The sequence below is a fragment of the Streptomyces sp. C10-9-1 genome (genome assembly GCF_024497955.1).
GTDB lineage: Bacteria > Actinomycetota > Actinomycetes > Streptomycetales > Streptomycetaceae > Streptomyces > Streptomyces sanyensis.
Map to the genome: position 1 here is coordinate 55889 of NZ_JANHKP010000006.1, position 55290 is coordinate 111178.

Annotated in this window: 51 protein-coding genes, 1 other RNA gene and 1 pseudogene (1 of these 53 running past the window's edge); 31 read left to right on the forward strand and 22 right to left on the reverse strand. The window is 75.5% G+C overall.

The genetic code is table 11. The features are described 5' to 3' along the window. Window positions 1-521 carry the 5' portion of an oxidoreductase gene (locus NPS70_RS10025; protein WP_256523767.1) on the reverse strand. It extends 310 nt beyond the left edge of the window, so the window shows 521 of its 831 coding nt (coding positions 1-521); its start codon is at window positions 519-521; its stop codon lies off the left edge, out of view. A 219-nt stretch (window positions 522-740) separates the two neighbouring features. Between NPS70_RS10025 and NPS70_RS10030 the strand changes: the two genes are divergently transcribed. Continuing rightward, entirely contained in the window at window positions 741-1331 is a 591-nt protein-coding gene (locus NPS70_RS10030) for a TetR/AcrR family transcriptional regulator (protein ID WP_256523768.1), read from the forward strand. 73 nt (window positions 1332-1404) lie between these two features. Here NPS70_RS10030 and NPS70_RS10035 read toward each other — a convergent pair whose 3' ends face one another. Beyond that, the gene (locus tag NPS70_RS10035; RefSeq protein WP_256523769.1) at window positions 1405-4395 is read right to left on the reverse strand and encodes a bifunctional [glutamine synthetase] adenylyltransferase/[glutamine synthetase]-adenylyl-L-tyrosine phosphorylase; all 2991 of its coding nucleotides are present in this window, start codon (window positions 4393-4395) and stop codon (window positions 1405-1407) included. Window positions 4396-4692: 297 nt separating this feature from the next. Here NPS70_RS10035 and NPS70_RS10040 point away from each other — a divergent pair, with 297 nt between their 5' ends. From NPS70_RS10040 to NPS70_RS10070, 7 genes are all read left to right on the forward strand, one after another. After that, window positions 4693-5298, forward strand: a complete 606-nt coding sequence (locus tag NPS70_RS10040) for a LysE family translocator (protein ID WP_256523770.1) — start codon at window positions 4693-4695, stop codon at window positions 5296-5298. Next, a complete protein-coding gene (locus tag NPS70_RS10045) occupies window positions 5299-6006 on the forward strand; it encodes a B3/4 domain-containing protein (RefSeq protein WP_256523771.1) in 708 nt (235 codons plus the stop codon). Between the two features lie 34 nt (window positions 6007-6040). Continuing rightward, the gene (locus NPS70_RS10050) at window positions 6041-7582 is read left to right on the forward strand and encodes a PLP-dependent aminotransferase family protein (RefSeq protein ID WP_256523772.1); all 1542 of its coding nucleotides are present in this window, start codon (window positions 6041-6043) and stop codon (window positions 7580-7582) included. 305 nt (window positions 7583-7887) lie between these two features. Further along, window positions 7888-10056 (forward strand): PIG-L family deacetylase, encoded by a 2169-nt coding sequence (locus NPS70_RS10055; protein ID WP_256523773.1) that lies wholly within the window; start codon window positions 7888-7890, stop codon window positions 10054-10056. Window positions 10057-10235: 179 nt separating this feature from the next. Continuing rightward, window positions 10236-10667 carry a VOC family protein gene (locus tag NPS70_RS10060; RefSeq protein WP_256523774.1) on the forward strand — a complete coding sequence of 144 codons (432 nt, stop codon included), beginning with the start codon at window positions 10236-10238 and terminating at the stop codon, window positions 10665-10667. An 85-nt stretch (window positions 10668-10752) separates the two neighbouring features. Then, window positions 10753-10983, forward strand: a complete 231-nt coding sequence (locus tag NPS70_RS10065) for a hypothetical protein (RefSeq protein ID WP_256523775.1) — start codon at window positions 10753-10755, stop codon at window positions 10981-10983. A 40-nt stretch (window positions 10984-11023) separates the two neighbouring features. Then, window positions 11024-11566, forward strand: coding sequence for a GNAT family N-acetyltransferase (locus NPS70_RS10070; protein ID WP_256523776.1), 543 nt, complete (start codon window positions 11024-11026; stop codon window positions 11564-11566). A gap of 73 nt (window positions 11567-11639) precedes the next feature. Here the strand turns inward: NPS70_RS10070 and NPS70_RS10075 are convergent, their stop codons facing one another. After that, window positions 11640-11822, reverse strand: coding sequence for an antitoxin (locus tag NPS70_RS10075; RefSeq protein WP_256523777.1), 183 nt, complete (start codon window positions 11820-11822; stop codon window positions 11640-11642). 416 nt (window positions 11823-12238) lie between these two features. Here NPS70_RS10075 and NPS70_RS10080 point away from each other — a divergent pair, with 416 nt between their 5' ends. Together NPS70_RS10080 and NPS70_RS10085 are read left to right on the forward strand one after the other, a co-directional pair. Next, window positions 12239-12538, forward strand: a complete 300-nt coding sequence (locus NPS70_RS10080) for a hypothetical protein (RefSeq protein ID WP_256523778.1) — start codon at window positions 12239-12241, stop codon at window positions 12536-12538. Between the two features lie 449 nt (window positions 12539-12987). Then, entirely contained in the window at window positions 12988-13284 is a 297-nt protein-coding gene (locus NPS70_RS10085) for a DUF3303 family protein (protein ID WP_256523779.1), read from the forward strand. Window positions 13285-13400: 116 nt separating this feature from the next. On the opposite strand, the gene NPS70_RS28865 is transcribed toward NPS70_RS10085, so the two are convergent. From NPS70_RS28865 to NPS70_RS10095, 3 genes and pseudogenes are all read right to left on the reverse strand, one after another. Beyond that, complete coding sequence (locus tag NPS70_RS28865; RefSeq protein WP_374211973.1) at window positions 13401-13664, reverse strand: integrase core domain-containing protein; 264 nt, start codon at window positions 13662-13664, stop codon at window positions 13401-13403. After that, window positions 13643-13885 (reverse strand): annotated as a pseudogene (locus NPS70_RS28870) (DDE-type integrase/transposase/recombinase); the annotation flags it as partial. The gene NPS70_RS28865 and the pseudogene NPS70_RS28870, both read right to left, overlap by 22 nt. 357 nt (window positions 13886-14242) lie before the next feature. Beyond that, window positions 14243-15604, reverse strand: a complete 1362-nt coding sequence (locus tag NPS70_RS10095) for a glutamine synthetase family protein (RefSeq protein ID WP_256523780.1) — start codon at window positions 15602-15604, stop codon at window positions 14243-14245. A gap of 374 nt (window positions 15605-15978) precedes the next feature. Here NPS70_RS10095 and NPS70_RS10100 point away from each other — a divergent pair, with 374 nt between their 5' ends. The 5 genes from NPS70_RS10100 to NPS70_RS10120 all read left to right on the forward strand — a co-directional run bounded on the left by NPS70_RS10100 (window position 15979) and on the right by NPS70_RS10120 (window position 20264). Beyond that, window positions 15979-16317, forward strand: a complete 339-nt coding sequence (locus tag NPS70_RS10100) for a hypothetical protein (protein WP_256523781.1) — start codon at window positions 15979-15981, stop codon at window positions 16315-16317. Between the two features lie 68 nt (window positions 16318-16385). Further along, window positions 16386-17033, forward strand: coding sequence for a DUF3105 domain-containing protein (locus NPS70_RS10105; protein WP_256523782.1), 648 nt, complete (start codon window positions 16386-16388; stop codon window positions 17031-17033). 5 nt (window positions 17034-17038) lie between these two features. Further along, the gene (locus NPS70_RS10110; protein ID WP_256523783.1) at window positions 17039-17686 is read left to right on the forward strand and encodes a DUF305 domain-containing protein; all 648 of its coding nucleotides are present in this window, start codon (window positions 17039-17041) and stop codon (window positions 17684-17686) included. Window positions 17687-17913: 227 nt separating this feature from the next. Further along, window positions 17914-18342: a CBS domain-containing protein gene (locus NPS70_RS10115; protein ID WP_256523784.1), complete on the forward strand. Its 429-nt coding sequence runs from the start codon at window positions 17914-17916 to the stop codon at window positions 18340-18342. Window positions 18343-18503: 161 nt separating this feature from the next. Beyond that, window positions 18504-20264 (forward strand): NAD+ synthase, encoded by a 1761-nt coding sequence (locus NPS70_RS10120; RefSeq protein WP_256523785.1) that lies wholly within the window; start codon window positions 18504-18506, stop codon window positions 20262-20264. Window positions 20265-20280: 16 nt separating this feature from the next. On the opposite strand, the gene NPS70_RS10125 is transcribed toward NPS70_RS10120, so the two are convergent. After that, complete coding sequence (locus tag NPS70_RS10125) at window positions 20281-21309, reverse strand: endonuclease/exonuclease/phosphatase family protein (protein WP_256523786.1); 1029 nt, start codon at window positions 21307-21309, stop codon at window positions 20281-20283. Window positions 21310-21658: 349 nt separating this feature from the next. On the opposite strand from NPS70_RS10125, the gene panB reads away from it, so the two are divergent. The 3 genes from panB (at window position 21659) to NPS70_RS10140 (ending at window position 24537) form a co-directional block, all read left to right on the forward strand. Then, window positions 21659-22534: a 3-methyl-2-oxobutanoate hydroxymethyltransferase gene (panB, locus tag NPS70_RS10130; protein ID WP_256523787.1), complete on the forward strand. Its 876-nt coding sequence runs from the start codon at window positions 21659-21661 to the stop codon at window positions 22532-22534. Between the two features lie 165 nt (window positions 22535-22699). Continuing rightward, window positions 22700-23704 (forward strand): ATP-binding cassette domain-containing protein, encoded by a 1005-nt coding sequence (locus NPS70_RS10135; protein ID WP_256523788.1) that lies wholly within the window; start codon window positions 22700-22702, stop codon window positions 23702-23704. Then, window positions 23701-24537 carry an ABC transporter permease gene (locus NPS70_RS10140; RefSeq protein WP_256523789.1) on the forward strand — a complete coding sequence of 279 codons (837 nt, stop codon included), beginning with the start codon at window positions 23701-23703 and terminating at the stop codon, window positions 24535-24537. The genes NPS70_RS10135 and NPS70_RS10140 overlap by 4 nt, the downstream gene beginning before the upstream one ends. A 23-nt stretch (window positions 24538-24560) precedes the next feature. Here the strand turns inward: NPS70_RS10140 and NPS70_RS10145 are convergent, their stop codons facing one another. Continuing rightward, window positions 24561-27929 (reverse strand): BTAD domain-containing putative transcriptional regulator, encoded by a 3369-nt coding sequence (locus NPS70_RS10145; RefSeq protein ID WP_256523790.1) that lies wholly within the window; start codon window positions 27927-27929, stop codon window positions 24561-24563. Between the two features lie 171 nt (window positions 27930-28100). On the opposite strand from NPS70_RS10145, the gene NPS70_RS10150 reads away from it, so the two are divergent. Continuing rightward, a complete protein-coding gene (locus NPS70_RS10150) occupies window positions 28101-28907 on the forward strand; it encodes a site-2 protease family protein (protein ID WP_256523791.1) in 807 nt (268 codons plus the stop codon). A 31-nt stretch (window positions 28908-28938) separates the two neighbouring features. Here NPS70_RS10150 and NPS70_RS10155 read toward each other — a convergent pair whose 3' ends face one another. Beyond that, a complete protein-coding gene (locus NPS70_RS10155; RefSeq protein ID WP_256523792.1) occupies window positions 28939-29121 on the reverse strand; it encodes a hypothetical protein in 183 nt (60 codons plus the stop codon). A gap of 130 nt (window positions 29122-29251) precedes the next feature. Continuing rightward, window positions 29252-29974, reverse strand: a complete 723-nt coding sequence (gene npdG / locus NPS70_RS10160) for an NADPH-dependent F420 reductase (RefSeq protein ID WP_256523793.1) — start codon at window positions 29972-29974, stop codon at window positions 29252-29254. A 95-nt stretch (window positions 29975-30069) separates the two neighbouring features. On the opposite strand from npdG, the gene NPS70_RS10165 reads away from it, so the two are divergent. Beyond that, window positions 30070-30681: a hypothetical protein gene (locus NPS70_RS10165; RefSeq protein WP_256523794.1), complete on the forward strand. Its 612-nt coding sequence runs from the start codon at window positions 30070-30072 to the stop codon at window positions 30679-30681. Between the two features lie 86 nt (window positions 30682-30767). After that, on the forward strand, window positions 30768-32045 hold the full coding sequence (locus NPS70_RS10170) for an MFS transporter (protein ID WP_256523795.1): 1278 nt from the start codon (window positions 30768-30770) through the stop codon (window positions 32043-32045). Window positions 32046-32066: 21 nt separating this feature from the next. On the opposite strand, the gene NPS70_RS10175 is transcribed toward NPS70_RS10170, so the two are convergent. Then, complete coding sequence (locus tag NPS70_RS10175) at window positions 32067-32312, reverse strand: hypothetical protein (protein WP_256523796.1); 246 nt, start codon at window positions 32310-32312, stop codon at window positions 32067-32069. Window positions 32313-32370: 58 nt separating this feature from the next. On the opposite strand from NPS70_RS10175, the gene map reads away from it, so the two are divergent. Both map and NPS70_RS10185 read left to right on the forward strand, forming a co-directional pair. Next, window positions 32371-33228 carry a type I methionyl aminopeptidase gene (gene map, locus NPS70_RS10180; protein ID WP_256523797.1) on the forward strand — a complete coding sequence of 286 codons (858 nt, stop codon included), beginning with the start codon at window positions 32371-32373 and terminating at the stop codon, window positions 33226-33228. Between the two features lie 193 nt (window positions 33229-33421). Further along, window positions 33422-34072: a biliverdin-producing heme oxygenase gene (locus NPS70_RS10185; protein ID WP_256523798.1), complete on the forward strand. Its 651-nt coding sequence runs from the start codon at window positions 33422-33424 to the stop codon at window positions 34070-34072. 117 nt (window positions 34073-34189) lie between these two features. On the opposite strand, the gene NPS70_RS10190 is transcribed toward NPS70_RS10185, so the two are convergent. Beyond that, on the reverse strand, window positions 34190-34951 hold the full coding sequence (locus NPS70_RS10190; RefSeq protein ID WP_256523799.1) for a PhzF family phenazine biosynthesis protein: 762 nt from the start codon (window positions 34949-34951) through the stop codon (window positions 34190-34192). A gap of 294 nt (window positions 34952-35245) precedes the next feature. On the opposite strand from NPS70_RS10190, the gene NPS70_RS10195 reads away from it, so the two are divergent. Next, window positions 35246-36235 carry a hypothetical protein gene (locus tag NPS70_RS10195; RefSeq protein ID WP_256523800.1) on the forward strand — a complete coding sequence of 330 codons (990 nt, stop codon included), beginning with the start codon at window positions 35246-35248 and terminating at the stop codon, window positions 36233-36235. A 107-nt stretch (window positions 36236-36342) separates the two neighbouring features. On the opposite strand, the gene NPS70_RS10200 is transcribed toward NPS70_RS10195, so the two are convergent. From NPS70_RS10200 to NPS70_RS10215, 4 genes are all read right to left on the reverse strand, one after another. Then, window positions 36343-37122, reverse strand: a complete 780-nt coding sequence (locus NPS70_RS10200) for a bifunctional DNA primase/polymerase (RefSeq protein ID WP_256523801.1) — start codon at window positions 37120-37122, stop codon at window positions 36343-36345. A 372-nt stretch (window positions 37123-37494) separates the two neighbouring features. Further along, entirely contained in the window at window positions 37495-38112 is a 618-nt protein-coding gene (locus NPS70_RS10205) for a TetR/AcrR family transcriptional regulator (RefSeq protein ID WP_256523802.1), read from the reverse strand. A gap of 190 nt (window positions 38113-38302) precedes the next feature. Continuing rightward, on the reverse strand, window positions 38303-39376 hold the full coding sequence (locus tag NPS70_RS10210; protein WP_256523803.1) for a small ribosomal subunit Rsm22 family protein: 1074 nt from the start codon (window positions 39374-39376) through the stop codon (window positions 38303-38305). Between the two features lie 247 nt (window positions 39377-39623). Then, on the reverse strand, window positions 39624-40946 hold the full coding sequence (locus NPS70_RS10215; RefSeq protein WP_256523804.1) for a Bcr/CflA family multidrug efflux MFS transporter: 1323 nt from the start codon (window positions 40944-40946) through the stop codon (window positions 39624-39626). Window positions 40947-41211: 265 nt separating this feature from the next. On the opposite strand from NPS70_RS10215, the gene NPS70_RS10220 reads away from it, so the two are divergent. Continuing rightward, a complete protein-coding gene (locus tag NPS70_RS10220) occupies window positions 41212-41994 on the forward strand; it encodes an SDR family oxidoreductase (RefSeq protein WP_256523806.1) in 783 nt (260 codons plus the stop codon). A gap of 640 nt (window positions 41995-42634) precedes the next feature. Here the strand turns inward: NPS70_RS10220 and NPS70_RS10225 are convergent. Continuing rightward, window positions 42635-44095 (reverse strand): glycosyltransferase family 39 protein, encoded by a 1461-nt coding sequence (locus tag NPS70_RS10225; RefSeq protein WP_256523808.1) that lies wholly within the window; start codon window positions 44093-44095, stop codon window positions 42635-42637. A gap of 363 nt (window positions 44096-44458) precedes the next feature. Between NPS70_RS10225 and NPS70_RS10230 the strand changes: the two genes are divergently transcribed. Beyond that, window positions 44459-44905 (forward strand): ATP-binding cassette domain-containing protein, encoded by a 447-nt coding sequence (locus tag NPS70_RS10230; RefSeq protein ID WP_256523809.1) that lies wholly within the window; start codon window positions 44459-44461, stop codon window positions 44903-44905. Window positions 44906-45391: 486 nt separating this feature from the next. Here NPS70_RS10230 and rnpB read toward each other — a convergent pair. Then, window positions 45392-45791: RNase P RNA component class A (gene rnpB / locus NPS70_RS10235), an RNA gene on the reverse strand. Between the two features lie 105 nt (window positions 45792-45896). Here rnpB and NPS70_RS10240 point away from each other — a divergent pair. Together NPS70_RS10240 and NPS70_RS10245 are read left to right on the forward strand one after the other, a co-directional pair. Then, window positions 45897-46697 carry a MerR family transcriptional regulator gene (locus NPS70_RS10240; RefSeq protein WP_256523811.1) on the forward strand — a complete coding sequence of 267 codons (801 nt, stop codon included), beginning with the start codon at window positions 45897-45899 and terminating at the stop codon, window positions 46695-46697. Then, window positions 46694-47617 (forward strand): hypothetical protein, encoded by a 924-nt coding sequence (locus tag NPS70_RS10245; protein ID WP_256523813.1) that lies wholly within the window; start codon window positions 46694-46696, stop codon window positions 47615-47617. Before NPS70_RS10240 ends, NPS70_RS10245 begins: the two co-directional genes overlap by 4 nt. A 95-nt stretch (window positions 47618-47712) precedes the next feature. Here NPS70_RS10245 and NPS70_RS10250 read toward each other — a convergent pair whose 3' ends face one another. After that, window positions 47713-49158: an RNB domain-containing ribonuclease gene (locus tag NPS70_RS10250; protein WP_256523814.1), complete on the reverse strand. Its 1446-nt coding sequence runs from the start codon at window positions 49156-49158 to the stop codon at window positions 47713-47715. 111 nt (window positions 49159-49269) lie between these two features. On the opposite strand from NPS70_RS10250, the gene yaaA reads away from it, so the two are divergent. After that, the gene (yaaA, locus tag NPS70_RS10255; RefSeq protein WP_256523815.1) at window positions 49270-50067 is read left to right on the forward strand and encodes a peroxide stress protein YaaA; all 798 of its coding nucleotides are present in this window, start codon (window positions 49270-49272) and stop codon (window positions 50065-50067) included. A 70-nt stretch (window positions 50068-50137) separates the two neighbouring features. Beyond that, complete coding sequence (gene eda / locus NPS70_RS10260; RefSeq protein WP_256523816.1) at window positions 50138-50782, forward strand: bifunctional 4-hydroxy-2-oxoglutarate aldolase/2-dehydro-3-deoxy-phosphogluconate aldolase; 645 nt, start codon at window positions 50138-50140, stop codon at window positions 50780-50782. Window positions 50783-50868: 86 nt separating this feature from the next. Here the strand turns inward: eda and NPS70_RS10265 are convergent, their stop codons facing one another. The 3 genes from NPS70_RS10265 to NPS70_RS10275 are packed head-to-tail and all read right to left on the reverse strand — an operon-like array spanning window position 50869 to window position 53704. After that, a complete protein-coding gene (locus NPS70_RS10265) occupies window positions 50869-52125 on the reverse strand; it encodes a bifunctional RNase H/acid phosphatase (RefSeq protein WP_256523817.1) in 1257 nt (418 codons plus the stop codon). Next, window positions 52125-52868, reverse strand: coding sequence for a zinc ribbon domain-containing protein (locus NPS70_RS10270; RefSeq protein ID WP_256524016.1), 744 nt, complete (start codon window positions 52866-52868; stop codon window positions 52125-52127). Before NPS70_RS10270 ends, NPS70_RS10265 begins: the two co-directional genes overlap by 1 nt. Further along, on the reverse strand, window positions 52865-53704 hold the full coding sequence (locus tag NPS70_RS10275) for a Nif3-like dinuclear metal center hexameric protein (RefSeq protein WP_256523818.1): 840 nt from the start codon (window positions 53702-53704) through the stop codon (window positions 52865-52867). Before NPS70_RS10275 ends, NPS70_RS10270 begins: the two co-directional genes overlap by 4 nt. 224 nt (window positions 53705-53928) lie before the next feature. Here NPS70_RS10275 and NPS70_RS10280 point away from each other — a divergent pair, with 224 nt between their 5' ends. Beyond that, complete coding sequence (locus NPS70_RS10280) at window positions 53929-55236, forward strand: hypothetical protein (RefSeq protein WP_256523819.1); 1308 nt, start codon at window positions 53929-53931, stop codon at window positions 55234-55236. The last annotated feature ends 54 nt before the right edge of the window (window positions 55237-55290 follow it).

A 55290-nucleotide genomic window follows, 5' to 3' on the forward strand; every position in this document is an offset into this window, starting at 1 on the left:
ATCACCACCACGTCGATGCCGAACGGGGCGACCTCGGCGCGGAGGCTGTCGCTCAGCCCCTCCAGGGCGAACTTGGTGGCGTGGTACCAGCCGCCGAACGGCATGGCGAGCCTGCCGCCCATGGAGGAGATGTTGACGACGCGGCCGCTGCGCCGGGCCCGCATCCCGGGCAGCACGAGCTGGGTGAGCCGGGCGGCACCGAAGACGTTGACCTCGAACTGGCGGCGGGCCTCGTCGAGGGGCACGTCCTCGACGGCCCCGTAGGAGCCGTATCCGGCGTTGTTCACCAGGACGTCGACGCCGCCCGCCTCGGCGGCGATCCGGTCCACGCCCGCCCGGAGGGAGGCGTCGTCGGTGACGTCCATCGCCAGGACGTGCACCCCCCGCGCGGCCAGCGGGGCCATCCGGTCGACGCGGCGGGCCGCTCCGTAGACGGTGAAACCGCGGGCGGCCAGGCGCAGGGCGGCGGCTTCGCCGATGCCGGAGGAGGCGCCGGTGACGAGTGCGACCTTGGGAGCCATGGGGAGTCCTTCGTCGGGGTGGGTGGGGCGACGAGCCGGCGGCTAAGGTGAACCGATACTCATGTTTATCATGAACTTGGGTTCATCTTCCTCCGGCCCCCGCGGACCCGCACGTCGGCACGGGCGGCCCCGGCCGCACGAGGAGGGTGAACTACCCTTCACTTCCGGATACCGCCGCGCCGTGCCCCGCCGGGCGAGGCCGAGCACGCGGAGGCAGCGGTGGGACAGGAGGAAGCCATGGACCGGGCCCGGCCGATGCGCGCCGACGCCGTCCGCAACCGGGCTCGGATCCTGTCGGCGGCGCGGGAGCAGATCACCCTGCTGGGCCCCGACGCCCCCATGGACGCCATCGCCGAGGCCGCCGGTGTGGCCGTGGGGACCCTCTACCGCCACTTCCCCACCAAGACCGACCTGGTCGGGGCCGTGATCGCGGAGCACACGGCGCGGATGGCCGCCGACGTCGAGGCCGCCGCCGACCGGGTGGACGGCGGCGCGGGGGCACTCGCGGAGATCACCGCGCTGGTCCACCGGGTCGTCGAGAGCGCGGCGGCGGACCGCGCGGTGAAGGCCGCCGCGCGGGAGCTGGGCGCCACCGGCGGCGCCCGGCCCTACGAGGAGCGCGGGGGCACGGCGATGGGGCGGCTGATCGCCGCCGCCCGGGCGGACGGGGACCTCCACCCCGACGTCACGGTCGAGGACTTCCTGCTGCTGCTCGCCACGGCCCCCACCGACCAGGGCCCGGCGGTGCGCCGCCGCTGGCTGGAGCTCTTCCTCCCCGGTCTCACCGCCCGGGGCCGCCCGACCGCCTGAGGACCGGGCCGCCGGGCACCGGCGCGGCGGGGGGCTGACGGGCCCCGCCGTACCCCGCGGCCGCGCGGCGCCGTCAGGCCCCGTAGAAGAGCTCCTCGACCACCGCGCGCGCCCGGCGGGTGGTCCTGCGGTAGTCGTCGAGCATGTCCCCGGCGTGGCCGGGACCGTAGCCGAGGTAGCGCCCCACGGCCGCGACCTCGCGGCTGTCCGACGGGAAGGTGTCGCCCGCCCGGCCGCGGACCAGCATCACCGCGTTGCGCACCCGCGTCGCCAGCACCCACGCCTCGTCGAGGACGGCCGCGTCCTCCGTGGCGATCAGCCCGGCGGCGTGCGCCGCGGCGAGGGCCTCGCGGGTGCGGGTGGTGCGCAGGCCGGGCTCGGCCCAGCCGTGGCGCATCTGGAGCAGCTGCACGGTCCACTCGACGTCGCTGAGGCCGCCGCGCCCCAGCTTGGTGTGGAGGGTCGGGTCGGCGCCCCTCGGCATGCGCTCCGACTCCATCCGCGCCTTGAGCCGGCGGATCTCGCGGACCGCGTCCTCGCCGAGGCCCTCCACCGGGTACCGCAGGGGGTCGACCAGGTCCATGAAGCGCCGCCCCAGCTCCGCGTCCCCCGCCATCGGGCGGGCCCGCAGCAGCGCCTGGCTCTCCCACACCAGCGACCAGCGGCGGTAGTAGGCGCCGTAGGAGGCGAGGGTGCGCACCAGGGGACCGCTCTTGCCCTCGGGCCGCAGGTCGGCGTCGATGAGCAGCGGCGGGTCGGCGGTCGGGAGCTGGAGCAGCCGCCGCATCTCGGCGACCACGGTGCTCGCCGCCCGCGCGGCCTCCTGCTCGTCGACCCCCTCGCGCGGCTCGTGGACGAACAGGACGTCGGCGTCGGAGCCGTAGCCGAGCTCCCCGCCGCCGAAGCGGCCCACGCCGATGACGGCGAAGCGGGTCGGCAGGGTGTCGCCCCAGGGGCCGGAGACGGCGGCACGCAGCGCGCCCGCCAGGGTTGCCGCCGTGAGGTCCGTGATCGCGCTGCCCACCCGGTCGACCAGCGCCCCGGGGTCGGCCTCGGCGGGTGTGTCCTCGGTGCCGTAGGAGCCGATGAGGTCCGCCGCGGCGGTACGGAACAGCTCCCTGCGGCGCACCCCCCGGGCCGCGGCCACGGCCGCCTCCGCGGTTCCGGCGCGGCCGACCGCGGCCAGCACCTCCTGCTCCAGGTGGTCCCGGCCGCGCGGCCGGAGTCCCTCCGGGTCGCCGAGGATGGCGACCGCCTCGGGGGCGCGGAGCAGCAGGTCCGGGGCGAGCCGCCCGGCGGACAGCACCCGGGCCAGGTTCTCGGCGGCGGCTCCCTCGTCGCGCAGCAGACGCAGGTACCAGGGCGTCTTGCCGAGGGCGTCGGAGACCTTCCGGAAGCCGAGCAGACCGGCGTCGGGGTCGGCGGAGTCGGCGAACCAGCCGAGCAGCACGGGCAGCAGGGTCCGCTGGATGGCGGCCTTGCGGCTGACGCCGGAGGAGAGGGCCTCCAGGTGCCGGAGCGCCGCCGCGGGGTCCGCGTACCCGAGGGCCTCCAGCCGCTGCCCGGCCGCCTTGGCGCTGAGCCGGGTCTCCCCCGGGGCGAGTTGGGCGACGGCATCCAGCAGCGGCCGGTAGAACAGCTTCTCGTGGAGCCTGCGGACCACGGCGGCGTGCCGGCGCCACTCGCGGTTCAGCGCGGTGACGGGCTCGGTGCGCAGTCCCAGGGACCGCCCGAGGCGGCGCAGGTCCTCCTCGCCCTCCGGCACCAGGTGGGTGCGGCGCAGCCGGTGGAGCTGGATGCGGTGCTCCAGGGCGCGCAGGAAGCGGTACGCCTCGTCGAGCTGGGCGGCGTCGACCCGCCCGACGTAGCCGCCCGCGGCGAGGGCCCGCAGGGCGTCCAGGGTGGTGCCGCTGCGCAGGGTGGCGTCGCTGCGGCCGTGCACCAGCTGCAGGAGCTGGACGGCGAACTCGACGTCGCGCAGGCCGCCCGGGCCGAGCTTGAGTTCGCGGTCGATCTCGGCGGCGGGGATGTTGTCGACCACCCTGCGGCGCATGCTCTGCACGTCGGCGACGAAGTTCTCCCGCTCGGCGGCCTGCCAGACCAGGGGGCCCACGGCCTCGATGTAGTCCTCCCCGAGCGACAGGTCCCCGGCGACCGGGCGGGCCTTCAGCAGGGCCTGGAACTCCCAGGTCTTCGCCCAGCGCTGGTAGTACGCCAGGTGGCTGGAGAGGGTGCGCACCAGGGGCCCGTTGCGGCCCTCGGGCCGCAGGTTGGCGTCGACGGGCCAGATGGCGCCCTCGACGGTGGTCTCGGAGCAGATCCGCATCAGGTGGGAGGCGAGGCGGGTCGCCGCCTGGAGGGCCTTGGCCTCCTCGGTGCCGCCCAGCGGCTCCGCCACGAAGATCACGTCCACGTCGGAGACGTAGTTGAGCTCGTGGCCGCCGCACTTGCCCATCGCGATGACCGCCAGCCGGCAGGCGGCGGCGTCCTCGGGGGCGGCGGCGCGGGCGAGGGCGAGCGCGGCGCGCAGCGTGGCGGTCGCCAGGTCGGCCAGCTCGGCCGCCGCCTCGGCCACGCCCGTGGTCCCGCACACGTCGCGGGCGGCGATGGCGAGCAGGCAGCGGCGGTAGGCCACACGCAGCGAGACGGGGTCGACGGCCTCGGCGAGCCCGCGCTCGAACTCGGCGACGCCCGGGTGGAGGTCGGCGGACTCGTAGGTGAGCAGCGCCTGCCAGTCGTCCGGGTGCCGGGCCAGGTGGTCGCCGAGGGCCTCGGAGGAGCCGAGGACGCCGAGCAGCCGGTCGCGCAGGGGCTTGGCGGTCACCAGGGTGTCGAGGAAGCGGCGCCGGGCGTCCTCGTCCCGGTGGGCTTCCACGACGCGTACCAGCGAGCGGAGGGCGAGGTCGGGGTCGGCCGTGCCGCCGAGCGCGTCCAGCAGGACCGGGTCGCCCAGCACCGGGGTCATCTCGGGCAGGGACAGCAGCCGTTCGGCGGCGGACGGGTCGGTGAAGCCGAGTCTCAGGAGCCGGATGAACGTGCTGCTTCTGCGCCCCGGCACGGTCATCCCGTCCCTCCGTCCTCGCCCCGGCCGCTCCGGCGGTCCGGGCGGCTGCCCAGCGGCGGTCCGGACCGTCCGGTCGCACTGGGCTCCGAGCCTAGTTGCTCCGCCCCGCGCGGTTGTGGAGAGGCGGGCTGTCCGGGGCGGATTCACGCGCCGGCGGCCGGCCCGGGGTGGGCGGCCCGGGCGCCGGACCGCGCCGGGCACCCCGCCTTTGGACCAGTGGCCGGGGCACGTTTTGGCCCTGTCCTTCGGACCACCGCCGCACCAGGGTGGAGGAACCTACGACCTCTCGGAGTCCCGTTGAGTATCGCGTTCCTCCTGACCACCCTGGCCGTGGTGGTCACCCCCGGGGCCGGCGTGCTGTACACCCTCACCGCCGGGCTGTCCCACGGCAGGCGGGCGGGCGTGGTGGCCGCGTTCGGCTGCACGCTCGGCGTCCTGCCGCACCTCGCGGCGGCGGCCACCGGTCTCGCCGCACTGCTGCACACCAGCGCCCCCGCCTACCACGCGGTGAAGTACCTCGGTGCGGGCTACCTGCTGTACATGGCGTGGACCATGCTGCGCGACCGCGGCGCGCCGGCCGTCGAGGAGCGGGGCGAGCCGCGTCCGGCGGCCCGGGTGGTCGCCTCCGCCGTGCTGCTCAACCTCCTCAACCCGAAGCCGATGATGTTCTTCGTGGCGTTCCTCCCCCAGTTCGCCCCCCTCGGGGGTCCCGGCTCGCTCGGCGCGATGCTCCGCCTCGGCGGGGTCTTCATGGCCCTCACCTTCGTGGTGTTCACGGCCTACGGCCTGTGCGCGGCGGCCGTACGGGACCGGGTGCTGGCCCGGCCGCGGGTGCTGACCGGTGTCCGCGGGGTGATCGCCGCCTGCTTCGTGGGCCTGGGCGCGCGACTGGCGGTGGCGTGAATGCGGTTCCGGCACACCGCCGAGGTCTGGTCCCTGCACCCGGGGCTCGCCGCGGGGGCGCTCCACGCACGGGGCGTCGGCGGCCCCGCCGACGTGTCGGCGCGCGCGGCGGCCCACACCGCCCGCGCCGCGGCCCGGCTGTCCGGCACCCCCGAGGGCCGGTTCCCCGAGGTGCTGGCCTGGCGGCGGGCCTACGCCCGCATGGGCCTGAGGCCCACGCAGTACCGGTGCGCCTCGGAGGCCCTGCTGCGGCGGCTGCGCAAGGAGGGGGAGCTGCCGCGGATCCATCCGGTGGTCGACCTGTGCAACGCGGTGTCCGCCGCGTACGCGGTCCCGGTCGCGGTCCTCGACGCGGACCGCGTCGCCGGCCCGCTGCTGGAGGTGCGCCACGCACGCGGTGACGAGCACTACACGGCCTTCGGGGGCGGCACCGGGCATCCGGAGCCGGGCGAGGTGACCTACGTCGACTCCGGCGGGCGGGCGCACGCCCGCCGCTGGACCAACCGCCAGAGCGGGCACTCCGCCGTCCGCCGGCACACCGACCGGATCCTGGTGGTCGCGGAGGCCCTGCACGACGGCGGCGCGGGGACCGTCGCACAGGTGATGGCGACGCTCGCCGAGGAACTCGCCGCCCACTGGCGCACCGTCCCCGACACGGCGCTCCTCACCCCCGGGGCACCGGAGTTCGACCTCGGCGGTGGAGGCTGAGCCGCCTGCCGGGCCCCCCGCCGACCATGGCAGCATGGGCCAGGTGAGCGGGGAGCGGCGGGCGGCGGGGGGCACGGGCCGCCCGGCCCCGGACCGGGGCGCCCCCGCATCCCCGGTAGCGGGCTCCGACTTCCTCCAGCTGGACGCAGGCGACGCGCCCGCGGGCGGCAAGGCGGACTGGCTGGCCGAGCGGCTGCGGCAGGCGATCGCCGACGGCCGCCTGGCCGTCGGCAGCAGGCTGCCGCCCACCCGGGTGCTCGCCGCCGAACTGGGACTGTCCCGGGGCGTGGTCACCGAGTCCTACCGGCGCCTCGCCGAGGAGGGCCAGCTCGAAGGGCGGCGGCGCGGCGGCACGGTGGTGGTCGCGGCACCCGTCCCGCCGCCGGCCGCACCCCGGGGCGCGGCCCCGGAGCAGGACCGGGACGCCCCCGGCCCCCGGGCCCTGTTCGCCGGCGAGCCCGGCCCGGAGGCGTTCGACGCGCTGCGCGCGGCCCCCGCCCGCATCGACCTGACCCCGGGACGGCCCGACCTGTCCGCGTTCCCCCGTGCGGCCTGGCTACAGGCCGAGCGGGCCGTGCTCGCCGAGCTGTCGGCCCAGGACCTCGGCTACGGCGACCCGCGCGGCGCCCCGCGGCTGCGGCGCGCCGTCGCGGACTGGCTCGCGCGCAGCCGGGGCATCCGGGTCGAGCCCGAGGGGGTGCTGATCGTCGCGGGCACCGCGCAGGCGCTCACCCTGCTGCATCCCGTACTGCGGGAGGAGGGCGTCACCAGCGTCGCGGTGGAGGACCCCGGTTCGCTCGGCACCCGCCAGCACCTGCGGAACGGGGGCCTGTCCACTCCCCCGGTACCGGTGGACGACGAGGGCCTGCGCGTGGACGCGCTCCGCGCCACGGGCGCCCCGGCGGTGCTCGTCACCCCGGCCCACCAGTTCCCCACCGGCGTCGTGACCAGCGGCGGGCGCCGCCGCGAGCTGCTGCGCTGGGCCGCGGACGGCGGGCTCGTCCTGGAGGACGACTACGACGCGGAGCACCGCTACGACCGGCCCCCCGTGCCCGCGCTCGGCGCGCGGCTCCCGGACCGGCTGTGCTACCTGGGCAGCGTCTCGAAGCTGCTCGCCCCCGCGCTGCGGATCGGCTGGATGGTTCCGCCGCCCCGCCACCGCCGGGCGCTGGCCGAGGCGAAGCGCTTCAGCGACCTGGGCAACGCGGTGCTGCCGCAGCTGGTCCTCGCCCGCCTGATGGAGTCGGGCCGGCTGGAGCGGCATCTGCGGCTGCTCCGCGGCCGCCACACCCGGCGTCGCGACGCGGTGATCGGCGCCGTCGCCGAGCACCTGCCGGGGGCGGTCGTGCACGGCGCGGCCGCCGGGCTGCACCTGACCGTCACCTATGCGGCGGACGTGCCCGACACCGCGCTCTGCGCCGCCGCCCTGGCCCGGGGCGTGAAGTGCCAGCCCCTGTCGTGGCACCGGCAGCTGCCCGGCCGCCCCGGCCTGGTCCTCGGCTATGCCGCCGATCCGCCCGGTCCGCTCGTCGAAGGCGTCGCCGCGATCGGCGCGGCGCTGCGCGGGTTGGCCTGACGCCGAATCCCCGGAGCGCGCGCCCCCGGTTCCGGGGCACGGCGCCACGGGAGCGGCCCGCGTGACGCAGGCCACGCGTGAGGTGCGTCATGTTCATCCCATAAACGACGTCCCGCCCCGCATCCTCGGTAGGTCCGCCTTGACGACGATCGGCGCCGATCGTGTCGGATACGGCCCCTCGGGTGCGTCCGCGGTGCCCCCGGCGGGGCCCCGCCGGGCCTCGCAGGAGCCGGGTCGGCACACCGCACGGCCGGGCCCCGCACCCGTGGGTGCGGGGCCCGGCCGTGCGGTGTGCCGACCGCGCCATGACCCATGTGAACACCGGAGGCACCACCCCCATGCGCAGGTCCGCGCACCGCCGCCCCTCCCCGCACCGCCGCGGCCGGCTGGCCGCTCTGCTGATCGCCCCGCTGGCGGCGGTGGCCGCAGTGGGCGGCTTCTTCGCCGCCGGCGCGGACGACGGGCCCGGGGCCTCCGACGGCTCCGCGCCGAACGGCACCGCGGCACCCTGGGCGGTGCCCGCGACCTCGCTGCCCACCCCGCTGGCGGCGGACGGCACGGTCTCGGTGGTGCAGCTCGTCTCCCATCCGGACGACGACCTCTACTTCATGAACCCCGACACCCGCCAGTCCCTCGCCTCCGGCTCCCGCCTCGCCTCCGTGTACCTGACCGCGGGCGAGGCCGACGGCGTGAACGCCGCGAGCAGCGGCCCCTTCGCCCCCGACGCCGCCCCCTCCGCGGACAAGGCCCGCTACGCGGAGGCGCGGCAGAACGGCATACGGGCCGCGTACGCGGAGATGGCGACGGGCGACCGCACCAGCCCCTGGCGCCGGACCGAGATACCGACGGCCGGCGGCGCGACGGCCGAGCTGAACGTCCTCGCCGAACGGCCGGAGATATCCCTGGTGTGGGTGCAGCTGCGGGAGGCGGGTGCCAGCCAGGGCGACCGCCCGGTGAGCCTGCGCGGGCTGTGGGACGACCGGACCGACCGGCTCCCCTCCCAGCTGGCCTCCGGCTCCCCCGTCACGCGGGACTTCTCCTACGACCGGGAGCAGGTCGTGGACACGGTGGCAGGACTGCTGGAACGGTTCGCCCCGACCCATGTGCGCATGCTGGACCCGACCCCGGGCCGTTCGCCGGAGACCGGCAAGCTCACCGACCACCAGGACCACGCCTACGGCGCGCGGTTCGCGCAGGCGGGCATCGCCCGGTACGCGCACACGCCGGACCGCCCGGCCTTCAGCGTCCAGAACTACCTGGGCTACTCCACCAGCGGGCTGCCGTCCACCCTCTCGCCCGAGGCGGCCGAGGCCAAGCTGCGCACCATGCACACCTACGCGTGGATGGACACCGAGAACTACTGCGGCTCGGAGGCGGGCTGCGGCGACCGGAAGGTGGCCGCGCGGCCCGGCGGCCGCGGCTGGACGGAGTCCGTCCGCTACACCCGGGGCGAGTCGACCTCCTGGGTGCAGCCCGCCCGCGACGGGGGGCTGTGGGCCTTCTCCGTCCTCGACACCCGCCTCGCCGTCTGGCACCGGGAGCCCGGCGGCACCTGGCGCGGCCCCGAGCTGCAGCCCGGGGGCGGCCTGGACAGCGGGGTCGGCTCGGTGCGGCTCCCGGACGGCCGGATCGCGGTGTTCGCCGTCCGCACCACGCTCGGCGCGAAGCCGGAGGAGTACCGGCGCGACGTGGTCACGGCGGTGCAGCGCACCCCGGACGACAGCGCCTTCGGCGACTGGCGCTCGCTGGGGACACCCGAACGGGACGACGCCACCGGGCTGTCCGACATCAGCGCCCCCGCGGCCGCGGTCGACGCGCAGGGCCGGGTGACGGTCTACCTGCGCACCAGCGGCTCCACCCTCAGCTCCGCCGAGCAGCGCGCGGACGGCGGGTGGGGCCCGTGGCGCGAGCTCGGCGGCAGGGACCTGCACGGGGACCCCGTGGTGGCCTCGGACGACGCGGGCCGCCGCTACGTCTTCGCCGGAACGCCGGTGTCCGTCCTGGCCTGGACCCAGTCCGCGCCGGGTGCCCCGCTGAGCGGACCCGCCGCCACCGGGCTGCCGCCCACGACGCTGGCGCTCAACGCGGTGCCGGACGGGGACGGGGTACGGCTGTTCTTCCGCAGACCGGTGTCGGGCGCGGTGCGCAGCGCGCACTTCTCGGGGCCGGTCGCCTCGCCGGTGACCGAACTCGGGGACATCGCCGGGTTCGGCCCGGTCGGTGCGGCCCCCTCCGGCGGCATCCTCGCGGTCCGCTCGGGAACGGGCGTGCCGGGCACGTATGCGGCGGGCGCCGGGGGGACGGGCACGGGAGGACGCTCCGCGGGCGGCGCGGGGGCGTGGACGACCACGGACGGGCCGCTGCTCGTCGGGGCCCCGGCGGGCGCGGAGACGGGCATGGGGGCACTCGGGCAGGACGGCCGGCTGTACTGGCTGCGGCCGGGTCCCGGCGGCGGCTGGCAGCCGGCGGGCTGAGCCGCCTCCCCTCCGGCCCGGGAGGGGGCGGTGGGGAGCCGTCCGGCGGATCGGCGTGTTCCGCCCCGGGCGGGGCGGCGCGCTGGTAAGCCGGGGGCGCGGTGTCCGGCGGCCCCGGGCCCGTGAACGGCCGCACCGAGCACCGGGCGGCCGTCCCCCAGCACCCGAGAGGAACCCCCGTGGACCTGACCCTCGAAGTCGCCCAGGTGCCCGTGACGGACGTGGACCGGGCGAAGGCCTTCTACGCGGAGGCGGTGGGCTTCCGTGTCGACCTCGACCAGGAGGTCGCTCCCGGCATGCGGATCGTCCAGCTCACCCCGCCGGGTTCGCGGTGCTCGGTCGTCCTGATGAGCGGGATGCCGAACCACCCGGAGCAGCCCGCGATGGCACCCGGGTCGCTCCACGCGCTCCAGCTGTGCGTGACGGACATCGCCGCGGCGCACGCGGCGCTCGCGGAGCGCGGTGTCCCCGTCACACCGGTCCAGCACGTCGGCGAGCGGGGCTGGGAGGACGGTCCGGGCGAGGAGTGGAACTCCTTCCTGTTCTTCAAGGACCCGGACGGCAACTCCTGGTGCGTCCAGGAGGCGCCCTCCCCGCTGCCCGAGCGCTGAGTGCCGTCACCGGCGGACGCCCGGCGGGGGCGCTCCGGCCCCGCCCGGGGGCCTCTTCTCGCCGGCCTGCTTCGCCTCCGGGGGCATGGGGTCCGAGCTGCCGGACGGGGAGCCGTACCGGGAGGGCGGCCCGGGCGGCGGACTCGCCTGCACCGCTGAGGAACCGCGCCGTGTCTTCCGGGACCCGGAGGAGGCCCTGCTGCGGCGGACGCGCGACGAGCCGGGGGCTTCGGCGGTCTTCGGCGGGCACTTCCTCCGGACGGCGCTGTTCCGCAGGCCGCCCGCCTCGGCGGCACCGGGGCGGGCCGCCCGATAACGCGTTGCCGCCGTGCGGTCCGGCCGGATAGGAAGCCCGCATGCTACGAGGCAGCACGGTCGGGCTCAGGGCCCGGCACGAGGACGACATCCCGGTCCTGCGGGCCGAGCTCTACGACGACGTGGTCACCGCCTCGCGTGCGGAGAGCGGAGCATGGCGGCCGGTCTCGCCGGGGGCGAAGGACCCGCGGCTCGCGGTGGACGGAGCGGAGGAGGGGCATGTCCCGTTCTCCGTGGTGGAGCTGGACGGCGGCACCCTGGTCGGCACCGCGACGCTGTGGGGGATCGACGACCACAACCGGTCCGCGCACCTCGGTCTGAGTCTGCTGCCCGCCTCCCGCGGCAGGGGCTACGGCTCGGACGCGGTGGCGGTGCTGTGCCGCTACGGCTTCGTCGTGCGCGGCCTGCGGCGGCTGCAGATGGAGACGCTGTCGGACAACCTCGCGATGCTGCGCGCCGCGGAGCGCAACGGCTTCGTCCGCGAAGGCGTGCTGCGCTCCTCGGCGTGGGTGCTGGGCGAGTTCCTGGACGAGGTGCTGCTCGGACTGCTCGCACAGGAGTGGGAGCCGGACGCGCGGACGTAGGCGCCGCCGGGGGCGGCCCGCCGCGGGGCCCGGGCCGGGGCGGCTCCCCGGTCCGGGCCCCGCGGTCCGGGCGTCACTGCGGCGGCTGCTCCCCGCGGCCGAACTGGTCCTTCATACGGTCCTGGGCCGTGTCGACCTGGTCCTCGTACCTGCCCTGGGTCTTCTTGTCGACCGTGTCGCCGGTTCTGTCGACGCCCCGGCCGGCCTGGTCCTCGTGTCCTTTGAGCATGCTCTTGAGCTTGTCCATCATGGACATGGATGTTCCTCCTCGACGCGGTTGTCGACGTCTCTCCAGGGTCGGTGCACCGCGCCCGGGCCGCATCCCCGGGGCACCGGGGCCGCCGGCGGAGCGGCCGGGACCGGGGGCGGCGTGCCCTGTGGGCTCTGCGCACGTCCCGGGGCGATCGGAACCGGCCAAGCTCCTCCCGCGGCCGCCTGCGGGGACGGCGGCCGGGGGCCGGGCCGGGGGACGCGTGCGGCGGCGGCCCGCCCCGGAGCACGGGTGCTTCCCGGGCCGGCCACCTGCACTCCCGCCACCGGAGCCGGGATGTCCGGAATGTGTTCACTCGTTGGTAGTCGCCCGGCATGAACCGCCCGGAAGGTGACCAGAGTCCTGTCGGCCGCCCCCTACGGGCGGGGCGGAGAACCTCGAACGAACAGGAAGGACGGGCCATGAGCCTGATCCAGACCGGCAGGATCGACCTCAACTCCGGCGACGCCGTGGAGACCGTCGGCGGGAACACCTCGACCTTCACCCGGGTCACGTTCCCGACGCCGTTCCCGCAGGGCTCCCAGGTCGTGGTGCTGCCGCTGACCCAGACCTTCAACGGGCCGGAGACGCCGGGCATCCGCGTCCACGACGTCACCCCCACGGGGTTCCTCATCCGGCTGAACGAGGTCAACGCCGGCAGCGTCAAGAGCGACGGCAAGCACACCACCGAGACCGTCGGCTGGCTCGCCGCCACCATCTGACCACCGCCGCGGCCCCCGGGTGGGGCGTCCCGTTGCAGCCGGGACGCCCCACCCGGGGCCTTCGGGCCCCGCCCGCACGGCCACCGGCCGCCGGACCGCGCCCCGCGACGGCCCGGAGACGCCCGACTCTGCACCGCCCTTAGGCTTCGCCACCGACGGTACTACTCTCCGCCATCGCACCCCGCTGCCAACCCGACAGACCCGCCCTTCAGGCTGCTGCCCTCACCGAATGGCATGCACCACCCTGCCTGCGCTGACAAGTCGCTACTGGTCATCGGTGCATCTTCCTTGATCGGGAGTTACACCGGACGATGTGCAGTCCCGACACAGAAGGAGGATGAGATGTTGCTGCCCCGATTGCTCGCGGAGAGGCTGAGCGGGACGTCACCGGGTCTCTGCGAGCGCGGATGAGACCGTGCCGGTCGCGGTGGGCGGAAGGAGTGCGTGCGATGAGGGTCATGCTGAGAGCGCATCTGGACACGCAGATGTCGAATGCGGCAGTGAAGAACGGCACGCTGGCGAAGACCATGCAGTCGATGGCAGAACTACTCAAGCCCGAGGCGGCCTACTTCGGCCCGAGCGAGGGCGGGCGGTCCTGCACCTTCGTCTTCGACATGCAGGACAGTTCCCTGCTCCCCACGATCGCGGAGCCGCTCTTTGAGGGACTCGGCGCGAAGATCGAGATCCAGCCCGTGATGAACACGGAAGACATGCAGAAGGGTCTCGCCGCACTGCAGCAAGGCTGACCGCTTGGAGCTTGACACGGCCGGCGTCACGCCCCGCCCGGCTGCGGATCCGAGTCGCGAGGCGCGGGGCGTTTCTGAACCGCCCTGGGTTTGCCGGAGGCGGGGTTGTCTGGTTCTCAGGCTGCGGTGGCGGTCTGGGGTGAACGGTAGTGGACGGTCTCGTACCCGGTGGGTGGGAGGTCGCCGATCGAGCTGTGCAGGCACCGGTTGTTGTACCAGTTGACCCAGGTCAGCGTGGCTGGCTCGACGTCGTCGAGGGTTCGCCACAAGCCACCGGGCTTGATCGTCTCGGTCTTGAAAGGCCGATCGTGGACTCCATGAGCGCGTTGTCGAGTGCGTCGCCGACGACACTCGGGGCGGCCCCGGCTTCGGACAGGCACCGGGTGTAGCGAATCGCTGGGTACTGGCTGCCGGCGTCGCTGTGATGCACCAGTCCGTCCAGGTCACCGAGTCCTTCGCGGTCGCGGGACCAGATCGCCATCTCCAGCGCGTCCAGCACGAGCCCGGTACGCATATGGTCCGCCGCCCGCCAGCCGACGATCTTGCGGGAGAAGACATCGACGACGAAGGCGACAGACGGTGCTAGACGGTGCCGACCCAGGTGGCCACGTAGGTGAAGTCGGCCGGCGTGTCATCTTCGCCAGCGTCTCGGCCGTCCTCGCAGCGGCCGAGGACGACGAGCTGCTCGCCGGGAATCCGCGCAAGTCCCGCTCGGTTCGTCCACCGGCGCCGGCACCGCCACGCGTGAAGCCGTGGTCCGCCCGGCGCCTCTCGTCGGTCCGCTCCGCCCTCCCGGAGCGCTATCGGGCCATGGTCGATAGCGGCAGCGGCTGCGGGCTCCGCCGGGGCGAGATCTTCGGCCTCGCCGAGGAACACATCTTGAGACGGATCAGGGCCGACGGTTCGCGACCGTCGGCCCTGATCGCCGGTTCCGGGCTCAGACCGCTCTGACCTGCGCTTACAGCACCGGCAGGGACTTGCGCAGCTCGAAGGCGGTGACCTCGGAGCGGTACTCCTCCCACTCCTGCTTCTTGTTGCGCAGGAAGAAGTCGAAGACGTGCTCCCCCAGCGTCTCCGCCACCAGCTCGCTGCGCTCCATGAGGTCGATGGCCTCGCCCAGGTTCTGCGGGAGCGGGGTGATGCCCATGGCGCGGCGCTCGGAGTCGGAGAGGGCCCAGACGTCGTCGTCGGCGCCCGCGGGGAGCTCGTAGCCCTCCTCGACGCCCTTGAGCCCGGCGGCGAGCAGGACCGCGTACGAGAGGTAGGGGTTGCAGCCGGAGTCCAGCGAGCGGACCTCGATGCGCGCCGAGCCCGTCTTGCCCGGCTTGTACATGGGCACCCGGATCAGTGCGGAGCGGTTGTTGTGGCCCCAGCAGATGTAGGAGGGGGCCTCGCCGCCCGCCCCGGCACTGCGGGTGGAGCCGCCCCAGATGCGCTTGTAGGAGTTGACCCACTGGTTGGTCACCGCCGAGATCTCCGCGGCGTGGCGCAGCAGCCCGGCGATGAAGGAGCGGCCGACCTTGGAGAGCTGGTACTCGGAGCCCGACTCGTAGAAGGCGTTGCGGTCGCCCTCGAAGAGCGAGAGGTGGGTGTGCATCCCCGAACCGGGGTGGTCGGAGAAGGGCTTGGGCATGAAGGTGGCCTGCACCCCCTGCTCCAGCGCCACCTGCTTCATGACCAGGCGGAAGGTCATGATGTTGTCGGCCGTGGACAGGGCGTCGGCGTAGCGGAGGTCGATCTCCTGCTGGCCCGGGGCACCTTCGTGGTGGCTGAACTCGACGGAGATGCCCATGGACTCCAGCATCGTGATCGCCTGGCGGCGGAAGTCCATGCCGACGTTCTGGGGGGTGTGGTCGAAGTAGCCGGAGTTGTCGGCGGGTGTGGGCCGGCTGCCGTCCACCGGCTTGTCCTTGAGCAGGAAGAACTCGATCTCCGGGTGGGTGTAGAAGGTGAAGCCCAGGTCGGAGGTCTTAGCGAGGGCGCGCTTCAGCACGAACCGGGGGTCGGCGAAGGACGGGGAGCCGTCGGGCATGAGGATGTCGCAGAACATCCTGGCGGTACCGGGGGCCTCGGCACGCCACGGCAGGATCTGGAAGGTGCCCGGGTCGGGCTTGGCGATCATGTCCGACTCGTATACGCGCGCGAAGCCCTCGATCGCCGAGCCGTCGAAGCCGATGCCCTCGTCGAAAGCCTGTTCCAGCTCGGCGGGGGCGACGGCGACGGACTTCAGGAAACCGAGCACGTCGGTGAACCACAAGCGCACGAAGCGGATGTCGCGCTCTTCGAGCGTGCGGAGCACGAACTCCTGCTGCTTGTCCATTCGAGAATTCCACCCATCGTTGCCGGTCCGCCGCGTGCTGCCGCCCCCGAGGATGCCATCCCCGGGTTTCAGGCGCGTTGCGCACCGCGGCTGAGGCCATTGTGTGTCAGAGGGCACCGGGAGACGACCCCGAGGGGTCCCTCGGCTCCGCCGCGGAAGGGCGGCGGCCCCCCGTGCCGGGACACCGGGCCCCGGCACCGCGGCGCACGGCCCCCTTGCGGGGGTTCGCGCCGCTTGTCCCTCAGGCGGGGCGGCGGGATTCCCTCCCCCGTCTGGACCTGCCCCGCCCACCCGCGGCTACGATCTCGGCCATGAGGGGTTCGCGGAGTCACCGCGTCCGGCGCGGCACGCGTCCCACGGCTCTGCTGAGCTCCGTGGCGACGCTCCTCGGCGCGCTCTTCCTCTGCCTGGGCCCCGCGGGGCCGGCACCGGTGGCGGACCACCGGGGGGCCGCAGGGCCCGCCGTGTCCACCGCCGCCGATCGCGACCACGGTCACACCGCGACGTTCACCTGCCCCTTCGGCCGCGGGGACTGCGGACTGAAGCCGGCGATGAACCCCGCCGTGCTGACCGCACCGCCGCTCGACGCGCCGCTCCAGGCGGCCGCCGAGCCCCCCTTCACCGCCCCGGCCGCCTCCACCGGCGGACCGCGGCGGGCCGGGGCCCTGCCCCGCGCCCCGGATCTGCACGTCCTTCAGGTGCTGCGGGCGTAGACGGCCCGCACGCCGCACGTCACGCACCACCACCCCCGCAGAACCCCCGTCACGAAGGACGATCCACCATGTCTTCGCACACGTCGAGCAACGACCGCCGGGCCCGCATAGAGCAGATGCGCCGGGCCGAACAGGCGCGTGAGCGCCGCAACCGCTTCCTGACCGTCGGCATCAGCGCGGTCGTGGTCGCCTCCCTCGTGGGCTTCGGCGGCTACGTCCTGAACAAGGAGTCGCAGGAGAAGGAGGAGAAGGAGGCCGCGGCCAAGGCCCCGGTGAAGGGCGAGCAGACCTGGGACGCACAGGAGCTCGGCCGCAACCACGTCCAGACGCCGGTCTCCTACGAGATGCGGCCCCCGGTCGGCGGCGACCACAACCCGGTGTGGATGAACTGCGACGGCGACGTCTACACCGAGGAGATCCCCGAGGTGAACGCCGTCCACTCGCTGGAGCACGGCGCCGTGTGGGTCACCTACACCGACGCCGCCGACGCGGGCCAGGTGAAGAAGCTGGCCGCGAAGGTGGAGAAGACGCCCTTCTCGCTGATGAGCCCGTACAAGGACCAGAAGGGCGCGATCATGCTGAGCGCCTGGGGCAAGCAGGTGACGGTCGACTCGGCCGACGACCCGCGGGTGGACCAGTTCTTCACCAAGTACCTCCAGGGCCCGCAGACGCCCGAGCCGGGCGCCGCCTGCACGGGCGGGCTGAGCGGGAAGTGACGGCCATGACGCGCACGCACTGGGCCGCCGTCGCGGCGGTCGTCCTGGCGCTGCTGTTCGCGGGCGCGGCCACCGTGGCGTCCGCCGGCGGGGCGTCCGCGGACGGCACGCCCGACGCGGCCTCGGCCGAGGCCGGGTTCGCCCGGGACATGTCCGTCCACCACCAGCAGGCCGTGGAGATGTCGTTCATCGTGCGGGAGCGCACCGACGACGAGGAGGTGCGGCGCCTCGCGTACGACATCGCCAACACCCAGGCCAACCAGCGCGGGATGATGCTGGGCTGGCTGGACCTGTGGGGCCTGCCGAAGATCGAGTCGGGCGCCGAGCCCATGGCCTGGATGCGCGAGGCCGACGGCTCGGGTCACGGGGGGCACGACGCGGCCGCCGAGGAGGGCCGCCTGATGCCCGGCATGGCGACCAAGGCCGAGCTGCGGCAGCTGGGCGAGCTCAGCGGCAGGGAGGCCGAGGTCCGCTTCCTCCAGCTGATGATCAACCACCACAACGGCGGCGTGGCCATGGCCGAGGGGTGCGTGGAGCGGTGCGAGGTGACCGTGGAGCGGAATCTGGCGCGGACCATGGTCCTGGGCCAGCGCTCCGAGGTGGAGCTGATGGTCGACATGCTCCGGGCACGCGGCGCCCAGCCGCTGGTCTGAGCCCGCGGCGCGCCCCGGCCCCGTACCGCCGTCCGGTCCGGGCGGCGGCACGGGGCGGGGCCCGCGGTTCCCTCCACCGCGGGGCGGGGCGGTGCGGGGGCCGCGGCCGGGGCGGTGCGCACGGGGCCGCGAGGCCAGCGGTCGCGGGCGCCGCACGGCGCGCGCAGAATATGGGGTGGCTCGGGGGCAGACCGCATCCAGGCACCCGACTTCCAGGAGGCCGGCCCATGACCACGGCGAAGGACATCATGCACCCCGGGGCCCAGTGGATCCCCGCGCACGAGACCATCGACCGCGCCGCGCAGCTGATGCGCGAGCTGAACGTGGGCGCACTGCCCATCGCTGACAGCCAGGAACGGCTGTGCGGGATCCTCACCGACCGGGACATCGTCGTCGGCTGCGTGGCCATGGGCCACGACCCGTCCCGGGTGACGGCAGGAGAGATGGCCCAGGGCACGCCCCGCTGGATCGAGGCGAGCGCCGACGTCGGCGACGTGCTCCGGGAGATGCAGGACCACCAGATCCGGCGCCTGCCGGTGATCGAGAACAAGCGGATGGTCGGCATGATCAGCGAGGCCGACCTCGCCCAGCACCTGAGCGAGCCGGAGATCGCCGCCTGGGCGGAGCGGGTCTACGCGGCCAGCGGGCCGCGCTGACCGGCCGCCGGGGCACCCCTCCCGGCGCCCCTGCCCCCGGTGCGAGCCGGGGGCGGGGGCGCCGGGGCCCACCGGAGGTCCGCACCGGCGGACCGGCGCCCGGCACGTGATCCGCCCCACTCCGGGGGGTATCGCGTCAGAACGACGATTACACTGGGGCCGTGCCTCAACTTCGCCTCGCCCTGAACCAGATCGACTCCACCGTCGGCGACCTCGCCGGCAACGCCGAGTCGGTCGTGCACTGGACCCGGCACGCCGCCGAACGCGGAGCGCACCTCGTCGCGTTCCCCGAGATGGTGCTGACCGGTTACCCCGTCGAGGACCTCGCCCTGCGGTCCTCCTTCGTCGACGCCTCCCGCTCCGCGCTGCGGGCGCTGGCGGTCCGCCTGGCGGACGAGGGCTTCGGCGGGCTCCCCGTGGTCGTCGGCTACCTCGACCGCTCGGAGGAGGCGCAGCCCCGGTTCGGGCAGCCCGCGGGTGCACCGCGCAACGCGGCCGCGGTGCTGTACGGCGGCGAGGTGCGGCTCACCTTCGCCAAGCACCACCTGCCGAACTACGGCGTCTTCGACGAGTTCCGCTACTTCGTGCCGGGCGACACCCTGCCCGTGGTGCGGGTGCACGGGGTGGACGTGGCGCTCGCCATCTGCGAGGACCTCTGGCAGGACGGCGGCCGGGTGCCCGCCGCCCGCAGCGCGGGAGCCGGTCTGCTCCTGTCGGTCAACGCCTCGCCCTACGAGCGGGAGAAGGACGACACCCGCCTGGAGCTGGTGCGCAAGCGGGCCCAGGAGGCCGGGTGCACCACCGCCTACCTCGCGATGACCGGCGGCCAGGACGAGCTGGTCTTCGACGGCGACTCGATCGTGGTCGGCCCGGACGGCGAGGTCGTTGCGCGGGCGCCGCAGTTCGCCGAGGGCTGCGTGGTGGTCGACCTGGACCTGCCCGCCGCCGCGGACGACCCGGTGACCGGGGTGGTCGACGACGGTCTCCGCGTCGAGCGGGTGGTCCTCTCCGAGCAGCCCCTGGCGCCCTACGAGGCCGAGCCCCCGGGCGGGTACGCGGAGCGGATGGACGACGACGAGGAGGTCTACACCGCACTCGTGGTCGGCCTGCGCGCCTACGTCGCCAAGAACGGCTTCCGCTCGGTGCTGATCGGGCTGTCCGGGGGCATCGACTCGGCGCTCGTCGCCGCGATCGCCTGCGACGCGGTCGGCGCGGAGAACGTGTACGGCGTCTCGATGCCGTCGAAGTACAGCTCCGAGCACTCCAAGGGCGACGCCGCCGAGCTGGCCCGGCGCACCGGGCTGCACTTCCGCACCGTACCGATCGAGCCGATGTTCGACGCGTACATGGGGGCGCTGGGGCTCAGCGGCCTGGCGGAGGAGAACCTCCAGTCCCGGCTGCGCGGCACCCTGCTGATGGCGCTCTCCAACCAGGAGGGCCACATCGTCCTCGCGCCGGGCAACAAGTCGGAGCTGGCCGTGGGCTACTCGACGCTGTACGGCGACTCGGTCGGCGCCTACGGGCCGATCAAGGACGTCTACAAGACGACCGTGTTCCGGCTCGCCCGGTGGCGCAACCGGTCCGCCGGGGAGCGGGGGCAGACCCCGCCGATCCCGGAGGCGTCCATCACCAAGCCGCCGAGCGCGGAGCTGCGCCCGGGCCAGGTGGACACCGACTCGCTGCCCGACTACGAGGTGCTGGACCGGATCCTGGAGCTGTACGTGGACCGGGACCAGGGCAAGGACGCGATCGTGGCGGCCGGCTTCGACGAGGAGCTGGTGGCCAGGACGCTGCGGATGGTGGACACGGCCGAGTACAAGCGGCGCCAGTACCCGCCGGGCACCAAGATCTCCGCCAAGGGCTTCGGCAAGGACCGGCGCCTGCCCATCACCAACCGCTGGCGGGAGACCACGCGCGGCTGACCGGCCCCGGGCGCCCTCAGAAACCGACCCGGGCCGCGATCGGCAGGTGGTCGCTGTCGGTGCTCGGCAGCGACCAGGAGGCCACGGGCTCCATCCCGCGGACCATGATCTGGTCGATGCGCGCCATCGGGAAGGCGGCCGGCCAGGTGAAGCCCATGCCGTCCCCGGCGGCTCCCTGCGTGGAGCGCATCTGCGAGGTGACGGCGTTGAGCGAGCGGTCGTTCATGGTGCCGTTGAGGTCGCCGAGCAGCACCACCCGGTCGTGGCGGGCGCGGGCGATCGCCTCGCCCAGGGCGTCCGCGCTGGCGTCGCGCTGCCCGGCGGTGAAGCCGGCGTTCAGCTTGACCCGTACCGAGGGCAGGTGGGCGACGTACACCTCGACCGCTCCGCCCGGGGCGGTGACGGTGGCGCGCATGGCGCGCACCCAGCCGAGCCCGATGTCCACCGGCGCCTGCCCGGACAGCGGGTACCTGCTCCACAGTCCGACGGTGCCCTCGACCGCGTGGTACGGGTAGGTGGCGGCCAGGGCCTCCTCGTAGACCGCCACCTGCCCGGCGGGCAGCTCCTGGAGGGCGAGGACGTCGGCTCCGGAGGCGGCCACCTCGCGGGCGGTGCCGGCCGGGTCGGGGTTGCCGGCGTTGACGTTGTGGGTGGCGACGGTCAGGTCACCGCCGTCCGCCGCGGACTTGCCGGTCAGCAGCCCGCCGAACAGGTTCAGCCAGACGACCAGTGGCAGCAGCAGCGCCACCAGGGCGGTGGCCGAGCGGCGCAGCACCGCGCCCAGCAGGATCAGGGGCACGAGCAGCCCGAACCAGGGCAGGAAGGTCTCCACCAGGCTGCCCAGGTTGCCGACGCGGTTGGGGATGCGGGCGTGGAGGACCATCACCAGGGCGAGGAGCACGGCCGCGGCGGCGAGGAGGATCCCGCGCCGCCAGATTCCCCGGTCCCCCGGACGGCCGCGTAGCAGGGCCCGCAGGCGGGCGCCGCCCGACGGTCGGGGGCCCTCCGCGCCGTTGGCCGTCTCCGCCGTCTCCGCCTGCGCCATGGAGTGTCCTCACTGCCTTTCCGTCACACCGGTCCCGCGCCCCCTGCGCCCGGGTCCGGGAAGATCCGAACTCTGCGCACCCTAGGCGATGAACCCCCGCCGCCCCCACCGTCCGGGAGCGGCCGTACACGAGCGATGACGGTCGGCGCCGGAGCAGGGTTCCTGGTGTCCGCCCAGGTGGTAAGGCTGTGACAGAACGCTCATATTCGGCTCGGCCGGGTGCGGCGGACCGGGTCCCGCCGAGCGGGGGACCCGCCCCCTTCCCCGCCGACGGCACGAGGTGCCACCATGGAGGGGATCCGGGGACGCCGTCAGGGCGCCTCGAGATGACATGAGGAGCCGGACAGACATGACGCTTCAGTCTGCGCAGAATCAGGGCGCGGGCCGCCCGTCCGACAGCAGCAAGGCGCTGTACGGAGGTACGCAGTCCCGCCGCATCACGGTCCACGACGTCACGGCCGCCAAGGAGCGCGGTGAGAAGTGGCCGATGCTCACCGCCTACGACGCCATGACCGCGTCCGTCTTCGACGAGGCGGGCATCCCCGTGATCCTCGTCGGGGACTCGATGGGCAACTGCCACCTCGGCTACGACACGACGGTGCCCGTCACGATGGACGAGATGACGCTGCTGTCGGCCGCCGTGGTCCGCGGCACCCGCCGCGCCCTGGTGGTCGGCGACCTGCCGTTCGGCTCGTACCAGGAGGGGCCGGTGCAGGCCCTGCGCAACGCGACCCGGCTGGTCAAGGAGGCCGGTGTGGGCGCGGTGAAGCTGGAGGGCGGGGAGCGGTCGCTGGAGCAGACCGGGCTCATCGTCGAGTCGGGCATCCCCGTCGTCTCCCACCTGGGGCTGACGCCGCAGTCGGTGAACACCATGGGCTACCGGGTGCAGGGCCGCGGTGACGAGGCGGCCCACCGGCTGCTGCGGGACGCCAAGGCCGCCCAGGACGCGGGCGCCTTCGCCGTCGTGCTGGAGCTGGTGCCCGCGGAGGTGGCGACCGAGGTGACCCGCTCGCTGCACATCCCGACCATCGGCATCGGCGCGGGTGCGGGCACCGACGCGCAGGTCCTGGTGTGGACGGACATGGCGGGCCTGACCGGCGGCAAGGTGCCCCGGTTCACCAAGCAGTACGCGGACCTGCGGCGGTCGCTGGGCGACGCGGCCCGGTCCTTCGCCGAGGACGTCGCCGGCGGGGCCTTCCCCGCCGAGGAGCACACCTTCCACTGACCACCGCGGCACCACCGACAGCCCGCCGATCATCCCCCGTCGGCGGGCTGTCGCCGTCCCCGGCGCGTCGGCGCCGACGGGCCGGTGCGACGCCGCCCGGGACCGGTCGGCGTCCTGTCGGGCGCCTGTCGGTGATCTGTCGGCGCCGTCCGTCAGCGTGGGGGCATGAGACGAAACGACCGCATCGCCGTCGAGGTCAGGGGCCTCGTGAAGCACTACGGCGAGACGAAGGCGCTGGACGGCGTCGACCTGGAGGTCCGCGAGGGCACGGTGCTCGGCGTCCTCGGGCCGAACGGCGCCGGCAAGACCACCCTCGTCCGCTGCCTGTCCACGCTCGTCCGCCCGGACGCCGGGACCGCCGTCGTCGCCGGGTGCGACGTCCTGCGCGAGCCGCGTCGGCTGCGCCGCGCCATCGGGGTGACCGGCCAGTACGCCTCGGTGGACGAGAAGCTCTCCGGCCGGGAGAACCTGTACATGATCGGGCGGCTGCTCGACCTGTCCCGCCGGGACGCCCGGCGCCGGGCCGACGAGCTGCTGGAGCGCTTCTCCCTCACCGGGGCGGCCCGCCGCCCGGCCCAGGAGTACTCCGGCGGGATGCGCCGGCGCCTGGACCTCGCGGCGTCGATGATCGGCCGCCCCGCGGTGCTGTACCTGGACGAGCCCACCACCGGCCTCGACCCGCGGACCCGCAACGAGGTGTGGGACGAGGTCCGGCACCTGGTCGCCGAGGGGGCGACCGTGCTGCTCACCACCCAGTACATGGAGGAGGCCGAGCAGCTGGCCGACGAGCTGACGGTCGTGGACCGCGGCCGGGTCATCGCCGGCGGGACCGTGGACGAACTCAAGACCAGGGTCGGCGGCCGCACGCTGGTGGTCCGCCCCGACGACCCCGGGCGCCTGGACGCCATGGCAACCGCGGTGAGGGCGGCGGGCCTCGACGCGTCTCCCGGGGTGCGCACGCTCCGGGAGGAGGGGGAGCTGCACGTTCCCGTGCTGAGCGACCTCCAGCTGACCGCCGTGGTGGGTCTGCTGGGTGACCGCGGATTCCCCCTCACTCACATCTCGACCGAACTGCCCAGCCTGGACGAGGTGTTCCTCGCCGTCACCGGCCGGCGGCCGGAGACGGACGGCACCGCCGCCGGGCCCGTCCCCGAGGAGGTGGCCGCATGAGCGCGGCGACCCGCCCCGCCCCCGCCGTCCCCGCCGCCCTCGCGCCGCCGTCCGAGGGGCGGATCTCCCCGCGGGCCGGTCTGCGGCACATCGGCGCCCTGGTGCGGCGCAACGCTCTCCAGATCCGCCAGGACCCGGAGCTGATGGCCGACGTCGTGGTGATGCCCATCGTCTTCACGCTGCTGTTCGTCTACGTCTTCGGCGGGGCGATCTCCGGCAAGGGCAACCAGCAGGAGTACGTCAACTACCTGGTGCCCGGGCTGATGGCGATGATGGGCATGAACATCGCCATGGCCGTCGGGACCGGTATCAACGACGACTTCCGCAAGGGCGTGATGGACCGCTTCCGCACGCTGCCCATCGCCCGGTCCTCGGTGCTCGTCGCCAAGCTCGTGGTGGAGGCCGGGCGGATGCTCATCGCCATCAGCATCCTGCTGACCGTGGGTTTCGCGATCGGCCTTCGGATCGACACCTCCGTGTTCGGGCTGCTCGGCGCCGTCGGGCTGTCCCTGCTCTTCGGCACCTCGCTGATGTGGATCTTCATGCTGATGGGGCTGACCATGAAGAACGCCCAGGCGGTGCAGGGCATGGGCATGCTGGTCCTGATGCCCCTCCAGTTCGGCTCGTCGATCTTCACACCGACCGAGACCATGCCGGGCTGGCTGGAGACGTTCACCGACCTCAACCCGCTGTCCAACCTGGCCGATGCCGCCCGCGGCCTGATCAACGGCGGTCCGGTCGCCGGCCCGGTGGGGATGACGCTGGCCTGGGCCGCGGCGATCACCCTCGTCACCGCGCCGCTGGCGATCAGCAGGTTCCGGCGCAAGACCTGAACACGCCGCGGGTGCGGCCGGGCTCAGCCCCCGGGCGCGCCCGCGGCGCGCACCAGGGCGGCCGCCTCCTCCGGCGCCAGGCGCCCGCCTTCGGCCCTCAGCGTCTCGAAGCGGTCCCCGAGTGCGGCCCGTCCGGCCCGCTCCGCGTACTCCAGCTGCTCCCGCTCGACGGCGGTGGGCACGTGCCCGGGCGGCAGCAGGCCCGGATGGGCCCCGATCAGCCGCACCCCGGCCGACGCCCGGTCCGGGCCGCCCAGTCGCAGGAGGGCGCAGGCGGCGGTGAGCACGTGCAGCGCGGGGAGCTGGGGGGCGACCATCAGCGACAGCCGGTCCAGCGCGGGATCGAGGGCGGCCCGTGCTCCTTCCAGCGCCTCGGCGAAGCGGCCGTCGAGCACGTCCAGCCAGGCCAGGTAGCCGACGACCATGCCGTGGAAGAGGACCAGCGTGTCGCCGCTCATCTCCGCGGCCAGCAGGCCGAGCTGGGTGCGCGCCTCGGGGGTGCGCCCGGTGCGGGTGTAGAGCATGGCGATCACCAGCCGGGCCGCCGGAAGGGCCTCGTTGCTCTCGCCCTCGGCCTCGACCACGGCCCGCAGGATGGCCTCGGCCTCGCCGTACACGCCGGTCTCGACCAGCACGGCGGCCAGCCGTGTGCGCAGCAGCGCCGCCTGGCTCTCGGCGCCCAGCCGCTCGGCGTGCCCGATCGCGGCGCGGAAGCCGGCGGCGGCCTCGTCGTAGCCGCCTCGCCGCTCGTGGGCCTCGGCCCGTGAGGCCAGGGACTCGGCGATGCCCCAGGCGTCCCCCAGGTCCCGGAACAGGGCGAGGCTGCGGTCCGCGTCCTGCAGGGCGTCACCCGCCCAGTGGGCCCGGTTGGCCAGGAGGTTCGCCCGCTGCTGCAGGACGGCCGCGAGGGCCCAGTCGTCCCCTTGCTCCTCGGCGGTGCGGACCGAGGCGTCGAGGGTGCGCCGGACGTCCTCGCCGTCGCCGGTGAGCAGGACGGCGAAGAAGGCGAGGGAGCCGGGGAAGCGCGCGAGCTGCGGCAGCGACGGCGGCTCGTAGGTCCGCACGACCCGGCGGAGCCACTCCTGTGCCCCGGGCGAGGTCCAGTCCTCCGCGTGGTGGTCCATGGCGGCCATCCGGATCAGCGCGTTCTGGCGCCGGGCCTCGGCCAGCACCGAGGGCGGGAACGGCGGGGGCCCGTCGGTGCACCGGCCCGCGAGCGGCGGCGCCGGGCGGACGGGTTCGGCGAACGGGTCCTCGTGCAGGGCGGCCGCGGCGGCGGACCACTGGCGTGCCTCGCCGCGCAGGTCGCGCATCTGCCAGTACCAGGCCAGGGAGAGCACCAGACTCAGCACCTCGTGCTCGGCCCGCAGGGCGGTGGCCCGGCGCAGCGCGGCGCGCAGGTTCTCGTACTCCCGGCGGAACAGGGCGAGGGCCCGGTGCTGCTCCGGGCCCCGCAGGACCGGGTCGGCGGTGCGTGCCAGCTCGCGGTGGTACGCGAGGTGGCGCCGCTCGGCGGCGGCGCGCTCGCCCGCCTCGTCGAGCCGGTTCGCCGCGTACTCGGCGACGGTCTCCAGCAGCCGGTAGCGCATCGCCCCGCCGTCGTCGGGCTCGGCGACCACCAGGGACTTGTCCACCAGTGCCCCGACGAGGCCGGCGACCTCGGCCCCGGCGACGGCCCCGGCGCCGTCGGCGCCGGTCCGCTGCCGCTCGGGCGCGGGCGCCCCGGTCTCCGCGGGGTCCGCGGCGGGGTCCGCGCAGACCGCCTCGGCGGCGGCGAGGGCGCAGCCGCCCGCGAACACCGACAGGCGGCGCAGGACGGCGCGCTCGGCCGCGGTCAGCAGGTCCCAGGACCAGTCGACGACGGCCCGCAGCGTCTGCTGGCGGGGCAGCGCGGTCCGGTTGCCCGTCGTCAGGAGGCGGAAGCGGTCGTCGAGGCGGTCCGCGATCTGGCGCGGGGTGAGCATCCGCAGCCGGGCGGCGGCGAGTTCGACGGCCAGCGGCAGGCCGTCCAGCCGTCGGCAGATCTCGGCGACGGCCCGGGCGGTCGCCTCGTCGGCGTCGGCGCGGAAGCCCGGCCGGACCGCGGCCCCGCGGTCGGCGAAGAGCCGCACCGCCACCGGGTCGGGCAACGGGTCCACGGGGCGCAGCAGTTCTCCCGGGACACCCAGCGGTTCGCGGCTGGTGGCGAGGACGGCGAGCCCCGGGCAGTCCTCCAGGAGCCGCTGGGCGAGCAGGGCCGCGGCCTCCACCAGGTGCTCGCAGTTGTCCAGAAGCAGCAGCATCCGGCGGCCCGAGCAGTGCTCGGCCAGCCGGTGCAGCGCGTCGTCGCCGTGCCGGTCGGCGGCCCGCAGCTCCTGGGCCCCCGCCCCGCGCAGCACGGTCCGCCGGCCGCCGAGGGCGGTGAGGACCGCCTCGGGCAGGGCCGCCGGATCGTCGACGGGGGCGAGCTCGGCCATCCAGACGCCGTCGGGCCAGCGGTCGCCGAGGGCCTCCGCTGCCTCCTGGGAGAGCCGGGTCTTGCCCGCGCCGCCCGGCCCGAGGAGCGTCACCAGCCGTGCCGCGTCGAGGTCGCCGCCGAGGGCCAGCAGTTCGGGCTCGCGGCCGACGAAGCTGGTGAGGCGGGCCCTGAGGTTGCCACGGGCCGGGGCGGCGGGCGGTGCCGGCGGCGGTGGGGGCGGGGCGAGCAGTCCGGCGTGCAGGGCGGTGAGCTCGGGCCCCGGGTCGGTGCCGAGGCGGTCCGCGAGGCTCCGGCGCACCTCCTCGTAGGCGGCGAGGGCCTGGGCGGGGCGGCCAGCGTCGCGCAGCGCCCGGATGCGCAGGGCCTGGAGGGGTTCGTCCAGGGGGTGCGCCGCACACAGGTCGGCCAGCTCCGCGGCGGCGTCCCCGGCGCGGCCGAGGGCGAGGGCCGCGCCCAGCCGGGCCCTGCGGGCGTCCAGTCTGCGCGCCTCCCAGCGCGCCGCGGCCGCGGCGCGGCCGGGGAGGTCGGCCAGGGCCGGACCGCGCCACAGGGCGAGCGCGTCGTCGAGCAGGGCCGCCGCCTTGACCGGGTCGCCGTCGGCGAGGGCGCGCGTCCCCTCGGCGGTGAGCCGTTCGAAGCGGTGGAGGTCGACGTCCTCGGGGTCGGCGCAGAGCCGGTAGCCGCCGTCGGCGGAGGCCACGGCGTCCCGGCCCAGGGCCCTGCGCAGGCGGCCGACCAGGGCCTGGAGGGCCCCGTGGGCGTCGCGCGGCGGATCCCCGTCCCACACCTCCTCCACGAGGCGGGCCGCGGGCACCGCCCGCCCCGGCCGCTGCGCGAGGACCGCGAGCAGGGTCCGCAGCCGGGCGCCGCCGAGCGCGGCGGCGGTGCCGTCGTCGCGGACGGCCTGCGTGGTGCCGAGGAGAGTGATGCGCACCCGCCCATTGTTCCCGACGGCCGGGACGGGGGGCGCCGGGCGGGCCCCGCCCATGGCGCGGTGCGGGGCCCGCGGGGAACCCCGGGTGGCCGGGCGGCGTTCCCCCCGTGTCCGCCGTACGGCCCGGGCCCGGCCGTGACCCGCCCCGTCTCCCCACCCAGGAGCCGCACCATGACCACCGCCGCCGCGCGCCGTGCCGACCGCCGGATCAGCCCCGTCTTCCTCGGGATCGCCGCGGTCGCCGCGGTGTCGGGCTGGGCGGTGTGGAGCGGTGTCCCGGCGGCACCGGGCCCGGCGGTCTTCGTCTTCGTGCTGTCGGCGTGGATCGTCTCGCTGTGCCTGCACGAGTACGCGCACGCCCGCACGGCGCTGCACGGCGGGGACCTCTCGGTCGCGGCCAAGGGCTATCTCACGCTGAACCCGCTGAAGTACACCCACGCCCTGCTGAGCATCGTGCTGCCGGTGCTGTTCGTGATCATGGGCGGCTTCGGTCTGCCGGGCGGAGCCGTGTACATCGAGCGGCACCGCATCCGAGGGCGGCTGCGGCACAGCATGGTCTCCGCCGCGGGACCGCTGGCGAACGTCGTGTTCGCCCTCGCGTGCACGGCGCCGTTCTGGGCGGGCGCCCTGGCGGGGGTGCCGGTGCCGTTCCTGTTCGCGCTGGCGTTCCTGGCGATGCTCCAGGTGACGGCCGCGGTGCTGAACCTGCTCCCGGTGCCGGGCCTGGACGGGTACGGCGTGGTGGAGCCCTGGCTGTCCTCCGGGCTGCGGCGCCGACTGGCGCCGTACGCCCCGTACGGGCTGCTGGCGGTCTTCGCCGTGCTGTGGATTCCCGGGGTGAACGCGGCCTTCTTCGACGGGGTCTACACGGTGATGGAGGCCCTGGGCGTTCCCCCCGAGGCGGCCTACTGCGGCCGGGAGCTGTTCCGCTTCTGGGAGGGGGAGGGCTCCTTCTGCCTCGCCCCGCTGCCCGGCTGAGGCTCCGGGCGGGAGCGGCGGGGCCGGCGGCTCAGACCTCGCCGGCGGCCCTGCGCGCCCGGTCCCGGCGCAGGTAGTACCAGGCCATGTTGGAGGAGACCCCGGCCAGCAGCACCCAGACGACGCCGATCCACATGCCCTGCACGAAGGAGAGGACCGCCGCGGCCACGGCGAGCACGCAGACGATCAGGGAGTAGAGGGCGAGGCGGGGCATGGGGGGCGGCTCCTGTCCGGGTGCTGCGGGGTACGTCCGCTCCAGTGTCCCCCATGCCGCCCGCGGGGCGGCCCGGCGGGCCCTCGCGGCCCGCCCCCGCTGCGGGGGCGGGCGGTCGGCGGGGTTCCGCTCAGACGTCGGTCACCCGCAGTCCGGCGTGGGCCTTGTAGCGGCGGTTGGCCGAAATAAGGTTGGCCACCAGCGACTCGACCTGGTGGGCGTTGCGCAGCCGCCCGGCGAACACCCCGCGCATCCCGGGGATGCGGGCGGCGAGCGCCTGCACGACGTCGGTGTCGGCACGGGACTCGCCGAGGACCATCACGTCGGTGTCGATCTCCTCGACGGACGCGTCCTGGAGGAGCACCGCGGACAGGTGGTGGAAGGCGGCGGTCACCCGGGAGCCGGGCAGGAGCGCGGCGGCCTGCTCCGCGGCGCTGCCCTCCTCCGGCTTCAGGGCGTAGGCGCCCTTCTTGTCGAAGCCGAGCGGGTTGACGCAGTCGACCACGATCTTGTCGGCCAGTTCCTCGCGGAGCGCCTCCAGTGTGGGGGCGTGCCCGTCCCAGGGGACGGCCACGATGACGATGTCGCTGCGCCGCGCGCACTCCGCGTTGTCGGCCCCCTCCACACCGAAGCCGAGTTCGGCGGCCGCCGCCTCGGCCCGGTCGGCGGCCCGCGAGCCGATGACGACCTTCTGGCCGGCCCGGGCCAGCCGGTAGGCGAGGCCGCGTCCCTGGTCGCCGGTGCCGCCGAGGACACCGACGACGAGACCGGATACGTCCGGGAGGTCCCAGGGGTCCTTGGCCGGGGCCTTGGCGGGGGTGGCGGCGGTGCCCGTTGCGTCGTGGGAAGTCATGGCCCGACCTTATCGCCGGGGTCCCGCTCCCGAACGGGTGAGATCGGGTCCGTTCGGGCCCGCGGCCCGGCCGGCGGGGTGCAGGATGCCGGGCCATGGATGCCGTACGGGTCGCGCTGCTGCGCGAGGTGCTCGCCGGGACGGAGTGGCCCGCGGCCGCCCGGCGCTTCGCCGGGGTGCTGCGGACGGCGGCCGGGCACCGGCCGGGGGGCCTGCTGCTGGTGGGCACCGAGGCGTACGAGCCGTGGCACCTGGCGGCCCATCTGGTGGACGAGGCGGCCTGGTCGGGGCGTCCCGAGCTCGCCCCGACGCTGGTGCGCCACCGGGTGGGCACCGGTGCCCCCTCGCACCTGGCGGTGGGGCTCGGGCGGCTGGAGGCCGCGGGGCGGGGCGAGACGCTCCTGGTGGTGGCGCCGGCGGCACCGGGGGCGGAGGTGCTGGAGCGGGTGCACGGGGCCCGGCGGGCGGGGGCGACGGTCCTGGCCCTGGAGGGCGGCGAACCCGAGGTGCGGGGCCTCGCGCACGAGGCCCTGACGGTTCCGGGCTCGGCCGAGGTCGACCTGGACACGGTGCAGCACCTGGTGAGCGCGGCGGCCGGGGAGAACGGGGTGCCCGGACCGCGGGGCGGCGCGGGGCGGCGCCGGTTCCGCGACCGCCTGTCGCGCCTGGCGGACCGGCTGACGGCCCCGCCGCCCGAGCCGTGGTGAGGGGCGCGGCGGGGCCGGTGCCCGCCCGCGCGGCACCGGGGTAATTCGGTTGCCCGCCCGCGACGCGGCGCCGAGCATGGCCCTTCGTGTCCTCCTCGCTGCTGCCCGACCTGTCCCCCTGGCGCTCTTCTCCCGACTTCCGGCTGCTCTGGGTCCAGGGGCTGATCACCAACTTCGGCAGCTTCATGGCGCTGGTCGCCCTGCCGCTCCAGATCAAGGAACTGACCGGGTCGCCGCTCGCCGTCGGCGCGATGGGGGCCGTCGAGCTGGTGCCGCTGGTGGTCTTCGGGCTGTACGGAGGGGCCCTGGCCGACGCGGTCGACCGGCGCAGGCTGATCCTGTGGACCGAGGCCGGGCTGGGCTTCCTCGCGCTGGTGCTGCTGGTGAACGCGCTGCTGCCGCAGCCGCTGCTGTGGCCGCTGTACCTGGTCGCGGCGGGGGTCTCGGCGCTCGCCGGGCTCCAGCGCCCGGCGCTGGACTCCCTGCTGGCCCGGATCGTGCCGCACGACCAGCTGACGGCCGCGGCCGCGCTGAACGCCCTGCGGTGGCAGCTCGGGGCGGTCGCCGGGCCCGCGCTGGCGGGGCTCGTGGTCGCCTACGCGGGCCACGGCACGGCGTACGCGGTCACGGTGGCCGGCTTCGCCGTCTCGGTGCTGCTGTGCCTGCGGCTCTCCCCCGCCCCGCCCGCGCCGGGCGCCGACCGGCCCTCGCTGCGGGGCATCGCGCAGGGCGCCCGGTACGCGTGGAGCAGGCCGGTGCTGCTGGGCACCTACGCGGTGGACCTCGCGGCCATGTTCTTCGCCTTCCCGAACGCGATCTTCCCCTTCCTCGCCGACGAGCTGGACGCCGAGTGGTCGCTCGGGCTGATGTACGCGGCGGGCTCGGCCGGTTCGGTGCTGCTCAGCCTGACCAGCGGCTGGACCTCCCGGGTGCGGCGGCACGGCCTGCTGGTGGTCCTCGGCGCCGCGGGGTGGGGTGCGGCCGTCTTCGCGGCGGGCCGGTTCGACGACGTGTGGCTGGTGCTGCTGTGCCTGGCGGTCGCCGGGGCCGGGGACATGCTCAGCGGCCTGGGGCGCTCGACGATCTGGAACCAGACGGTGCCCGAGGAGCTGCGCGGCAGGCTGGCGGGCATCGAGGTGCTCTCGTACAGCGTCGGTCCGCAGCTGGGGCAGGTGCGGGCGGGGGCGATGGCGGGCTGGACGGGGACCCGCCCGGCCGTCTGGAGCGGCGGGCTGGCCTGCGTGGTGTCGGTGGGGCTGCTGGCCGCCGCCCTGCCGAAGCTGCTGACCTACGACGCCCGCACGGACGAGGACGCGCTGCGCAGGAAGGCGCAGAAGGAGGCGGCCGCCCCGGCGGAGGGCTGAGGCGGGCGCGGACCGGCGCGCTCAGTCGCCCGGCTCCCGGTCGTCCCTCTCGGGCCCGGACGGGGCGTCGTGCCAGCGCGGGTCGTTCTCCCACTCCAGGTTGCGCTCGCGGGCCGTGGCCATCGCGTGCTCCGCCTCCTTCCGGGTCGGGTACGGCCCGAAGCGGTCCTTGGCCGGGCACTCCGGTCCCTCCTCGACCTTGCGGTGCTCCAGGCAGTAGTACCACTCGCCGGGCTTGCCGACCGTGCGCTTCTTGAACAGGGGCATGTGGGGCTCCTTCCTCTGAGGCCATGCTGCCCCACCCCGGCTGGTTAGACTCGCTCGCATGTCTGGCCAGTCGCTGCTCGTACCAGGGGAGATCTCTCCCGCCCGCTCCGTCCCCGGCTCCATCCGGCGTCCCGAGTACGTGGGGAGGCCCGCACCGGCCCCGTACTCCGGTCCGGAGGTCCAGGACTCCGACACCGTCGAGCGGATGCGTGTCGCGGGGCGTATCGCCGCGCAGGCGATGGAGGAGGCCGCGAAGCACATCGCCCCCGGCGTGACCACCGACGAACTCGACCGTGTGGCACACGAGTTCATGTGCGACCACGGCGCCTACCCGTCCACCCTGGGCTACCGCGGCTTCCCCAAGTCGCTGTGCGCCTCGGTCAACGAGGTGATCTGCCACGGCATCCCCGACTCCACGGTGCTGCGCGACGGGGACATCGTGAACCTCGACGTGACGGCCTACATCGGCGGTGTGCACGGGGACAACAACGCGACCTACCTCTGCGGCGACGTGGACGAGGAGTCCCGGCTGCTGGTGGAGCGGACGCGGGAGTCCCTGAACCGGGCCGTGAAGGCAGTGAAGCCGGGCCGCCAGGTCAACGTCATCGGGCGGGTGATCGAGTCCTACGCCAAGCGGTTCGGGTACGGGGTGGTGCGTGACTTCACGGGCCACGGCATCAACACGTCCTTCCACTCCGGCCTGATCATCCCGCACTACGACGCCCCGCACGCCACGACGGTCATGGAGCCGGGGATGACGTTCACGATCGAGCCGATGCTGACCCTGGGGACGCACGAGTACGACATGTGGGAGGACGGCTGGACGGTCGTCACCAAGGACCGCAGGCGCACGGCGCAGTTCGAGCACACCCTGGTGGTCACCGCGACGGGGGCGGAGATCCTGACCCTGCCGTGACGGTGCGCGGGCCCCTGCCGTGACGGCGCGGGCCCCTGCCGTCCCTCGCGGCCGGGGCGGGGTGGGGCCCGGCGGGAGTGCGTCCGGCGGGCAGCGGGGAGGCGGGACGGGCCGGGGACCTGTTGACTCGGGTGGACCTCGGCACGAGGATCCCTACTGCCTGCCCGCCCTTTCCGGCACCGGAGGTTCCGCAGTGGACACGCCCTTCTCGACGCAGATCCGTGTCGCCTCGCAGGAGCAGCACGCCGAGGCGGAGGCGTCCCCCTTCATGGCCCGCATGCTCGGCGGTTCGCTCGGCGTCGAGGCCTTCGCCCGGTACACCGAGCAGCTGTGGTTCGTCTACCGCGCCCTGGAGGACGGCGCCGGGCGCCTGGCCCGGGACCCGGTCGCCGGGCCGTTCGTGCGGCCCGAGCTGATGCGGACGGCCGCGCTGGAGCGCGACCTGGCGCACCTGCGCGGCGGACGCTGGCGGGAGGGGCTGACCGCCCTTCCCTCGACGGCGGCCTACGCCGCGCGGATCGAGGAGTGCACGCGCACCTGGCCGGCGGGCTACATAGCCCACCACTACACGCGCTACCTGGGCGACCTCTCCGGCGGCCAGATCATCCGCGACCGGGCCGAGCGCACCTGGGGCTTCGCACGCAAGGGCGACGGGGTCCGCTTCTACGTCTTCGAGGAGGTCGCCAGCCCCGCGGCCTTCAAGCGGACCTACCGCGAGCTGCTCGACGCGGTCCGGGCCGACGAGCTGGTCCGGCAGCGGATCGTCGAGGAGTGCCGCGGGGCCTTCGCCTTCAACGGGGCGGTCCTGCGGGAGCTGGACCGGGAGTTCCCGCTCAGCGCCTGAACCCCCGGGGCACTCCCGTGCCCGTCCCCCTCGGAAGCCCTCGGCCGCGGGCCCGCGCGGACGCGCCCGGCGGCCGCCGACGCGCCGTGCGGGCGGGACGACGCGCTCGCGGCCGCCTCAGGGGGCGGAGACCGGCCCCGGCACGGCCACCGTGTGCGGGAGCCGGGAGCGGGTGCCGCGCTCCACCGGGGCGATCCGCAGGGCGGCGGGGCCCTGGGTCCTCGCGGGCTCGGCGGCCGGGGAGGCGAGCCGCACCCGGCCGCCGATCTCCACGACGCCGTCCGGTCCGGGCGCGGAGAGGATCTGCGACCCGCGGCCCTGGATGATGTTCAGCGCCCGCCCGAGCAGGTCGGTCAGCAGCACGGCCGCGGAGCCGGTCGCCTCCTCCTCGTCGGCGCCCCCGCCGCGCGGGAAGGAGCGGGCCCGCACCCGGCCCGCGGACTCGTCCTCCCAGGCCCAGGCGTACAGCGGCCCCCGCCCCGGCGGCGGGAGGGGCAGCGCGTCCACCTCGGCCGGGGTGCCGTAGCGGCGCAGCGTCCACGGCGCGGGCTCCGCGCGGACGGTCACCCAGGCGAACTCGCCGTCGTGCCGGGCCCACACCTCGCCGCCCGCGGGGTGCACGGCCTCCAGGTCCAGCAGCCAGGCGGCCGCGAGCAGCGGGCCGACGGCGAAGGCGGGACGCTTCGGCGGCGTGTGCACATCGAGCTCCCCCCGCTCGGGGTCGTCGACGAACACGCAACCGCCGAGGCCGAGTTCGGCCGCGAGTGCCTGCCGGGACCGCCGGTCGGGGTGGCGCCGTGGGTCGCGTACCACCGCGACCGCGTTCCCGAACCGGCCGTCGCCGGAGCAGAAGACCTGGACCACGTCGAGTTCGTTCACTCCGGCATTGAAGCATCCATGCCTGCCTGCCGCCCGGGGATCGCCGCCGCTCCCGGGCGGGCGGACGGGGCGGCGGGCGGGTGACGGCGGACGGGTGACGTGCGGACGGGCCCGAACACGGCCGCCGCACGGGCGGGTTGGCCGCGCCCGGCGCCTGGCCTGCGCCTCTCGGCCGCGCACCGGCGCGGGGAGCGGAAGGCGGCGCTCCCGGGCCGCCTCACCCTGCGCCCGGACCGTCCGCGGCACCGGTAGGGTTCGGACGGTCAGGTCGGGGCGAGGAGCAGAAGGCAGCGCATGAGAAGGCTGGGCCGGGCGGCCGCGGGGCTCGCGGCGACGGTGGTGGTGTCGCTGACGGCGAGCGCGTGCGTCACCGTCCACGGGGAGCGGGAGGTCGTCCCCTCGGTGACCGAGGAGGAGGCCGCGGCGGCGCTCGCCGGTTTCACCGCCGCCTACAACGAGGCGGACAAGGCGTACGATCCGGCCCTCGACGCCGCGCACGTCACCGGTGCCCTCGGTGCCATCAACCAGGCCGGGTTGAAGGCCCGCCAGGTCAACTTCCCCGACGGCAACCCCCGGCACGTCCCGCTGGAGCTGGCGGACGCGCGGTTCGTCATCCCCCGGAAGGCGGGCTGGCCGCGCTGGTTCCTCGCCGACACCGACTCCAACCGGGACACCGACGACGGAGGCGAGCGCGACAGCCGCTGGCTGCTGGCCTTCGTCCGCGCCGGGGTGGACGACACCTGGAAGGCCGCCTACCTCGCCATCCTCGCGCCCGAGGACATCCCCGCCTTCAAGCGGGACGCGGACGGCTACGCGGAGCCGGTCGCCCCCGACGACGCGGCCCTCGCCGTCGCACCGGCCGATCTGAGCAGCGACTACGCCTCCTACCTCCAGGACGGGAAACCGGAGGCGTTCAAGGCGGGCCCGCACACCACGGGCTGGCGCGAGACGCGGGCCAGGAGCGCCTCCCTGCCCGGCATGTCGACCCAGTACCTGGACCAGCCGCTCGACTCGGGCGCCTACGCCCCCCTCGGGCTGGTGACCCAGGACGGCGGGGCACTGGTCTTCTTCTCGGTGAGGAACTTCGAGCGGCAGACCGCGGCGAAGGGCGTGGAGCTGAAGGTCATCCCGGACGTGCAGGCGCTGCTCACCGGCGAGGTGACGTCGACCCTCACCAAGGAGCGGGTCTCCGGCCAGCTGGTGAGCATCCCCATCGGCTCGGGCGGCGGTCAGCCGGACATACTGAGCCGCCTCACCGGACTGACCGCGGCGAAGGGCTCCTGAGGCCCGCCCCCGGCGGGCTCCGGAAACCGCGCACTCCCGGCCGGGAGCCGAGTGCGCCCCGGGCCCGGAGGGGAGCGCGTAGGGGGCGCACGGATGCGGCCCCTACGTCAGCGGCCCAGCGGCCAGGCCGCCTCGGACTGCTCGGCGCGCCGCCGCTCCTGCTCGTCCGCGTGGCGGGCGCAGGCGTCGGTCAGCGTCTCCAGCAGGGTCAGCGGGTCCGGCAGGGGATGCTCCACACCGCGCTCCCAGGAGACCCCCCGGTCACCGTCGCCCGGCAGCCGGGCCGGCGGCACCAGGACGTAGCTGCCCCGGCAGTGCCAGCGCAGCCCGGGGTGCTCGTCCATGGTCTCGGGGTGGCAGTCCAGCTCGCAGGGCCACCACTCGTCCTCGTCCTCGGGCGTGCCCCGCGTCGCGGTGAAGAAGAGCATGCGGCCCTCGTCGCCCGCTCCGTCCCACACGGCCACGGGCCCGACCTCGACGCCCTGCCCCAGCAGGCGCGCGAGGGCGGCGCGGCCCGCGTCGAGCGGGACGTCCAGGACGTCGTGGACCATGCCCGTCGCGGTGATGAAGTTCGCCTCGGGCTGGTTGCGGGCCCAGCGCTCGACCTGGCCGCGGTCGGTGGTGGACTGCGTCTGCCAGGCGAAGGAGATCGGATGGGTGGCCGGGATGGGGCAGCCGATGCGCTCGCAGGAGCAGCGGAAGCCGACGGGGTGGGCGGCGGGCGCCAGGGGCAGCCCGGCGGCGGCGACGGCGACGAGCAGCTCCTCGCGCTGCGCGCCCTCGGACCCGGTCTCTGCCGAGGACCGGCGGCGCAGCCACTGCGCCAGCCTGCTCTCCCGGGGCCTGCCGCCCACCGTGCCGCGGATCCGGCCGATACCGTCGCCCATCTATCCCCTCACACCTCATGCGTCGGCCGCACGCGTCCGCGCGGTCACTGCCCTCGGTCACTGCTTTCGGTCACTGCCATGGTCCCACCATCGTGCGGGGTGGGTGGACACAGGCCTCAACCGGGCGGGGGGCCCTTCTGTTCCCGGCGCTCAGGGGCGCACCGCGGCAGCCCGGAGCGCACGGGGAGCGCGCCGGCAGGCACGGGGCGGACGGGCTGCCGCCTCCCGCGCCGGGCGCGGACCGGGGGCCGCCGCGGTCCCGGAGGCGGCGCCGGACGGCGGGGGCGCCTCCGGGCGGGGGCCGCAGACGAGGGGGCGGCGCCCGGGAGGCGACGCGTTCGGGCTGCCCGGCCGCGGGGGCCGGCGGGCGGCTCAGGGGCGGGGGGCCAGCCCGTCGAGCGCGTAGTCGACGACGGCGTCCGCGTAGGCGTGGGTCAGCGGGAGGGTGCGCAGCAGCCAGCGGTGGAAGAGCGGGCCGACGAGGAGCTCCAGGGCGATCCGCGGGTCCACCGAGGGCCGGGCCTCGCCCGCCCGCTGCGCGGCACGCAGCCGGTCGGTGTAGAGCGCGAGCTGCGGGACGAGCAGCCTCTCCACGAACCGGGCACCGGTCTCGGCGTCGATCACACCCTCCGCCGTGAGCGCCCGCGCCGGGGCGTCGTAGACGGGGTCGTTCATCTGGTCGACCGTGGCCCGCAGCACCAGCCGCAGGTCGGCCCGGAGGTCACCGGTGTCGGGGACGGCGGGAGCATCCGGTCCGGCCTCCTCGGCCGCGCGGGCGGCCAGGTCGAGGAAGGCGTCCATCAGCACCGCGGCCTTCGACGGCCACCAGCGGTAGATGGTCTGCTTGCCGACCCCGGCGCGGGCGGCGATGGCCTCGACGGTCGTCCGGCCGTAGCCCACCTCGCCGACGAGCCCGAGCGCGGCGTCGTAGATCGCGCGGCGGGAGCGTTCGCTGCGGCGCGAGGGGTCGGGGGCCTTCGGCTCGGTCATGGGGTCAACCTAGCAGCGGTGAGACGGGGCGTCTCGCCTGCCGAGCGTTCCCGCCGCGGGGCGCGCACCCCTGCGGCGGGCCCCACCGGGCCGGACCCGGCCCGCGCGGCCGCCCCCGGCGCGCGGACACCACGCGGCGCGAGGCCCTCACCGTGACGGGGCGCCGTGACGGGGCCTCCGGCCGCCGCGCTCAGCCCGTCGCGTCGCGGCCCCGGGCGCTCCCGGCACCCTCCCCGGCGCCGCCCTCCTCCGGTGCGGGCGGCGGCTCCGGTGCGGGCGGCGGCCAGACGTCGCCCCAGTCGGCGTCCCGGGCGGCGCGGTAGAGCGGCCCGTGGCGCTTGGTGACGGTCTCGCGGCGCAGGCCCTCCGCCGCGGTGCACAGGTCGAGCAGGACCATGCCCTTGCGGATCTGGGGCCTGCGGGTGACCCGCGCGGGCGCGGGCTCCACGGGGAAGCGCACCGCGGCCACGTAGCTGAACTTCTCGTCCTCGTAGGCGAGCGAGCCGCCCTTGACCCGGCGGTGGAGGGAGGAGCGCGAGACACGGGCCGAGAAGTGGCACCAGTCCGCGCCCGGCTCGATCGGGCAGGCGGAGCTGTGCGGGCAGGGCGCCGCGACCGTCAGGCCCGCGGCGACGAGGGCCTCGCGGGCCCGCAGGATCCGCTCGTAGCCGTCGGGGGTGCCGGGCTCCACCACGAGGACCGCGCGCGCCGCGCGGGCCGCCTCGGCGACCACGGCGGCGCGGTCCGCCTCGGTGAGTTCCTTGAGGACGTAGGACACCGTCACGAGATCAGTGCTCTCGATCCTGAGCGCCGAACCGATCCGAGAGCACTGCCACTCGACCTCGCGCAGCGCCGGCGCCCCGGAGGCGAGGGCCAGTTCGCGCCCCAGGTCGAGCGCGGGCCGCGCCCAGTCCAGCACCGTGGCCGCGGGCGGGGCGGAGGCGAAGGCCTCGGCGACGGCCCAGGTCGCCGCGCCGGTGCCGCCGCCGATGTCGGTGTGCGTGGCGGGCGCCCAGCCGGGGACCGCCGCACGCAGCCCCTCCAGCGCGCCGCGCACGGCCTCGAAGGTGGCGGGCATGCGGTACGCGGCGTAGGCGGCCACGTCGGAGCGGTCGCGCAGCACGGGGGCGTCGGTCGGGGTGGTACCCCGGTAGCTGGCGATCAGCCGCTCGACGGCCTGCGCGGCACGCGTCGGCGGCAGCCCGTCCAGCAGCCCCGCGAGGGCGGTGCGCAGGGTCTCGGCGGTGGGGGCTGTGGCGTTCACCGGGTGAGTCTACGTCGCGCGGGGGCACGCCCGGGGCCGTCCTCCGCCGGGTCCCGGAGGGGACGGGCACGGGTCCGCCGGGCCGCCCGGCCCGCGCCCTGCGGGCAGCCGGAGTGCGTCCCGCCGCAGACGGCGGGGTGCACTCCGCCGGACAGGGCGGGCACCCCGCAGGGCGTCCCCGCGGGACCCGGCCGCCCGGTCCCTCAGGACGGCCGGCCGCCCGGTCCCGCCCCCTGCGACCGCGTGCTCAGAGCTCGGAGTCCCCCCGCCACGGGCGGCACAGGAGCAGGAAGCAGGCCCCGGCCGCCAGGGCGCAGCACAGCTGGACCACGGCCATCGGCACCGCCGTGTGCTCGCCCGCCACACCGACCAGCGGGGAGGCCACCGCGCCGACGAGGAACGACGCCGTGCCGAGCAGGGCCGAGGCCGAGCCCGCGGCGTGCGGGGTGCGGGTGAGGGCCAGGGCGTTGGTGTTCGGCAGGGCGAGGCCCATCGCCGACATCAGCACGAACAGCCCCGCGGCCACGGGGAACAGGCCCACCCGGCCGAACACTCCGGCGGTCATCAGCAGCAGGGCGGCCGCGGCGAGCGCGATCAGGGTCAGGCCGAAGGCCAGCACCTTGACCAGCGCCACCCGCCCCACCAGCACCTTGCCGTTGATCTGGCCGACGGCGATCAGGCCGACCGCGTTCAGGCCGAAGAGCAGGCTGAAGGTCTGCGGGGACGCCCCGTAGATCTCCTGCACCACGAAGGGCGAGGCCGCGATGTAGGCGAAGAGCACCGCGAAGGCGAGGCCGCCCGCCAGCATGTAGCCGGCGAACACCCGGTCGGCCAGCAGCGCCCGCATGGTCCGCAGCGCCTGCCCGACGCCACCGGAGTGGCGGCGCTCGGGCGGCAGGGTCTCGGCGAGCCAGCGGGCGGCCACCAGGGTCAGCAGCAGCCCGACGCCCGCGAGCACGACGAAGATCCCGCGCCAGTCGGTCACCCGCAGCACCTGGCCGCCTATCAGCGGGGCGATGACGGGGGCCGCGCCGGAGACCAGCATCAGCGTGGAGAAGAAGCGGGCCATCTCCACACCGTCGTAGAGGTCCCGGACCATGGCCCGGGCGATGACGATCCCGGCGGCGCCTGCGAGGCCCTGCACCAGGCGGAAGGCGATCAGGAACTCGATGGTCGGGGCGAGCGCGCAGACCAGGGTGGCCAGCACGTAGACGACCATCCCCGCGAGCAGGGGACGGCGGCGGCCCCACCGGTCGCTCATGGGCCCCACGACGAGCTGCCCGAGCGCCATGCCGGCCAGGCAGGCGGTGAGTGTCAGCTGGACGGTCGCGGCGGAGGTGCCGAGGGCGTCCGTGACCGCGGGCAGCGCGGGCAGGTACATGTCCATGGACAGCGGCGGCATCGCGGTCATCCCGCCGAGGACGAGGACCAGCAGCAGCCCCGCACGCCGTGCCGCGGGGACGGAACCACCCGGCCCGGTCCCCGGTGCGGGGGGTGGGCCCGCTACCGGGCCCTGCCCCTCGGGGGCGGGCCCGGTGTTCGCCTGTCCGGCTCGACCGCGTTCCGGCATCGACTCCTCCTGTTCCCGTGTCGACGCGACCTGGCCGACGCCCCATGCTCTCAGCCCGATCGCCTGACCGAATCCACCCCGGGGCGGAGTCCCGCCGCCCCGTGCACGGGGCGGCCGGGCAGTCCCGGCGCCCTCCCCCGCCGTGCGGCGGGGCCGCCACCACCCGGGCACCGTACGCGCGGCAGCCGAACGCCCGGCGGCGCCCGGGTATCCGCATGCCGGTCGCCGCCGCCCCGCCCCGGCACCCCCGCGTACCCTGCGCGCCATGAGCGCTGAACACCCTGGACGCCGGATCGCGGTGGTCACCGGAGCCGGCTCGGGCATCGGCCGGAGCGTCGCCCTGGAGCTGGCCCGGGAGGTGGGGGGCCGCCCCGGGTGGGCGGTGGTCCTCGCCGGGCGGCGGGCCGCCGCACTGGAGGAGACCGCCGCGCTCGCCGGGCCGGGCGCCGAGACGCTCCGCGTCCCGGCCGACGTGACGGACCCGGCGGCGGTGGCCGCGCTGTTCGACGCGGTCCGGGAGCGGTACGGCCGCGTGGACCTGCTGTTCAACAACGCGGGCACCTTCGGCCCGGGAGGCGTGGGCTTCGCCGACCTGCCGTACGAGGCCTGGCGGAAGGTGGTGGACGTCAACCTCACCGGCGCCTTCCTATGCGCGCAGGCGGCCTTCCGGCAGATGCGCGACCAGCGCCCCCAGGGCGGCCGGATCATCAACAACGGGTCCGTCTCCGCCCACACCCCCCGTCCGGACTCCGCCCCGTACACCGCGACCAAGCACGCGCTGACGGGCCTGACCAAGTCGGTCTCCCTCGACGGGCGTCCGTACGCGATCGCCTGCGGCCAGATCGACATCGGCAACGCGGCCACCGAGATGACGCGGGCCATGGAGTCGGGGGTGCGCCAGGCGAACGGGGAGCTGGCGCCGGAGCCGGTGATGGACGCGGCCGACGTGGCCCGCACCGTGCGGCACATGGCGGAGCTGCCACTGGAGGCGAACGTGCAGTTCGCCACCGTGATGGCCACCGCCATGCCGTACATCGGCCGCGGCTGACGCCCAAGGCACCGGCGCTGCCGAAGCGTTCCGGGCCCTGGGGCGGCGGTGGTGCCTGGCGAACTCCGCATGACCGGCGAACCGCTCCCGGGGCGGCGCCGGGCGCGCGCCGTTCGGGTCCTTGCCGTCACCGACCGGACTCCTCCGTGGCGCGGGCACGGCCGGGGCCACTCGATGCGCCGACCCTCACCGCCGCTGTAGGTGCTCTCGGCCCACCGCACGGACCGAGGAGCGGGCATCCGCGCGGACGTGGCCGTCCTCCGGGTCGGCTCCGTGACCACGCCCGGAGCGAAGGGTGATGCCCACGCCTGGGATCTGTGCGTCGCCGGACGCGGCCGGCTCGTGCAACCCCGAGTGCACGGCGGATCCGGACATGGCCTGCGAGCACCGCCGGTCCGTCCAGCGCGAGGGCAGGACCCTGCTGCGCACGGCGGCTCTGCCCCTGCCGCCCGTGCCCGGGGGACAGCGGTCGCCGTCCCGTGTCGTGGGGGACCTGGCGGTCCCCGGTCCGTGCACGGCCGGCACCGGCCCCACCGTGCCCGACCGTCGCCTCGGCCCTCGGCAACGTGGCGTCCCGACGCCTCCGTGGGCGGCCTCGACGCTCGCCTGGAGCGCATGTGTCACCGGCACCGGTGGCGGCTCAGGCCCCGTCATGTCCGAGCTTCCGGTACACCGTCACCCGTCGGCCGCGGACCTGCTCGTCCGCCACCGCCGTGAAGTGGTCGTCCAGCACCGCGAGCTTCGCCTTGTCCCGGGCGGACCTCACCGGCGTCGCGACGTCCGGGGCATCCGTGACCAGCAGTATCTCCGTCTGCGCGAGCATCGCGGCGCGGATGCGTGCCGGGTTGGCCTCCACACCCTTGAGTGTCCCGGACGCCTCCGGCCCCTCCGTCAGCGCGAGGTCCCTGAGGCCGGCGAAGGCGTCGGGGGAGACCGCCTTGGTGTCGCGCCGCGCGGCCGGCACGAAGAGCACCCCGTCGCCGGGCCGCTTGAGCCGCCGCACGTCGGACGCGATCGCCAGGACATCGTCCACCCGGCTCGCCGGGGACCTCTTCTCCAGCGACTCCGGTAGCAGCGCCACCGTCGCCACGGTCAGCACCGCGGGGAGCACACACACGTGGGCCCTGGGAAGCCTCGGCGCTGCCGCTCGCACCGCGGCGCCCAGAGCGGTGCCGATCAGCAGGGCCAGGCCCAGGAAGCTGAAGAGGACGTAGCGCTCCAGAAACATCGGCCGGATCAGCGAGATGCCGATCAGGGCGATCTGCGGCACCGCCAGAAGCGGGAACCCGACGGACGCGACGGACGGTCCGTCCTCCCGCCGCCGGCCCGTCAGTGCCCCGAGACCGCCGATCGCCAGCAGAACCGCCGGGCCGATCATCATGTGCCACGACAGCGGCGGTATCCAGGACACCTGTTGCGACTGGTTGCGGGTGAACAGGACCAGCGGCAGTACACACGCCGTGCCGGCCACGGAGGCCGTCGCCCACTGTTTCCACAGACCGCGCCCGGACCGGCTCCACACCAGGGTCACCAGGTGAGCGGGCAGGAGCAACAGCGACAACCAGTTCAGCAGTCCGCAGACCAGCACGGTGCCCCCGTATGCCACCCAGAGCACCGGCCGGTGACGGCGACCGGTGAGCGCGGTCACCAGCAGGAGTGTCGAGATCCCCGCCCCTGCCGCAACGAGTGCGTACGGGCGGCCTTCCTGCAACTGGAACTGCACGGCGGGCAGGAGACCGAGCGCAAGGCCGCCCCCCAGACCGGCCCAGCCACCAGCCAGCCGGCGGCCGATGGCGGCCACGCACCCCGCGGCTACCGCCGTGGCGAGGACGGACGGCAGCCTCAGCGTCGTCGTGCTGGGGCCGAAGCATGTGAAGAGGCCGTGCATGAGCAGGTAGTAGAGCCCGTGAACGGCGTCGACCTGCCCGAACAGGTTCCAGATCTGGGCAGTTGATCGCTGGGCCACCTGCCAGGTCGCCGCTTCGTCCCGCCAGACGCTGTGCTGGCGGGACAGACCCCACAAACCGAGGACGAGCGTCCACAGAACGGGTATCAGCCAGACGGCCAGGCGGCACCGAGGAGCGGCTATAGGGGGATTCATGGAGATCTACAGGACCCGACGTGAGAAGCGCGGACCGCGGTCAGCGAGGGATGGGCGTCAGCGGGAGTTTCGTCGGCCCGCGATCGCGGGGGCAGGGCGGAGTTGACGAACAATCACACTGACGGGACGACCCGGCCAGTCTGGGCGCGCCACGAAGGGGCCGACAACCTCGACCCGGAAGATCAAGGCAACTTCCGAACAGTGCACTTGGGGCGTACCGAAGCGCGCCCACGCCCTCCCGGCGGACGAACGGGCAAGGTCACCGCGAAGACCCATCCTCATTTTGGCTGAAGATCATCTTTGTGGCCCGGGCCACATGATCTGCGATTGTCAGAGATCATTTCGCGTGACCAGACTCTTGTCTTGTTCGCATCAAGAGTGTTCCAGAACTACGCACTGATCGAGAACGCGACCGTTTCCGAGAACCTCAAGGTGGCCGTGCGCCCGCGCCGGTCCCCGCGGGACCAGACGGGCACGACCATGGCCGAGGCGCTGGACCGCGTGGGCCTGGGCGGCAGGGGGAACGGGACAATCCATCATCTCAGCGGCGGGGAACAGCAGCGTGTGGCCCTGGCTCGGCTCATGGTCAAGCGGCCTGCTCTGGTTCTCGCGGACGAGCCGACCGGTGCCCTCGACGACGCCAACACGAGCATGGTCGTCGACGTTCTGCGCGCGATGAGCGAGGCCGGATGCGCTGTCGTCATAGCCACCCACAGCGCCTCCGTTCGCGAGCGGTGCGACAGGGTCTTCGCACTCGGGGCGGACGATCGTGACCCGCAGAGCCCAACCGCCGCCCTCCGTACCACCTGACCGTCAGCCCCGTGGTGCACCACAACGCCCCGCCTCGCCCGGGCCGGTGGATCGACGGGGACCTTGCTCGGCACTGCCCGTCGGCGAAGAGCACGACGTACCGGATTCCCGACAACGACCCCGGCCGCGAGAGGAACGGGCACAGGCACCCACGGCACCGCCGGCGCGGCCGGGAGCGAACTCACCTGGCCCCGGCAGCCCATCGCCCCGCCCCGCATACCGGCGGCACCCGGAAGGAAACATTCACCCCGAGCCTGGACGGGCACGCGCCCGCCCGTCACCACACCCGCACGCCCGTGCACGTCTGCAGCACCGCTGCGAGCCCGGCCGACGGCGGCACCCTGATCACTTCCGCCCACCCCGGTGTGGCCGCCTTCCCAGCGGCGAGGGTCGGTGCGAAGCGGTACGAAAGGGAGTGAGCCGACGCCCGCGATTCCACGAAAAAGGCTTCTGACCTGCGGTATCGCAGGTCAGAAGCCTGAGGGGCAGACGAGTCGGGCTGTACGCCGGGTTCTGTACCCCGGGACCTCGCGGTCGTCGGGGCGACGGCCATCCATCTAGGACCGGCGTTGCCGCCGGCCTCGTGCGGTCTACCCGCGGACTCGGGCGGGCAGCCCTCGAACGTCCGCGCAGGAGCACCGGGGCGCTCCCTCTTGACCTTGCTCCGGGTGGGGTTTACCTAGCTGCCCAGGTCACCCTGGGCACTGGTGGTCTCTTACACCACCGTTTCACCCTTACCGAGGGCCGAGGCCCCCGGCGGTCTGCTTTCTGTGGCACTGTCCCGCGGGTCACCCCGGGTGGCCGTTAGCCACCACCCTGCCCTGTGGAGCCCGGACGTTCCTCGGGAAGGTCCGAAGGACCCCCACGCGGCCGCCCGCCCGGCTCGTCTGCCGTGGCGACCATGCTACCCGCAGGCGGCGGGCCCTCCCTCCCCCGTGCGTCCCCGGCGGGTGCTTGACCCTGCCGCAGCGTCACGGTTTCTACTGGCCGCATGAGGATCGGAGAACTCGCCGCGCTGGCCGGGGTGACCCCGCGCACCGTGCGGCACTACCACCATCTGGGCCTGCTGCCCGAGCCGGTGCGGCGCGCCAACGGGTACCGGGACTACGGGCTGCGGCACGCGGTGGCGCTGGCCCGGATCCGGCGGCTGACCGAGCTGGGCCTCGGGCTGGCCGAGGTGCGGGACGTCCTCGCGGACGACGCCGGGCGGGAGCTGGCCGAGGTGCTGGAGGAGCTGGACGCGGACCTCGCGCGCCAGCTGGCGGAGCTCGGGGAGCGCCGGGCCCGCCTCGCCGGGCTGCGGGAGCAGGCGCGGCTCGGGCGGCTGCCCGCCGAGGGGCCGGTCTCCGACGAGCTGGCGGCGCTGCTCGGGAGCATCGCGCCGAGCGACTCGCCCATGGCGGCGAAGGACCGCGAGCACCTGGTGCTGCTGGACTCGCTGGTGCCGCCCGAGCAGCGCACCGCGCTCTTCGAGGGCCTGCGCCCCTTCGCCGGGGACCCGGCCTTCGCCGGGCGGGTGCAGGGCCTGTACGAGCGGCTGGACGCCCTCGCGGACGCCGACCCGGACGACCCGCGGGTGGAGCCGCTGGCGCGGGAGCTGGCCGGGAGTGTGCCGGACGGGCTGCTGGCGCTGGCGGGGGACGGCGGATCGCTCGCGGGCGGCGCCTTCGGGCAGGCGTTCCTCGACGACTTCGCCCCCGCGCAGGCGGCCGTGGTGCGGCGGATGACGGAGCTGCTGGCGGACCGGGCCCGGGCGGCCGGGCGGCACGGGGGCGGGGAGGGCCGGTCGTGAGGCGGGCCGCACGGATCGCGCTGTGGATGCTGCTGCCCGGCGAGCTGGCCGTGCTGGTGCTCCTGGTGGGCGGGGCGGAGGTGCCGTTCGCCGTGGTGGCCGCGGCGGAGCTGCTGGTGCTCGCCGTGCTGGTGCTGGAGGCGGCCGTGTGGTTCGGGCTGTACCGGGAGGCCCGCCGGGACGGGCTGCCCCCGGGGGCGGCCTCGGCCCGGGCGCTGCGCGGGCTGCTGCCGCCGGCGGCGGCGCGGCTCGCCGCCCACGAGCTGCGCGCGCTGCACAGCCTGGTGCTGTGGGTGCTGCGCCGTAGGCACGGGGTCCGGGGCGGCGCGCTGGCGGCCGCCGGGTACACGGGTCCGCAGACCGCCCTGCTGTGGGGCATGGTCTTCGTCTCGGTGGTGGAGACGGTCGCGCTGGCGGTGCTCATCCCGTGGCCGCTGGTGCACGCGGTGGCCCTGGTGCTCGACCTCTACGGTGTGCTGTTCCTGGTGGCCCTGCACGCCTCCTGTGTGACCAGGCCCCATGTGGTGGGCGCCGACCGCTCGCTGCGGCTGCGCTACGGCGCCCTGTTCGACCTGCGGATACCGGCGGAGGCGATCGCCGGAGCGCGGATCGAGCGGCGCTTCCCGGACGGGCGGCTGGTGCACGCGCGCGAGGACGGCGGCCTGGAGCTGATCGTCGGCGGGCAGACCACCGTCGCGGTGGAGCTGTCCCGGCCGGTCCCGTACCTGCGGCCGCTGGGCGGCCGCGCGGAGGCGGTGGGTGCGGTGCGGTTCCACGCGGACGACCCCGCGGCCGTGGTGGCCGCGCTCCGCCGCCCGGCGGAACCGGCAGCCGGGCCCGGTGCCGGTGCGGCGGCCCCGACCGGGCCGCGCTCCGCGGCGGGACGCGGCGCCGGGACGGGAGCCCGAGCCGCCGGGTAGACGGGGCACGGAGCGCGAGCGGCCGGGGAGCACCGGTCGCGGCATCCCGGCCCCGGGGCCGGGATGCCCCGGTCGCGGCCCCGCGCCCCCTGCCCCTAGCGCCCCGCCGGGGCGAACACCACGGCCGGCTCCGCCGGGTCGGCGCGGGTGAGCCGCACCCGCAGGCGCTCCCCCAGCGGCAGGGCGCCGTCGCCCTCGATCCGGGCGACCACCGCCGGGCGCTCCAGCTGGACGGTGCCGACGTCCGGCTCGCCCTCGCGGACGTCGACCACCACGCCGTCGAAGAGTTCGCCCACCCGGCCGCGCAGGGCCGCCGCCTCCACCAGGTCGACGCAGGCCCGCTCGACGGCGGCGGCGCGCCGCGCGCCGCGGGCCATCTCCGCCGGCAGCCCGGCCAGTGCGGCACTCGCCCAGTCCGGGGGCTCCCGTCCGGCGGCGGCGGCGAGGCACAGCTCCCCCGCGTAGCGGTCGACGAGGCGGCGCAGCGGGGCCGTGCAGTGGGTGTACGCGGCGGCGACGGCGGCGTGGACGGAGGGCGAGGGCAGGCGGCCGCCGGTGAAGGCGCTGTACCCGGCTCCCCGCAGCAGTCCGGTGCACTCCTGGAGGAAGGCCGCGTGGCGGGGCTCCCCCGGGTCGAGGGAGCGCACCAGCGCCGCGTAGGAGAGATGGTGGGGCCAGTCGACGCCGAGGGCCCCCGCGGTGCGGCGCAGGCGGGTGACCGCGCCGTCGGGGGCGGTGGGCAGGGTGCGCAGGATGCCGGTGCCCGAGGCCGTCATCAGGTCGGCGGCCGCCATCCCGGTCAGCAGGGAGAGCTGGGCGTTCCAGCGCTCCACGGGCAGCGGGGAGCGGTAGGAGAGCAGGAAGGCGCCGTCGTGCTCGTGGACCTCCTGCTCCGGGACGTCCAGCGAGATGCCGCCGCGCTCCGCCTCCAGGTCCTGGCGCAGGCGGCCGATCTCCGCCAGCAGCGCCACGGGCTCCTCGGCGGTGCCCCCGTCGAGGAGGCGCTGCACGCCGGCGTAGTCCAGCCGGTCCCGGCTGCGGACGAGGGCGCGGCGCACGTCGGTGGTGACGGCCCGGCCGTCGGCGTCCAGGTCGATCCGCCACAGCAGGGCGGGCGCGGGGCGCCCGGGCAGCAGGCTGGCGGCGCCCTCGGAGAGCACCCGGGGGTGCAGGGGGACCGTGCCGTCGGGGAGGTAGAGGGTCTGGACGCGCCGGTGCGCCTCGGCGTCCAGGCGGCCGCCGGGTGCGACGAAGGCGGCGACGTCGGCGACGGCGTAGTGCACGCGGAAGCCGCCCCCGGGGCGTCGGGCCAGGTGGACGGCCTGGTCGAGGTCGGCGGAACCGGGCGGGTCGACGGTCCAGAAGGGGATGTCGGTGGCGTCGTGGCCGGGCGGTCGCGGGGTGCGGGCCGCCTGCTCCGCCTCGGCGAGCGCTTCCCGGGGGAAGTCGCCGGGGACGTCGAGAGCGGCGCGCACCTCGCGCAGCGCGGTCCTGAGCGCGGCCTCGGCCGCGCCGGTCAGGTGCAGGGGGCGGCGGGGCATGCACCGAGCGTAGGGCGGGCCGGGAGCCGCGGCACCTCGGCGGCCCGGGGCTCTTTGTAGGCTGGCGCGGGGGCCGCACCCCCTGCTCGCAAGCCGTGAAGGAGAACCACCGTGCTCGTGCTGCTGCCGCCGTCGGAGGGCAAGGCCCCTGCGGGACGGGGCGCCCCGCTGAAGCCGGAGTCGCTGTCGCTGCCCGGCCTCGGGGACGCCCGGGCCACCGTGCTGGAGGAACTGGTCGCCCTGTGCGCCGGGGACGAGGCGAAGGCGCAGGAGGTGCTCGGCCTGAGTGACGGGCTGCGGGGCGAGGTCGCGAAGAACGCCGCCCTGCGGACCGCGGGCACCCGCCCGGCGGGCGAGCTGTACACCGGGGTGCTGTACGACGCGCTGGACCTGGCCTCGCTGGACGCGGAGGCGCGGCGCCGGGCGCACCGGGCGCTGCTGGTGTTCTCCGGGCTGTGGGGAGCCGTGCGGATCGGCGACCGGATTCCGCCGTACCGCTGTTCGATGGGCGTGAAGCTGCCGGGTCTGGGCGGGCTGGGGGCCTTCTGGCGGGGCCCGATGGCCGAGGTGCTCCCCGAGGCGGCGGGCGACGGTCTCGTGCTGGACCTGCGCTCCGCCGCCTACGCGTCGGCCTGGCGGCCGAAGGGGGAGGTGGCCGGGCGCACGGCGACGGTGCGGGTGCTGCACTCCCGCCTCGTGGACGGGGTGGAGAAGCGTGCGGTGGTCAGCCACTTCAACAAGGCGACGAAGGGCAGGATCGTGCGCGGCCTGCTGTCCTCGGGCGCGGCGCCGCGTTCGCCCGGGGAACTGGTCGAGGCCCTGCGCGGGCTGGGGTACGTGGTCGAGGCCCAGGCACCCCGGGCGGGCCGGGCGTGGGCACTGGACGTGGTGGTGACCGAGATCCACTGACGGGAACCGTCCGTTGCGCACTGCGCAACCCTCGTTGCACCCACCGCACGACGAGGGCAGGATGACGCCCATGAGCCGCTCGCTGCCGGCATCCGTGCTGGACCTCGCGCCGGTGCTGCCGGTCGTCGTTCTCCGTGACGCGGCCGACGCGGTGCCCGCGGCCCGGGCGCTGGTCGCCGGCGGGCTGCGCGCGGTGGAGGTGACCCTGCGCACCCCGGCCGCGCCGGATGCCATCCGCGCCATCGCCGCGGAGGTGCCCGAGGCCGTGGTGGGCGCGGGGACGGTGGTCTCCGCGGAGGCCGTGGCCGCGGCAGGCGACGCGGGTGCGTCGTTCCTGGTGAGTCCCGGCTCCACACCGGGACTGCTGGGGGCCATGCGCGCCTCGGGGCTGCCGTTCCTGCCGGGGGCGTCGACGGCCTCGGAGGTCCTGGCCCTGCTCGAACAGGGCGTGCGGGAGGTGAAGTTCTTCCCCGCGGAGGCGGCGGGAGGCGCGCCCTATCTGGCGTCCCTCGCCGGGCCGCTGCCCGGGGTGCGCTTCTGCCCGACGGGAGGCGTCACCGCCGCCTCCGCCCCCCGCTACCTGGCCCTGCCCAACGTCCCCTGCGTGGGGGGCTCCTGGCTGCTGCCCCCGGACGCGGTCGCCGCCGGGGACTGGGCCCGGGTGGAGGCGCTGGCCCGCCGGGCGGCGGCCCTGGGCGGGCCGGAGCGCCCGTGACCGGGTGCGGCCGGGCTTCCGGGGGGGTGCCGTCGGCGCGCGCGGGCGTTCCCCGGGAGCCCGGCAGGGCCGGGGCCGACGGCGGGTCAGCGCAGGTGCGAGGTGTCGTTCAGCAGCCTCAGCGAGGCGTTGCCGTCCGCGTAGTAGGCGAGCGCGGACAGCGAGGCCGCCGACAGCTCCATGCGGAACAGGGACTCGGGCGGGGCGCCGAGCGCCAGCCGGGCCAGGGTCTTGATCGGCGTGACATGGGTGACCAGCAGCACGGTGCGCCCCTGGTGGGCGGCGAGCAGCCGGTCGCGGGCCGCGGAGACCCTGCGGGCGACCGCGGCGAACGACTCGCCGCCGCCGGTCGGCGCGGCCCTGGCGGAGGCCAGCCAGGCGTCGAGGTCCTGCGGGTGGCGTTCGCGCACCTCGGCGAAGGTGAGCCCCTCCCAGGCGCCGAAGTCCGTCTCGCGCAGGCCCTCGTCCACCTCGACGCGCAGTCCCAGACGCGCGGCGACGGTCCCGGCCGTCTCGCGGCACCGCCGCAGCGGCGAGCTGACGACGGCCTGGACGGTGCCGCGGGCGGCCAGCGCGGCGGCGGCCGCCTCGGCCTGGCGGCGGCCCGCCTCGGACAGCTCGGGGTCGCCGCCGCCGCTGCCCGAGAAGCGCTTCTGAGGGGTGAGCGCCGTCTCGCCGTGGCGCAGCAGCACGAAGGTCGTGGGCGTGCCGAGGTCGGCGGAGGCGCTCCAGCCCGTGCCGGACGCGGGGGCGGCGGAGGCCGGGGAGGAGGCGGATGCGGGGGCCGCGGCCGAGGTGTCGGAGGAGGCCGCTGCGGCGGAGGCCAGCGCCGCACGGGCCCTGGCCGCTCCGGCGGCCGCGTCGCCCACCACCCGGGCGGCGCGGGTGTCCCCGGCGAGGTCGGCCGTGGAGCGGGACGGCTCCCACTGGCCGCCCCTGCGCCCGGCGTCCATCGCCTCGTTGGCGAGCCGGTCGGCGTGCTTGTTGCGCTCGCGGGGGATCCACTCGTAGGTGACCCGGGAGGCCGGGAGGACGGAGGCCGCCTCGGCCGCCAGCGGCCTCATCCCCGGGTGCTTGATCTTCCAGCGGCCGGACATCTGCTCGACGACGAGCTTGGAGTCCATGCGCACCCGCACGGCGGCGTCGGGGTCCAGCTCCCGCGCGGCCCGCAGCCCGGCGATCAGACCCTTGTACTCGGCGACGTTGTTGGTCGCCACGCCGATGAACTCGGCCGTCTCGGCCAGGGTTTCGCCGGTGGCCGGGTCGAGGACGACCGCACCGTAGCCGGCGGGCCCCGGGTTGCCCCGCGACCCGCCGTCGGCCTCGACGACGAACTCGCGCACTACAGGCCCGACTCGGAGGTGCGCACCAGGATGCGCCGGCAGTTCTCGCAGCGCAGCACCGCGTCCGGGGCGGCGGCGCGGACCTCGTTGAGCTCGGTGATGTTCAGCTCCAGGCGGCAGCCCTCGCAGCGCCGCTGGAACAGCCGGGCGGCGCCGACCCCGCCCTGCTGGACGCGCAGCTTCTCGTAGAGCTTCATCAGGTCGGCGGGCACGGAGGCCGCGACGACCTCGCGCTCCTTGGTGGCGGAGGCGGCCTGGTCGTCCAGCTCGCGCTGCGCGGCGTCGCGGCGCGCGGTCGCGTCGTCGACCTTCGCCTGGACGGAGCCGACCCGGTCGGTGAGCTCGCCGGCGCGCTCCTGCGCGGCCTCACGGCGCTCCATGACCTCCAGGACGATGTCCTCCAGGTCGCCCTGGCGCCTGGCGAGGGAGACGATCTCGCGCTGGAGGTTCTCCAGGTCCTTCGGCGAGCTGACCGCGCCGGAGTCCAGGCGCTGCTGGTCGCGCGCGGCGCGCTGGCGGACCTGGTCGACGTCCTGCTCGGCCTTGGTCTGCTCGCGGGCGGTGTCGCTCTCCTCGGTCTGCGCGGCGACGAGCAGGTCGCGCAGCTGCGCGAGGTCCTTGTTCAGCGACTCCAGCTCGGCGTGCTCGGGCAGGGAGGCCCGCTTGTGGGCGAGCTGGGCGAGCCGTACGTCCAGGGCCTGTACGTCGAGGAGTCGGATCTGGTCGGCGGGCGCGGCGTTCAGTTGGGGGCTCCAGAGGAATCGTGGTGGGAGGACCAGGGGTCGGTGACCGTGTTCGAGACATGGACCCGCAGGTCCCAGCCGTGCCGGTCGGAGATCTCGTCGAGCTGGGCGGCGGCCAGCTCGCACCAGGGCCGCTCGGTGGCCCAGTGGGCGGCGTCGACCAGGCCCAGCGGGGACTGCTGGACGGCCTCGGAGGCCGGGTGGTGGCGCAGGTCGGCCGTGAGGAAGGCGTCCACGCCCGCGGCGCGCACCCGGTCGAACAGGCTGTCGCCGGAGCCGCCGCTGACCGCGACGGTGCGCACCTGCGCGTCCGGGTCGCCCGCGACGCGGACGCCCTGCGCGGTGGCGGGCAGCCGCTGCGCGGCGCGCGCGGCGAAGGCGGCGAGCGTCTCGGGGCGGTCGAGCTCGCAGACGCGGCCGAGCCCCCGCCGCCCGGCGGGGTCGCCCGGGTCCGGCACCAGGGGGCCGAGGACCCGCAGGCCCAGGGCCCCCGCGAGGGCGTCGGACACACCGGGGTCGGCGGTGTCGGCGTTGGTGTGCGCGACGTGCAGGCCGATGTCGTTCTTGATGAGGGTGTGCACCACGCGGCCCTTGAAGTGGCCCGCGGCGACCGTGGTCGTCCCCCTCAGATAGAGGGGGTGATGGGTGACCAGCAGGTCGGCGCCCAGCCGGACGGCCTCCTCGGCCACCTCCTGCACGGGGTCGACCGCGAACAGGACGCGCGAGACCGGCGCCTCCGGGTCACCGCAGACCGTGCCGACCGCGTCCCACTGCTCGGCCCGCTCGGGGGGCCAGAGGGCGTCGAGGGCGGTGATGACTTCTGACAGACGGGGCACGCAGCACAGGCTACCTGCCCGGTCGGCCGCGCCGGGACCGCGCCCGGAAGCGGGCCGGCCGGACCGGGCCGCGGCCCCGCGCGCCGGGCGGTTCCGGCAGCACACGCCTCTCCTCCCGCTCAGGCGAATCGATTCACGGCCACCCTTATGTGTGAAGTGACGGGTCTCCCGTTGTCCGGCAGGAAGCGCGCTACCTAGCTTCGATGGCCGGAGGTGACGTTTCGATGACTGCCTGTGCCACCGAGGCCGCCGCGGAAGGCGAAGCGGCGGAGGAACCGACGAGGGGCCCCGCGGCAGCGGGACCGGACGGCGCGGCCCCCGGCGCGCTCACCCTGACCGCGGACGGCTCGTACGCCGCCCGCCTCGCCGGGACCGGCGAGGCGCACTACGTCGAGCGCTGGACGCTCGGGGGGCCGGAGCCGTACGCGGTCCCCCTGCCGCTCGACCAGCCGGAGGAGGCGCACACGGCGGTCCAGCCGCTCGCCGACGGCAGGGTGCTCGTCGTCCGGCGCGCGGCGGAACGCTCCCTGTTCTCCCTGCTCTACCCGACCGGACCGGCGACCGGCCAGGTGCACCTGGGCGCGGTGGCGGGTCCGGTCGTGCTGCTGCCGCCCTGCCCGGACGGCGTGCGCGCCTACGTGCTGACACCGGGCGCGCACGCGACGGGCGTGTGGCTGGTCGCGGGCGGAGCCCCCGGCCCGCAGCGGGTCGCCGTGGTGCCGGGGCGCTGCTCGGGGGGCGCCTGGCTCGACCGGGCGGGCAGGATGCTGGCCCTGGACCGCCGGCTCCCGGAGGGCGGCCCGGTCAAGGCGGTCTCCGTGGACCTGGCGCGCGGCGGGGAGGTGGCGCCGCTCCTGCAGATCACGGAGTCGAGCGACGACCGGCTGCTGCTGGCGGACCCGGACAGCGGACTGATCGTGGTCCGGTCCGACGCCCCCGCGCCGGGGCGGGACCGCCTCGGCTGGGGCGTGCTGGGGAGCCTGGAGCCCGTCCGCTTCCCCGAGAGCCTGCGACTGCCGGACGCGGTGGTGACCCCGTTCGCCCTCCAGCCCGGCCAGGCACTGGCCCCGGAGGACTGCGCTGTGGCCGTGCGGATCGACGGCGCGGCCGGGAGCTGGGTGGGCGCCTGGAGCCCGGCGGCCCGGCGCCTGCACCAACTCGCCCCGCCGGAAGGCTGGTTGGCGGGGACGGGTGCCTGGGGACGGGACGGGTGCCTGCACCTCCCCTACACCACCGGCCAGGTGCCGTGCGGGGTGGCGCGTGCGAGCCGGGAAGAAAGCTTCGGGCTCGGCGGGGGCCGGGGCGGGGCCCCGGCGGCGGCGTCCACGGCGGGGCCCGGCGTACCGGCCGGAGCGGCCTGCGGCACTCCCGCCGGAACGGCCCCGGCGGAGTGCGCCCCGGGGGTTTCCCCGGGGGCCTCCAGCGGGGACGGGGCAGGCGGACCGAGCCGCACGGAGGCGGGCGCCGCGGGGGCGCGCAGGCCGGTCCCGCTCCAGCAGGCACCGCTCACGGGGCGGGTGATGCACGGTTAGACTTTGCCGCCGGGCTGCTCATCCGCACCGTCCGTGCACCGACGGTGACGGCGC

What these genes read in the sequence shown, in the direction of transcription:
- NPS70_RS10035 (WP_256523769.1), bottom strand. Translation starts at nt 4,395, where the DNA reads ATGACCGTGCCGGGGCGCAGAAGCAGCACGTTCATCCGGCTCCTGAGA.
- NPS70_RS10045 (WP_256523771.1), top strand. Translation starts at nt 5,299, where the DNA reads ATGCGGTTCCGGCACACCGCCGAGGTCTGGTCCCTGCACCCGGGGCTC.
- NPS70_RS10050 (WP_256523772.1), top strand. Translation starts at nt 6,041, where the DNA reads ATGGGCCAGGTGAGCGGGGAGCGGCGGGCGGCGGGGGGCACGGGCCGC.
- NPS70_RS10055 (WP_256523773.1), top strand. Translation starts at nt 7,888, where the DNA reads ATGACCCATGTGAACACCGGAGGCACCACCCCCATGCGCAGGTCCGCG.
- NPS70_RS10065 (WP_256523775.1), top strand. Translation starts at nt 10,753, where the DNA reads ATGGGGTCCGAGCTGCCGGACGGGGAGCCGTACCGGGAGGGCGGCCCG.
- NPS70_RS10070 (WP_256523776.1), top strand. Translation starts at nt 11,024, where the DNA reads ATGCTACGAGGCAGCACGGTCGGGCTCAGGGCCCGGCACGAGGACGAC.
- NPS70_RS10075 (WP_256523777.1), bottom strand. Translation starts at nt 11,822, where the DNA reads ATGTCCATGATGGACAAGCTCAAGAGCATGCTCAAAGGACACGAGGAC.
- NPS70_RS10080 (WP_256523778.1), top strand. Translation starts at nt 12,239, where the DNA reads ATGAGCCTGATCCAGACCGGCAGGATCGACCTCAACTCCGGCGACGCC.
- NPS70_RS10085 (WP_256523779.1), top strand. Translation starts at nt 12,988, where the DNA reads ATGAGGGTCATGCTGAGAGCGCATCTGGACACGCAGATGTCGAATGCG.
- NPS70_RS10095 (WP_256523780.1), bottom strand. Translation starts at nt 15,604, where the DNA reads ATGGACAAGCAGCAGGAGTTCGTGCTCCGCACGCTCGAAGAGCGCGAC.
- NPS70_RS10105 (WP_256523782.1), top strand. Translation starts at nt 16,386, where the DNA reads ATGTCTTCGCACACGTCGAGCAACGACCGCCGGGCCCGCATAGAGCAG.
- NPS70_RS10110 (WP_256523783.1), top strand. Translation starts at nt 17,039, where the DNA reads ATGACGCGCACGCACTGGGCCGCCGTCGCGGCGGTCGTCCTGGCGCTG.
- NPS70_RS10115 (WP_256523784.1), top strand. Translation starts at nt 17,914, where the DNA reads ATGACCACGGCGAAGGACATCATGCACCCCGGGGCCCAGTGGATCCCC.
- NPS70_RS10125 (WP_256523786.1), bottom strand. Translation starts at nt 21,309, where the DNA reads ATGGCGCAGGCGGAGACGGCGGAGACGGCCAACGGCGCGGAGGGCCCC.
- panB (WP_256523787.1), top strand. Translation starts at nt 21,659, where the DNA reads ATGACGCTTCAGTCTGCGCAGAATCAGGGCGCGGGCCGCCCGTCCGAC.
- NPS70_RS10135 (WP_256523788.1), top strand. Translation starts at nt 22,700, where the DNA reads ATGAGACGAAACGACCGCATCGCCGTCGAGGTCAGGGGCCTCGTGAAG.
- NPS70_RS10140 (WP_256523789.1), top strand. Translation starts at nt 23,701, where the DNA reads ATGAGCGCGGCGACCCGCCCCGCCCCCGCCGTCCCCGCCGCCCTCGCG.
- NPS70_RS10150 (WP_256523791.1), top strand. Translation starts at nt 28,101, where the DNA reads ATGACCACCGCCGCCGCGCGCCGTGCCGACCGCCGGATCAGCCCCGTC.
- NPS70_RS10155 (WP_256523792.1), bottom strand. Translation starts at nt 29,121, where the DNA reads ATGCCCCGCCTCGCCCTCTACTCCCTGATCGTCTGCGTGCTCGCCGTG.
- npdG (WP_256523793.1), bottom strand. Translation starts at nt 29,974, where the DNA reads ATGACTTCCCACGACGCAACGGGCACCGCCGCCACCCCCGCCAAGGCC.
- NPS70_RS10165 (WP_256523794.1), top strand. Translation starts at nt 30,070, where the DNA reads ATGGATGCCGTACGGGTCGCGCTGCTGCGCGAGGTGCTCGCCGGGACG.
- NPS70_RS10175 (WP_256523796.1), bottom strand. Translation starts at nt 32,312, where the DNA reads ATGCCCCTGTTCAAGAAGCGCACGGTCGGCAAGCCCGGCGAGTGGTAC.
- map (WP_256523797.1), top strand. Translation starts at nt 32,371, where the DNA reads ATGTCTGGCCAGTCGCTGCTCGTACCAGGGGAGATCTCTCCCGCCCGC.
- NPS70_RS10195 (WP_256523800.1), top strand. Translation starts at nt 35,246, where the DNA reads ATGAGAAGGCTGGGCCGGGCGGCCGCGGGGCTCGCGGCGACGGTGGTG.
- NPS70_RS10200 (WP_256523801.1), bottom strand. Translation starts at nt 37,122, where the DNA reads ATGGGCGACGGTATCGGCCGGATCCGCGGCACGGTGGGCGGCAGGCCC.
- NPS70_RS10205 (WP_256523802.1), bottom strand. Translation starts at nt 38,112, where the DNA reads ATGACCGAGCCGAAGGCCCCCGACCCCTCGCGCCGCAGCGAACGCTCC.
- NPS70_RS10215 (WP_256523804.1), bottom strand. Translation starts at nt 40,946, where the DNA reads ATGCCGGAACGCGGTCGAGCCGGACAGGCGAACACCGGGCCCGCCCCC.
- NPS70_RS10220 (WP_256523806.1), top strand. Translation starts at nt 41,212, where the DNA reads ATGAGCGCTGAACACCCTGGACGCCGGATCGCGGTGGTCACCGGAGCC.
- NPS70_RS10225 (WP_256523808.1), bottom strand. Translation starts at nt 44,095, where the DNA reads ATGAATCCCCCTATAGCCGCTCCTCGGTGCCGCCTGGCCGTCTGGCTG.
- NPS70_RS10240 (WP_256523811.1), top strand. Translation starts at nt 45,897, where the DNA reads ATGAGGATCGGAGAACTCGCCGCGCTGGCCGGGGTGACCCCGCGCACC.
- NPS70_RS10250 (WP_256523814.1), bottom strand. Translation starts at nt 49,158, where the DNA reads ATGCCCCGCCGCCCCCTGCACCTGACCGGCGCGGCCGAGGCCGCGCTC.
- eda (WP_256523816.1), top strand. Translation starts at nt 50,138, where the DNA reads ATGAGCCGCTCGCTGCCGGCATCCGTGCTGGACCTCGCGCCGGTGCTG.
- NPS70_RS10280 (WP_256523819.1), top strand. Translation starts at nt 53,929, where the DNA reads ATGACTGCCTGTGCCACCGAGGCCGCCGCGGAAGGCGAAGCGGCGGAG.